The 51,805-nt window shown below is 72.2% G+C and carries 47 protein-coding genes and 1 tRNA gene; 27 read left to right on the top strand and 21 right to left on the bottom strand.

All coding sequences use genetic code 11. The features are described from left to right. Nucleotides 1-1,158: ATP-binding domain-containing protein (locus DY245_RS11545; protein WP_181923629.1), on the top strand; the 1,158-nt coding region annotated here is incomplete at its 5' end. Between the two features lie 136 nt (nucleotides 1,159-1,294). Here DY245_RS11545 and DY245_RS11540 read toward each other — a convergent pair. After that, nucleotides 1,295-1,969 (bottom strand): hypothetical protein, encoded by a 675-nt coding sequence (locus tag DY245_RS11540; protein WP_128506318.1) that lies wholly within the window; start codon nucleotides 1,967-1,969, stop codon nucleotides 1,295-1,297. A gap of 47 nt (nucleotides 1,970-2,016) precedes the next feature. Between DY245_RS11540 and DY245_RS11535 the strand changes: the two genes are divergently transcribed. Further along, on the top strand, nucleotides 2,017-2,205 hold the full coding sequence (locus tag DY245_RS11535; RefSeq protein WP_030416245.1) for a DUF5703 family protein: 189 nt from the start codon (nucleotides 2,017-2,019) through the stop codon (nucleotides 2,203-2,205). A gap of 85 nt (nucleotides 2,206-2,290) precedes the next feature. Here DY245_RS11535 and DY245_RS11530 read toward each other — a convergent pair whose 3' ends face one another. From DY245_RS11530 to DY245_RS11520, 3 genes are all read right to left on the bottom strand, one after another. After that, entirely contained in the window at nucleotides 2,291-3,097 is an 807-nt protein-coding gene (locus DY245_RS11530; RefSeq protein ID WP_128506316.1) for a chaplin, read from the bottom strand. Nucleotides 3,098-3,269: 172 nt separating this feature from the next. Further along, nucleotides 3,270-3,503: a chaplin gene (locus tag DY245_RS11525; RefSeq protein ID WP_128506314.1), complete on the bottom strand. Its 234-nt coding sequence runs from the start codon at nucleotides 3,501-3,503 to the stop codon at nucleotides 3,270-3,272. Nucleotides 3,504-3,673: 170 nt separating this feature from the next. After that, nucleotides 3,674-4,999, bottom strand: a complete 1,326-nt coding sequence (locus tag DY245_RS11520) for a M20/M25/M40 family metallo-hydrolase (protein WP_128506312.1) — start codon at nucleotides 4,997-4,999, stop codon at nucleotides 3,674-3,676. A 369-nt stretch (nucleotides 5,000-5,368) separates the two neighbouring features. Here DY245_RS11520 and DY245_RS11515 point away from each other — a divergent pair. The 9 genes from DY245_RS11515 to DY245_RS11480 all read left to right on the top strand — a co-directional run bounded on the left by DY245_RS11515 (nucleotide 5,369) and on the right by DY245_RS11480 (nucleotide 14,601). After that, nucleotides 5,369-5,453, top strand: a tRNA-Leu gene (locus tag DY245_RS11515). Between the two features lie 121 nt (nucleotides 5,454-5,574). Continuing rightward, nucleotides 5,575-6,516, top strand: coding sequence for an RluA family pseudouridine synthase (locus tag DY245_RS11510; RefSeq protein ID WP_128506310.1), 942 nt, complete (start codon nucleotides 5,575-5,577; stop codon nucleotides 6,514-6,516). 75 nt (nucleotides 6,517-6,591) lie between these two features. Then, nucleotides 6,592-7,008 (top strand): effector-associated constant component EACC1, encoded by a 417-nt coding sequence (locus DY245_RS44280; RefSeq protein ID WP_181923628.1) that lies wholly within the window; start codon nucleotides 6,592-6,594, stop codon nucleotides 7,006-7,008. A gap of 7 nt (nucleotides 7,009-7,015) precedes the next feature. Continuing rightward, the gene (locus DY245_RS11505; protein ID WP_181923627.1) at nucleotides 7,016-8,539 is read left to right on the top strand and encodes a caspase, EACC1-associated type; all 1,524 of its coding nucleotides are present in this window, start codon (nucleotides 7,016-7,018) and stop codon (nucleotides 8,537-8,539) included. A gap of 16 nt (nucleotides 8,540-8,555) precedes the next feature. After that, on the top strand, nucleotides 8,556-11,099 hold the full coding sequence (locus DY245_RS11500; RefSeq protein WP_128506305.1) for a hypothetical protein: 2,544 nt from the start codon (nucleotides 8,556-8,558) through the stop codon (nucleotides 11,097-11,099). 3 nt (nucleotides 11,100-11,102) lie between these two features. Then, a complete protein-coding gene (locus DY245_RS11495) occupies nucleotides 11,103-12,467 on the top strand; it encodes a hypothetical protein (RefSeq protein WP_128506303.1) in 1,365 nt (454 codons plus the stop codon). A gap of 133 nt (nucleotides 12,468-12,600) precedes the next feature. Next, complete coding sequence (locus DY245_RS11490) at nucleotides 12,601-13,362, top strand: Bax inhibitor-1/YccA family membrane protein (protein ID WP_128506301.1); 762 nt, start codon at nucleotides 12,601-12,603, stop codon at nucleotides 13,360-13,362. A gap of 114 nt (nucleotides 13,363-13,476) precedes the next feature. Further along, complete coding sequence (locus DY245_RS11485) at nucleotides 13,477-14,151, top strand: HAD family hydrolase (RefSeq protein WP_128506299.1); 675 nt, start codon at nucleotides 13,477-13,479, stop codon at nucleotides 14,149-14,151. Nucleotides 14,152-14,172: 21 nt separating this feature from the next. Beyond that, nucleotides 14,173-14,601 (top strand): NUDIX domain-containing protein, encoded by a 429-nt coding sequence (locus DY245_RS11480; protein ID WP_128506297.1) that lies wholly within the window; start codon nucleotides 14,173-14,175, stop codon nucleotides 14,599-14,601. A gap of 30 nt (nucleotides 14,602-14,631) precedes the next feature. Here the strand turns inward: DY245_RS11480 and DY245_RS11475 are convergent, their stop codons facing one another. From DY245_RS11475 to DY245_RS11460, 5 genes are all read right to left on the bottom strand, one after another. Continuing rightward, entirely contained in the window at nucleotides 14,632-16,020 is a 1,389-nt protein-coding gene (locus tag DY245_RS11475; protein WP_128506295.1) for a tetratricopeptide repeat protein, read from the bottom strand. A gap of 59 nt (nucleotides 16,021-16,079) precedes the next feature. Then, nucleotides 16,080-16,250 carry a hypothetical protein gene (locus tag DY245_RS44275; RefSeq protein ID WP_181923626.1) on the bottom strand — a complete coding sequence of 57 codons (171 nt, stop codon included), beginning with the start codon at nucleotides 16,248-16,250 and terminating at the stop codon, nucleotides 16,080-16,082. Continuing rightward, complete coding sequence (locus tag DY245_RS11470) at nucleotides 16,205-17,962, bottom strand: HEAT repeat domain-containing protein (protein WP_128506293.1); 1,758 nt, start codon at nucleotides 17,960-17,962, stop codon at nucleotides 16,205-16,207. The genes DY245_RS44275 and DY245_RS11470 overlap by 46 nt, the downstream gene beginning before the upstream one ends. 128 nt (nucleotides 17,963-18,090) lie before the next feature. Next, nucleotides 18,091-19,707, bottom strand: coding sequence for an ABC-F family ATP-binding cassette domain-containing protein (locus DY245_RS11465; RefSeq protein WP_128506291.1), 1,617 nt, complete (start codon nucleotides 19,705-19,707; stop codon nucleotides 18,091-18,093). Between the two features lie 303 nt (nucleotides 19,708-20,010). After that, nucleotides 20,011-21,435 (bottom strand): cytochrome P450, encoded by a 1,425-nt coding sequence (locus DY245_RS11460; RefSeq protein WP_128506289.1) that lies wholly within the window; start codon nucleotides 21,433-21,435, stop codon nucleotides 20,011-20,013. An 86-nt stretch (nucleotides 21,436-21,521) separates the two neighbouring features. Between DY245_RS11460 and DY245_RS11455 the strand changes: the two genes are divergently transcribed. From DY245_RS11455 to DY245_RS11445, 3 genes are all read left to right on the top strand, one after another. Further along, nucleotides 21,522-21,929 carry a (2Fe-2S) ferredoxin domain-containing protein gene (locus DY245_RS11455; RefSeq protein ID WP_181923625.1) on the top strand — a complete coding sequence of 136 codons (408 nt, stop codon included), beginning with the start codon at nucleotides 21,522-21,524 and terminating at the stop codon, nucleotides 21,927-21,929. A 163-nt stretch (nucleotides 21,930-22,092) separates the two neighbouring features. Next, nucleotides 22,093-22,860 (top strand): response regulator transcription factor, encoded by a 768-nt coding sequence (locus DY245_RS11450; protein ID WP_128506287.1) that lies wholly within the window; start codon nucleotides 22,093-22,095, stop codon nucleotides 22,858-22,860. After that, nucleotides 22,857-24,026, top strand: coding sequence for a sensor histidine kinase (locus DY245_RS11445; RefSeq protein ID WP_128506285.1), 1,170 nt, complete (start codon nucleotides 22,857-22,859; stop codon nucleotides 24,024-24,026). Before DY245_RS11450 ends, DY245_RS11445 begins: the two co-directional genes overlap by 4 nt. On the opposite strand, the gene DY245_RS11440 is transcribed toward DY245_RS11445, so the two are convergent. From DY245_RS11440 to DY245_RS11415, 6 genes are all read right to left on the bottom strand, one after another. Further along, nucleotides 24,002-25,285, bottom strand: a complete 1,284-nt coding sequence (locus DY245_RS11440) for an MFS transporter (protein ID WP_128506283.1) — start codon at nucleotides 25,283-25,285, stop codon at nucleotides 24,002-24,004. The genes DY245_RS11445 and DY245_RS11440 overlap by 25 nt on opposite strands. After that, entirely contained in the window at nucleotides 25,282-25,845 is a 564-nt protein-coding gene (locus DY245_RS11435) for a winged helix-turn-helix domain-containing protein (RefSeq protein ID WP_128506326.1), read from the bottom strand. Before DY245_RS11435 ends, DY245_RS11440 begins: the two co-directional genes overlap by 4 nt. A 146-nt stretch (nucleotides 25,846-25,991) precedes the next feature. Continuing rightward, complete coding sequence (locus tag DY245_RS11430) at nucleotides 25,992-26,624, bottom strand: cytochrome b/b6 domain-containing protein (protein ID WP_128506281.1); 633 nt, start codon at nucleotides 26,622-26,624, stop codon at nucleotides 25,992-25,994. Further along, nucleotides 26,608-27,384, bottom strand: a complete 777-nt coding sequence (locus DY245_RS11425; protein ID WP_128506324.1) for a molybdopterin-dependent oxidoreductase — start codon at nucleotides 27,382-27,384, stop codon at nucleotides 26,608-26,610. Before DY245_RS11425 ends, DY245_RS11430 begins: the two co-directional genes overlap by 17 nt. 97 nt (nucleotides 27,385-27,481) lie before the next feature. Next, nucleotides 27,482-28,462: a hypothetical protein gene (locus tag DY245_RS11420; RefSeq protein WP_425329369.1), complete on the bottom strand. Its 981-nt coding sequence runs from the start codon at nucleotides 28,460-28,462 to the stop codon at nucleotides 27,482-27,484. A gap of 266 nt (nucleotides 28,463-28,728) precedes the next feature. Further along, nucleotides 28,729-30,384 carry an FAD-binding dehydrogenase gene (locus DY245_RS11415; RefSeq protein ID WP_128506279.1) on the bottom strand — a complete coding sequence of 552 codons (1,656 nt, stop codon included), beginning with the start codon at nucleotides 30,382-30,384 and terminating at the stop codon, nucleotides 28,729-28,731. Nucleotides 30,385-30,595: 211 nt separating this feature from the next. On the opposite strand from DY245_RS11415, the gene DY245_RS11410 reads away from it, so the two are divergent. The 9 genes from DY245_RS11410 to DY245_RS11370 all read left to right on the top strand — a co-directional run bounded on the left by DY245_RS11410 (nucleotide 30,596) and on the right by DY245_RS11370 (nucleotide 38,180). Continuing rightward, complete coding sequence (locus tag DY245_RS11410; RefSeq protein ID WP_181923623.1) at nucleotides 30,596-31,489, top strand: DMT family transporter; 894 nt, start codon at nucleotides 30,596-30,598, stop codon at nucleotides 31,487-31,489. Between the two features lie 216 nt (nucleotides 31,490-31,705). Beyond that, nucleotides 31,706-32,395 (top strand): TetR family transcriptional regulator, encoded by a 690-nt coding sequence (locus DY245_RS11405; protein WP_128506275.1) that lies wholly within the window; start codon nucleotides 31,706-31,708, stop codon nucleotides 32,393-32,395. Next, complete coding sequence (locus tag DY245_RS11400) at nucleotides 32,395-33,204, top strand: glucose 1-dehydrogenase (RefSeq protein WP_128506273.1); 810 nt, start codon at nucleotides 32,395-32,397, stop codon at nucleotides 33,202-33,204. Before DY245_RS11405 ends, DY245_RS11400 begins: the two co-directional genes overlap by 1 nt. Nucleotides 33,205-33,262: 58 nt before the next feature. Then, nucleotides 33,263-33,796: an NUDIX domain-containing protein gene (locus DY245_RS11395; RefSeq protein ID WP_128506271.1), complete on the top strand. Its 534-nt coding sequence runs from the start codon at nucleotides 33,263-33,265 to the stop codon at nucleotides 33,794-33,796. A gap of 43 nt (nucleotides 33,797-33,839) precedes the next feature. Continuing rightward, nucleotides 33,840-34,250 (top strand): YidH family protein, encoded by a 411-nt coding sequence (locus DY245_RS11390; RefSeq protein ID WP_128506269.1) that lies wholly within the window; start codon nucleotides 33,840-33,842, stop codon nucleotides 34,248-34,250. A gap of 3 nt (nucleotides 34,251-34,253) precedes the next feature. Then, complete coding sequence (locus tag DY245_RS11385; protein ID WP_128506267.1) at nucleotides 34,254-34,616, top strand: DUF202 domain-containing protein; 363 nt, start codon at nucleotides 34,254-34,256, stop codon at nucleotides 34,614-34,616. A 116-nt stretch (nucleotides 34,617-34,732) separates the two neighbouring features. Then, a complete protein-coding gene (locus DY245_RS11380; protein ID WP_128506265.1) occupies nucleotides 34,733-35,713 on the top strand; it encodes an MBL fold metallo-hydrolase in 981 nt (326 codons plus the stop codon). A gap of 156 nt (nucleotides 35,714-35,869) precedes the next feature. Further along, the gene (locus tag DY245_RS11375; protein WP_128506263.1) at nucleotides 35,870-36,922 is read left to right on the top strand and encodes a phosphotransferase family protein; all 1,053 of its coding nucleotides are present in this window, start codon (nucleotides 35,870-35,872) and stop codon (nucleotides 36,920-36,922) included. A 7-nt stretch (nucleotides 36,923-36,929) separates the two neighbouring features. Then, nucleotides 36,930-38,180 (top strand): acyl-CoA dehydrogenase family protein, encoded by a 1,251-nt coding sequence (locus DY245_RS11370; protein WP_128506261.1) that lies wholly within the window; start codon nucleotides 36,930-36,932, stop codon nucleotides 38,178-38,180. 163 nt (nucleotides 38,181-38,343) lie between these two features. On the opposite strand, the gene DY245_RS11365 is transcribed toward DY245_RS11370, so the two are convergent. From DY245_RS11365 to DY245_RS11350, 4 genes are all read right to left on the bottom strand, one after another. Beyond that, on the bottom strand, nucleotides 38,344-38,922 hold the full coding sequence (locus tag DY245_RS11365) for a class I SAM-dependent methyltransferase (RefSeq protein WP_238571947.1): 579 nt from the start codon (nucleotides 38,920-38,922) through the stop codon (nucleotides 38,344-38,346). A gap of 280 nt (nucleotides 38,923-39,202) precedes the next feature. Further along, nucleotides 39,203-39,808, bottom strand: coding sequence for a TetR/AcrR family transcriptional regulator (locus tag DY245_RS11360; RefSeq protein WP_128506257.1), 606 nt, complete (start codon nucleotides 39,806-39,808; stop codon nucleotides 39,203-39,205). Between the two features lie 27 nt (nucleotides 39,809-39,835). After that, entirely contained in the window at nucleotides 39,836-41,497 is a 1,662-nt protein-coding gene (locus DY245_RS11355) for an AMP-binding protein (protein WP_128506255.1), read from the bottom strand. Nucleotides 41,498-41,595: 98 nt separating this feature from the next. Then, on the bottom strand, nucleotides 41,596-42,366 hold the full coding sequence (locus tag DY245_RS11350) for an SDR family oxidoreductase (RefSeq protein WP_128506253.1): 771 nt from the start codon (nucleotides 42,364-42,366) through the stop codon (nucleotides 41,596-41,598). 173 nt (nucleotides 42,367-42,539) lie between these two features. On the opposite strand from DY245_RS11350, the gene DY245_RS11345 reads away from it, so the two are divergent. Together DY245_RS11345 and DY245_RS11340 are read left to right on the top strand one after the other, a co-directional pair. Then, nucleotides 42,540-43,817: an exo-beta-N-acetylmuramidase NamZ family protein gene (locus DY245_RS11345; RefSeq protein ID WP_128506251.1), complete on the top strand. Its 1,278-nt coding sequence runs from the start codon at nucleotides 42,540-42,542 to the stop codon at nucleotides 43,815-43,817. Nucleotides 43,818-43,920: 103 nt separating this feature from the next. After that, entirely contained in the window at nucleotides 43,921-45,267 is a 1,347-nt protein-coding gene (locus DY245_RS11340) for an MFS transporter (RefSeq protein ID WP_244942984.1), read from the top strand. 21 nt (nucleotides 45,268-45,288) lie between these two features. On the opposite strand, the gene DY245_RS11335 is transcribed toward DY245_RS11340, so the two are convergent. Together DY245_RS11335 and DY245_RS11330 are read right to left on the bottom strand one after the other, a co-directional pair. Further along, nucleotides 45,289-46,311, bottom strand: a complete 1,023-nt coding sequence (locus DY245_RS11335) for a LysR family transcriptional regulator (RefSeq protein WP_128506249.1) — start codon at nucleotides 46,309-46,311, stop codon at nucleotides 45,289-45,291. A gap of 141 nt (nucleotides 46,312-46,452) precedes the next feature. Then, entirely contained in the window at nucleotides 46,453-49,275 is a 2,823-nt protein-coding gene (locus DY245_RS11330; RefSeq protein WP_128506247.1) for a penicillin acylase family protein, read from the bottom strand. Nucleotides 49,276-49,532: 257 nt separating this feature from the next. Between DY245_RS11330 and DY245_RS11325 the strand changes: the two genes are divergently transcribed. Beyond that, nucleotides 49,533-50,147 (top strand): hypothetical protein, encoded by a 615-nt coding sequence (locus DY245_RS11325; RefSeq protein WP_128506245.1) that lies wholly within the window; start codon nucleotides 49,533-49,535, stop codon nucleotides 50,145-50,147. A 156-nt stretch (nucleotides 50,148-50,303) separates the two neighbouring features. Beyond that, the gene (locus DY245_RS11320; protein ID WP_128506243.1) at nucleotides 50,304-51,746 is read left to right on the top strand and encodes an amidase; all 1,443 of its coding nucleotides are present in this window, start codon (nucleotides 50,304-50,306) and stop codon (nucleotides 51,744-51,746) included. The last annotated feature ends 59 nt before the right edge of the window (nucleotides 51,747-51,805 follow it).

Below are 51,805 nucleotides of genomic sequence, written 5' to 3'. Positions count from 1 at the left end.
GCGCACACCGGCGCGGAGGCGGCCCGCGCCGAGCCCGCCGCGCTGATCGCCGCGGCCCGCTCGCTGGGGCTGCGGGCCTTCGGCGCCACCCACACCGAGAACGGCCGCCGGCGGCTGGCCGCCCACCTCACCGAGATCGCGCCCGCCGCCCCGGCCGCCGGCTCCGCGGATCCGGCCGCGGCGGCGGTGACCGTATCCGGTCTGCTGTCCGGGCAGGAGGGCCCGGGCCGGGACACGGAGGGTGCCCTCGCGCTCGATCTGCTGGTCGTGCTGGACGCGCCGCAGCTGGATCTGGAGACCGCCGCGCTGCTCGTGGAGTCGCTGACCGACGGGACCCGGCTGGTGCTCAGCGGCGACCCGGGCGTTCTGTGGTCCGCCGGTCCCGGCCGGCTCTTCGCCGATCTCCTCGCGGCCCGCTTCTGCCCCCAGGTCGCCTCACGTACCCCGGACTTCGGCCCGATCGGCGAGCTGGTGTCGGGCATCGGCATCGGCGAGCTGAGCCAGGTCGAGGCGCCCGGCAAGGAGGTCGTGATCGTTCCGGTGCGGGACGCCCGGGAGGCGGTGCACCGCACCGTCCAGCTGGTCGCCGACTCCGTGCCCCGGGCGCTCGGTGTCCCCGCGGACCGGACGCAGGTCATCACGGTCGGCCATGGCGGCGCGGCCGGCACCCGCGCGCTGAACGCCGCTCTCAAGGAGCGGCTCAACCCCGGTCCCGGCCGGTTCGGCGGATTCGACCCCGGCGACCGCGTGGCCTACGCCCCGGCACCCGGCCGTACGGTGCCGGGCACGGTCACCGGCGCGGACGCCGCGGGGCTGCGGCTCGACTGCGACGGCTCCGCCGTCGTCGTACCGCGCGAGCAGGTCGGTGCGGGAGCCGTTCGGCACGGCTGGGCGCTCACCGCCCATCAGGCGGCCGGGACGCGCTGGCCCGCCGCGGTGGTCGTGGTCCCCGGTGACGCGGCCGGCGGTCTGACCCGGGCCTGGGTCTATACCGCCTTCAGCCGCGGCGAGCGGCATCTGTCGGTCGTCCAGGGCGTCGACCAGGCGCTGCCGCGCGCGGTCGCCGAGGTGCCCGTCAAGGAGCGCACCACCCGTCTGCGCACCCTGCTCCAGCTGCAGAGCGTGCAGACCGCGCAGGACGCACCGGCGGCCGGCTGAGCCTCGTAGGCCCGCTCCCGTCCGCACCACCGCACAGCGCTGCCCCGGTCCGTCGTCGAGTTCCGTCGACGGGCCGGGGCAGCGGCATATACGGATCAGCGTGCGGCATCGGTGCGGCGGGCACCCCGGGCCGCGCTCACCGTTCGTGGTCGAGCGGCTCCAGCAGGTCGTCGTCGCCCAGTTCCTCGTCGAAGACCGCGCTGACGTCGAAGCGGCACACCACCCGTTGCGGATCTGCCTGGTCGAACGGCGCGGGCAGCCACTCCCCCGGCTCGGACGGGTCGTCGGCGGCCGCCACCCACAGCGTGGAGTCGCCCTCCTCCAGGCCGAACTCCTTGTGCCGGGAGGCGATCTCGTCCGGTTCGAACTCCCCGAACAGCACGCCGAGCGCCGCATGCACACTGCTGCCGACGACCGCGGCGGCATCGACGCCGTTGCCCGCCGCCTCATCGGCGGCGTCCGGATCGAGATCGGCGATGCGCTGTGCCTGGTGCAGCAGCCGCTGCGGTTCGGCGACGGTGTAGTCGCGCCGGATCAGCACGCTCAACGCACTCGGTTCCTCCGGGCCCGCATAGGCGGGCAGCGCATCGTTCCCCGGGATCTCGAAGGGGGTGACCTCGTCGTAGGTGTCGTAGAGCAGCTCGTCATAGACCTCAGCCGCCGCGGCGAGCTCGTCGAACGCGGCGTAGACAGCCGGATCGTCCTGCCCCGAGCGGCGTTCGACCGCGTCGAGGTGACGGTCCAGCGCGGCTTTGACCGCCTCGGCGGCGGCACGTACCTCGGCAGCGGAAGGCTGCGCAGCATCAGACATAGTGCAGACGCTATCCGTACCGGGGCCGGTCCCGCACAATAGATGCGATGCCGGAATACGAATTCTGCGATGTGTATGTGCCTCGGGGAGTCTCTCGGAAGGCCACCACACGCCTGCTGACCGACCATGCCGAGTACGGACACTGGGAGTTGGACCGACTGCGTCTGAACCCCGACGGGAGCCGCAAGGTGCGGCTGCGCCGCCGGATCATTCGCCAGCTCCGCGCCACGTGGTGATCACCACCGGCGTGCGGACACAGCAGAGCGGGCCCCGTATCGGCGGGGCCCGCTCCGTGCTGCGGTGTGCGCTAACCGCGGATGATCACCGGCGAGCGGCGCGCGCCCTGCGGTAGAGCACGGCACCGCCGATCAGCAGCCCGGCGCTGGCCGGTACCGCGTAGCCGATCGTCCCGGAACCGGTCTGCGCGAGGTGACCGGCGGGCTTGGGAGTCGTCACGATCTGGCTGTGCGGCTCGGTCTGCGGGTGCAGCCCCGGAGAGGTCGGGGTGCCCTGCTGCGGGGTGTCCGGGTGGTGCGACGTCCCCGGGTGGTGGGGCTTGCCCGGCTGATGAGGCTTGCCGGGGTGGTGCGGCTTACCGGGGTGATGAGGCTTCCCCGGGTGGTGGGGCTTGCCCGGCTCATGGGGCTTGCCCGGGTGGTGCGGATAGCCCGGGCTCGTCGGCGACTCATTGGCGCAGTCGTTGCCGAAGGCCGGATTGAGCAGCCCGCCCCCCGAGACATTGTTGCCGCAGGCATTCACCGGTACGTCGACCGGCGCCTGGACGCTGTTCCCCGAACCGACACCGGGCGAATGCGATGCCCCGCCGGCGGCGCCCGAGCCGCTGTGCCCGCCCGGGTGGTGCTGGCCACTGCCGTGGTGCTTGCCACCCCCGTTGACACAGTGGTTCCCGAACGCGGGGTTGAGCAGTCCGACAACATTGACGGTGTTGCCGCAGGCGTTCACCGGTACATGGACCGGTACTTGGACATTGTTGCCGGATCCCACGCCGGGCGAGTGCGCGGCGCCTCCGGCGGCGCCCGCATCCGCATATGCGTAGCCGGCGGCCGCGGCGAGCACGCCACCGGCGGCCGCCATGGTGATCAGGCCCTTTTTCGCGACCTGTCTCATAGGTTGTTCCCCTGCCTAGTGCCTTACAGGAATCGTGCGAGTAGCGATCCCATGGAGAGATCCACCCGCCCAGCGAATACCCACCGGCTCCGAAATGCATGGCCTACATTCCGGAGCCGAACTGGATCAGACCCTTACGGGTGCAAGTACAACGTCAAAGAGCGTCAGAAAGTCACTTGTTGACGCAGTAGCTGCCGAACGTGGGGTTCAACAGCCCGACCACGGAGATCGTGTTGCCACATGCGCTCACCGGAACATGGACCGGGACCTGGACGGTGTTACCGGAAACAATGCCAGGGGAGTTCACGGCAGCGCCCTGGGCACCCGAGTCGGCAACGGCCAGGCCCGCACCGGCGAGCACAAGGCCACCGGTGGCCGCCGCAGCAGCGACGATCTTCTTGATCATTATTCCTCCTTGTAGGCAATGCGGTCCCAGCCGCGGACCGCACACACTGCAACGAGAAAAAGACCGTTGAAGCTACGAACACATCAGTACATTCACTCGTTTCAGCGAAGTCGGCGCGAACGACAGGAAATCCACGCCGATTTCAGCTTCAGACCAGGTCCCCGGTGATGTCAGCTCTGTTCGATGAACCGGTCGAGCACCCGCACCCCGAACTTCAGTCCGTCCACCGGAACCCGCTCGTCCACGCCGTGGAACATTCCCGCGAAGTCCAGCTCCGGCGGCAACTTCAGCGGGGCGAAGCCGAATCCGCGGATCCCGAGATCGTCGAAGGACTTGGCGTCCGTACCGGCGGAGAGCATGTACGGCACGGCGCGTGCGATCGGGTCCTCGGCCTGCAGCGCCGACTGCATGGCTTCGACCAGCGCGCCGTCGAAGGTGGTCTCCAGGGCCTTGTCCGCGTGCACGTCCTCGCGCTTGACGCGCGGGCCCAGGATCCGGTCCAGGTCGGCCAGGAACTCCTCCTCGTAGCCCGGCAGGAAGCGGCCGTCGACATGTGCGGTGGCCTGCCCCGGGATGACATTGACCTTGTAGCCGGCGCCCAGCTGCGTCGGGTTGGCGGTGTTCCTGAGCGAGGCGCCGATCAGCTTGGCGATACCGCCGAGCTTGGCCAGCGTGCCGTCCATGTTCTCCGGGTCGAGCTCGGTGCCCAGCGCGTCCCCGAGCTCGTCCAGGAAGGCCCGCAGCGTCTTGGTCACCCGTACCGGGAACTCGTAGCGGCCCAACCGCCCGACCGCCTCGGACAGTTCGGTGATGGCGTTGTCCTTGTGGATCATCGAACCGTGCCCGGCGTTGCCGTCCACGGTCAGCTTCATCCAGTGCATGCCCTTCTGGGCCGTCTCGATGAGATACAGCCGCAGCTGCTCGTTGACGGTGAAGGAGAAGCCGCCGACCTCGCTGATCGCCTCCGTGACGCCCTCGAAGAGGTGCGGGTGGTTGTCGACGAGGTAGCGCGCGCCGTAGGTGCCGCCCGCCTCCTCGTCCGCGAGGAACGCCAGCACGATGTCGCGCGGCGGCTTACGCCCGGTGCGCAGCCGGTCACGGACGACGGCCAGCGTCATCGCGTCCATGTCCTTCATGTCGACCGCGCCGCGGCCCCAGACGCACCCGTCGGCGATCTCGCCGGAGAACGGGTGGTGGGTCCAGTCGTCGGCGTTGGCCGGCACGACGTCGGTGTGCCCGTGGATGAGCAGCGCGGGCCGCGAGCGGTCCTCACCCTCGATCCGGGCGACGGTCGAGGCACGGCCCTTGTGGGACTCGAAGATCTGCGGCTCCAGGCCGACCTCGGCGAGCTTCTCCGCGACGTACTCGGCGGCGGCACGCTCACCCGGGCCCGAGTGGTCGCCGTAGTTACTGGTGTCGATCCTGATCAGATCCCGGCACAGGTCGACCACCTCGTCCTCACCGGTGACCGTACGGGCCGGCTGCGACTCGCTCATGCCGGAACCTCGCTTCGCTCGGCCCCGCATTCGCGGGGCGCGCACCTTCCCATAGTTCGCTCGCGGAGCTCGCTCACGCTTCCTCCTCCTGGTTCACGGCCGCGTCACGCGCCCCGAGGAGCGCGGCCCGCGGCGGGGTCCACCGCCATCCTCCACCCGACGCGGGCTGCGCCCAAGGCCGCAATACTCCCGACATGCCCTGGTCACAGCCCCGCGCCCGGCCAAATGTGCGGGTGATCGACCACCCTCGAAGGTTTGCTATTGTTTTCCACGTCGGAACGGCCCAGGCCGCACCGACAGNGACCACCCTCGAAGGTTTGCTATTGTTTTCCACGTCGGAACGGCCCAGGCCGCACCGACAGACACCTTGTCCGGGTGGCGGAATGGCAGACGCGCTAGCTTGAGGTGCTAGTGCCCTTTATCGGGCGTGGGGGTTCAAGTCCCCCCTCGGACACTTTCGGTCATCAACGCCCGCTCTGGCGCTCAGCCAGGCGGGCGTTGGTCGTTTCCGCCCGGTCGTTCTCCGCCCGGGTGCGACTTGAGAACCCCGGCCGGACCGGTGTTCTCTTGCCTCTGTGAGACGCAGATCCCCGCTTCCGCCCGCACCGCTCCCCCAGCGCGACGGTATCGACCCCGTGCGGGTGCGGCTGCCCGCCGATCCCGGTGGGACGTGGGGCACGGTCCGCGACCATCTCGTCGAGCGGTTCCAGGGGGCGATCGGGGCCGGGCGGGTCGATGACATGCTGCGGACCGGGCGGTTCGTGGGGGTGGACGGCGTGCTGAGTGGGGGCGAGCCGTATCTGGCCGGGCGGTATGTGTGGTTCCACCGGGACTTCGCGCCGGAGGTGCCCGTGCCGTTCGAGGTGGGGATCGTCCACCGGGACGAGCGGATCGTGATCATCGACAAGCCGCACTTTCTCGCCACGACGCCGCGCGGACGGCACATCACCGAGACCGCGCTGGCCCGGCTGCGGCGCGATCTCGGGCTGCCGGCGCTGCAGCCGGCGCACCGGCTCGACCGGCTGACGGCGGGGCTGGCGCTGTTCGTCGTACGGCCCGAGGACCGGGGCGCGTACCAGAACCTCTTCAGCGGGCGACGGGTGCGCAAGGAGTACGAGGCGGTGGCGCCGTACGACGAGAAGGTGGCGCTGCCGGTGACCGTGCGCAGCCGGATCGTGAAGGAGCGCGGGGTGCTGGCCGCCCGCGAGGAGGCCGGGGCGGCCAACGCGGAGAGCCGGATCGAGCTGGTCGAGCGGCGGGGCGGGCTCGGGCGCTACCGGCTGCTGCCGACGACCGGCCGTACCCATCAGCTGCGGGTCCATATGAACGGTCTCGGGCTGCCGATCCTCAACGATCCGATCTATCCGGTCGTCGGCGACCCGGACCCGGACGACTTCTCCGCACCGCTTCAACTGCTCGCGAAGGTACTGGAGTTCACCGATCCGGTGGCGGGGTGCGAGCGGCGGTTCGAGAGCGGGCTGCGGCTGGCGGCGTGGGATGCCTGCTCGATGGCCTGATCGTGAGACCTGGGGGACGCGCGAGACCTATGCTGACCGCTCAGGCGGGGCTCGGGGACGGCGGCGGGGGCGGCGGTGCGGGTACGGATCGAGATCGAGGCTGACCGGGACGACGGGGCCGGGGACGCGGCACGGTCGCTGTACACCTGGCTGAGCGCCGATCCGGAGGTGTCGGCCGGGGCCGGTCTTTCGCCGGTGCGGCGCGATGAGGCGCCCGGCCGTATGGGGCCGGTTCTGGAGGCCGTCGAGGCGGTGTTCGACAGCGGGGTGCAGCTGGCCTCGCTGGTGGTGGCGGTGGCCAGTTGGCGCAGCACCCGGCCGCGCGCCGAGCGCGTACGCATCGAGCGTGCGGGCATCAGGGTGGATGTGGACGGTGCGGATCCGGAGGCCGTCGCGCGGGTGCTGCGGGCGCTCGGCGAGGGTGCCGCCCCGGCCGCCGGGAGCGGCGAGGGGCCCGGGGCGCCGGCGGACCGGCCCCAGCAGCGGGATTAGCGTGCCGGTGGCGCAGCTGTCCGACCCGTCCCGTTCGCGCGCCGTCCTGATCGGTACGCATACGTATACGGAGCTGGACGACATCCCGGCGGTGGCGAACAACGTCGACCGGCTGGCCGCTTTGCTGTGTGATCCCGCGGTGTGGGGGCTGACGGAGGGGCGGTGCAGCGTGCTGCGGCAGCCGTCCAGACACACCATCCTGGACACGGTCTACGAGGCCGCCGCCGAGGCCACCGACACGGTGGTGCTGTACTACGCCGGCCATGGGCTGGTCCATCCGCAGTCGGGGGAGCTGCATCTCGCGCTGCCCGGGTCGCACCCGGACCGGCCGTACACCGCGCTGCGCTACGAGGAGCTGCGGTCGATCCTGCTCTCGCCGGGCGGCGGACGCCCCTCGGCCCGGCGCAAAGTGGTCATTCTGGACTGCTGCTGGAGCGGGCTGGCGCTGGGCGGTCTGATGCACGGCCGGGACATCGTGCCCGGGGTCGCCGTCGAGGGCGCCTTTGTGCTGACCGCCACGGCAGCGACACGTCAGGCGCTGGCGCCGCCGGGTGAGACGTACACGGCGTTCACCGGTGAGCTGATCCGGCTCGTCGATGCCGGGGTGCCGGGCCGGCCCGCGTTGCTGAGCATGTCGGCGCTGTTCGAGGAGCTGGCGGGGGCGCTCACCGCGAAGTCCCGTCCGCAGCCCCAGCAGAGCACCCGCAACTCCGCCGGGCGGATCTGTCTGTTCCGTAATCGCGCGGAGACGGAGACGGAGGCGGAGGCCGGGCCGGGTGCGGACGGGCCGCGGGCCGGCGGCAGGGCGGGGCCGCGGGTGCCGGTGGCGGAGACGGCCCGGCCTCCGCTTCGCCGTGCGGAGGCCGGCCGCTCGCAGACGCCGGAGAGGTCGCCGGCCGTGGAGCGGGAGCCGTCCTGGCCGGAGCTGGTACGAGTGGCTCTTACGGAGTCGCTGACGGTGCGGCTGGGGCGCTACCCGGTGACCCATGCGCAATTCCGTGCCTTTCTGTGCGACCCGGAGAATGCGCGCTGGCGTCCGGCCGAGGCGCGGGCGGCGGGGACGTACGTGGACGACAACTACCTGGCGGGCTGGCGCGGCCCGGAATTCCCGGCGGGGCTCGGTGACCACCCGGTGGTCGCGGTGAGTGCGTATGCCGCCGGCGCCTATGCGGGCTGGGCGGGACGGTGGCTCGGGATGCCGCTGCGGCTGCCGACCGCGGCGGAGTGGGAGCTGGCGGCGGCGGCCGGCCGGAGCGGCGAGTGGTGGCGCGAGGACATCGAGGCCGGGCGGATCAACTTCCTTGGCAGTCTTGGCGAGCCGGCGCCCGTCGGGGAATTCCCCCCGAACCCGTACAACATCGGCGACCTGCTCGGTAACGTCTGGGACATCTGCGTGGACGACACGGGTGCGCCGGTATTGCGCGGCGGCGCCCACGACACTCCCGCGGCGCGCCTGCGGGAGCATCTGTCGCCACGGTCACCGGCCGAGTGCCGCGCAAACGTCGGATTCCGGTGCGCCGGCGACGTGTGACGACGAGAGGAGATCCATGCGGGGGGACGCCGTCGACGAGGTACTGAAGCGGTTGCCGCACACCTGGACAGCGGGCGAGGCCGAACAGGTCCGGCAGCGGTTCCGGGACAGCCGGCCGGCCGTACCGAAGCGCCTGGTGAGCACGTTGTGGCAGTACTGGCTGCAACAGTGCCCGGACGAGCCGCTGTTCGGCGATACCGAGGACGATCTCGCGCTGGTGCTGCACGCACGGGCGCTGGGGCTCCAGGTTCCCGGCGGCGACTTCGGAGCCGATGACAGCCCGGTCGCACGGTGCGCCCGGCGGGCCCGGGATTCGGCGGAGTGCGGGCCGCTGTTCCCCGCGCCGCTCACCTGGGGGCCGAAGGCCGCGCTCGCGCCGCAGGTGCGCGCGGCGCTGCCCTCCTCGCTGCTGCGGGCATGGGTGGCGGGGGACGAACAGGGCCCCGTCGAAGTGCTGGTGGTCGGCGAGGGCATCGCGGAGATCCGGCAGCAGGTGGTGCAGGCGGCGCTGACCACCTGTCTGCGGGTCAATGGACTGAGCGACCCGGAGAGCGGCGATTTCGTCGGGGACCATATCGGCGTCGGGCTGATCCGGGTGACGGCCGGGCTCTTCGGCACACAGCCCTCGCTCGACATTCCGTCGGTGTTCCGGGCGCGGTCGGTGACGGTGGCGGACGGCGCGTCCTCGACGGCCCGTGGCGCGCTGCGCGACTTCGTGGGCCTGCTGCGGTCGCTGGCACACGAGACCAGCCTGGTGGAGGTCACGGATGTCGCGTACCCGGACCTGGTGGCGTACGCCCAGGGGCTGCGGGCGCTCGCGGAGCGGGCGGCGGGCGAGCCGGACCGGGCGTTGTTGCGCCCGCCGCGCGACATGGACGGCCCGGAGGCGGTCGGGCTGGTGTCCCTTCAGCCGTATCTGCGCACGGCCAAAGGGCACGGGGCGACCGTGGGGCTGGAGTTCAGCCCGGACCTGTTCACCACGGACACCTATCTGAGCATCGAGCAGGCCCATCAGCGCGTGCTCTCGCAGCGTCTGACGATGGACGCGCGGCTGCGCCGGGACCAGCTGGAGGCCGAGATCAAGCAGCTGACGGCCGATCTGGAGGCGTTCACCCGGGCGAGTGTGGCGGAGCGGCGGGCGCTGTGGCCGCCGACGGTGCTGCTGGTCGAACGGTTCGACGAGCCGACCGGCCGGACGATCCGGCTCACCGAACCCGAGGAGCGGGAGACCGAGCAGTACTACGAGGCCAATGTGCCGCAGCTGATCTCGATGCGGGAGAAGTGGGCCCGGCGGATGGGCGAGCTGGTGGAGCAGCTGGAGACGGCGGTGCACCGGCCGCACGCCCCGGCGCGCCAGGTCGCCGCCGGGCGGTTCATCGATGCCGCACTGCGGGACGTGGCGCCCGACGAGAGCCCCGCCACCGAACGGGCCTTCCAGGCCTGGCGCAAGGAGGTCGCGCCGATGCTGTGGTTCGAGTGGCGGTGCGCGCTGCGCCGGCACCGGATCGCCGCGGCGGATGTGTTCACCCCGCACACGGTGCTGATCAGCCGCTATCTGCCGCCGACCGCGGAGGACGCGGCGGTGCTCTTCATCCACCCGTACACGCTGGTGGACACCGCCCGCTCCGCGGTGCTCGCCGACGCCGAGCGGGCCGTGCTGGTGGTGCGCGACGCCACCGACCACGCCGAGCCCGCTCCGTCCGGCGCCACCGGGCCCACCGCGCAGACGCTCTGGGACGGTCTGGCCCGGCTGGCCGAAAAGCCGGATGCCGAGGAGGAGTTCGGCCGGAGCTTCCTCGAAGCGCTGCGCACCCAGCCGTCCGGCATCGCCCGCCGGATGATCGAGGCGCTGCAGCCGTCCGAGCCCACCGCCGCCGAGGCGGACGCCATCGAGACGGCGCTGCGGACCGCGGAGCGTCATACGTCCGTCGGCGAGGGGATGGACCGGGCGCTGATGGCGATGCGCAACGAGGCGTTCCTCACCGCCGGGGAGTGTCTGGACGACCTCCAGGCCGAGCCCCCATGGCTGGCGCGAGCCTGGCTGCTGCGGGCGGTCGTGGAGTGCCGGGCCGCCCGGCTGGAGTCCCGTGAGATCCCCGGGCTGCTCGGCCACCAGATGCCCGGTCTGCCCGATGTGGCGCTGCGGGCCCTGGACGAAGCGGGCAGCGCCGACGAGGAGTTCACCCGGGCCTGGCTGGAGACGCTGCCGGAGGCCGGTCTGGACAAGGGCATCCGGCGGCTGTTCCAGGGCCTGCCGCGGGCCCGGGCGAGCTGCAAGGGGGATCCGCTGAACAAGGTGAGCGCGGAGCGGGAGTACGCGGTGTGGCTCTTCCGGCGCGCGGTGGAGAACGCCCGGCTGGCCCGGCAGCTGGACGAGGCCGGTGAGGAGCTCGCCGAGCATCAGGAAGCCGTCGACGCGGCGCTGGCCAAACTGGGCCGGGCGCTGGAGGAGATTCTGGTGGGTCCGTACGTCGGGGGGTCGCGCGGGGAGGCCGAGGAGCTCTTCGAGGTCCTGTCCGGCCAGGAGCCGCCGCGCTACGGCCGAGTGGCAGGGAGGTGAGCCATGGACAACGAGCTCTATGTCGTGTGGATGGTGCGGACCTCGGAGCGCGCCATGGCCGCCGTCGAGGAGGCGCTCGGCAACTTCGCCGCGCAGGATCTGCTGCACCGGATCGGCCGGTTCAGCGAGGCCGAGAGCCGGCTGGCGGAGCTGGCCGCCCGGATCCGCGCCGCGTTCACCCCGCCCGAGCTGCCGGCCGTGTTCACCGGGCGGCATCTGCATCTGCTGGTCGGCCCGACCGTCCAGCCGCTGCTCGCGGAGATCCTCCGGAGCCCGGAACCCGAGGTGTTCGCGACGCTCTTCGACTCACATCAGCTCGCCCAGGCGCTGCGCGAGACGGGGCACCGTCAGGACGGCATCGACGACGCCGAGTTGCTGCTGCTGGCGCTGCTGGCCCGGCTGCCCCGGCTCGCCGCCCGGCACGGCCTGGAGTCCCGCGACTGGGGCGGTTTCGTCGAGGGCCGGGGCTGGCTGACCCCGTACGCGCTGGACCGGCTCACCGAGCTGGCCCGGCGGCGCGGGTGGTCCGCCGACGCCGGCCCCACCCAGATCCTCGCGGGCGTACTGGAAGGCGTCGGCGGGCGGCCGGACGCCGACCGGGCCGCGCAGTTCGACGCGCTGGCGCTGATCGAGCTGCGCCGGCGGATCGGTCTGCTCAGCGAGCGGCTGCGCGGCGACGCGCTGGAACACGCCGAGGAGGCCGCGCGGCTGGCGCCGGACCTGACCAGCGTGAGCCGGCTGCCGGCATGGCTGGAACTGTATGAGCACCATGCGGTGGCCGTGGGCATGCGGCGGCTGTTCACCGGCTCGGTGACGATCGGCGAACAGCTCAAGGGGCTGCACAGCCAGCCGCCGCCGGAGACGGGCAGGCCCAAGCCCGAGGAGAATCTCCGGGTGATCAACGAGGTCCGCTACGGATTCCTGAAGCGGCGGATGTCGTTCGACATCGAGTGCGAGGTGGAGGGGCAGTCGCACCCACTGCGCGTACTGCGCTGCCGTGGGGTGCTGCCGGGCCAGTATCCCGCCATCCGCGACACCGTCCGCCAGCTGCGCGGAAGCGATCTCTGCGCGCAAGGCGAGAGCCTGGGCGAGCGGCTGCTCAACACCGCGGTACCGCAACGGCTGGGCCTGCCGGGCCGGTTGCGGTCGGCGCTGCACCGCTACAGCACGGAGGCCGTCCAGTGTGTGGTGCTGACGGGCATCCGCCAGCCGGTGGCCGTGCCCGCGCCCTGGCGTGATCATCTGGGGACGGCGCTGCCGTATGCGTCGCCGCCGGCCGGTGACACCGTGTTTCCCGAGGTGGACGAGGTGGTGCGGGCACTGCGGGACAGCGTTCCGGGTTCCCGCCGGGTGGTGGAGGTGGAATGAGCCGCTCCCCAACTATGCTCGTACGACGAGCAGTTGAGGACGCAAGTCACCCGGGCCGGCCCGGCCGGCCGCACACCCCGTCATCCGCTGTGATCGTCATCCGCTGTGACATCAGATCCCTCCAGGAGGGCCGATGGCCGCCACCAGCAACCCCGCGATTCGTAACCTGCTGACGCTGGACGGTGCGGTCTCGCCGGCCGGTGCGGGCCCCTCCGGCGGCGCGTCGCCGGCCGCCGGCAGGGACCGTCCGATCACCCTCGACGACATCGCCGTCAAAACCCTGACCGTCTTCGGGGTCCTGACGGCGAGCGCGTTCCTCACCGCCTTCTGGGAACTGCAGTTCCTCGCCCTGCCGGCGCTGGTGATCGGGCCGGGCATCGGGATCTTCCTGGCCGTCCGGCCGCGGCCGAGCGCGGCGCTCGCCCTGGCCTTCGCGGTGGCGCAGGGGGTCGTGCTCGGGGAGGCGACCCGGTTCTTCGACGGACTGCACCCGGGCATCGGCACCCAGGCCGTCGTCGGCACCGGCTGCATCTTCGCCGGCACGCTCGCGGCGTACGGCACCCGTGTGGTCCGGGTGAGCGCCAAGGTGACGCGCTGGGCGGTCGGTACGGCGCTGGGGCTGCTGGTGCTGCTCCTGGCGAACCTGGTGGCCTCGTGGGTGTTTGGTGCGGATCTGGGTCTGCGGGGCGGCGGCATCCTGGCGATCGTCGTCAGCGTGGCGGCGATCGCCGCCGCGTCCTTCTTCTTCCTGGTGGAGTTCGAGGCCGCCAACCGCTTTCTGCGGTCCGGCGCCTCGCACCGGTGGGCCTGGTACGTGGCCTTCGGCCTGGCGATGACGCTGGTCTGGCTCTACTTGGAGATCCTGCGGCTGCTGTCGTACCTGCGGTGGTGGTGAGAGGGCAGGCCGGTCGGCCAAGTCCCGCTCCCCGGCGGAATTTGCGATGCGGGCGGGCACCGGGCCTGCGTAGGGTGCGCAGGTCGGTGGAGTGCGAGAAGGGCTGGCAGGCGGATGCTGATCTTTGATGCGGATGACACGTTGTGGGAGAACAACGTGATCTTCGAGCGGGTCATCGACGAGTTCCTGGACTGGATGGTCCACCCCGAACTCGACCGGGACGGGGTACGGGCCGTGCTCGACGGGATCGAGGCGGCGAACGCCGTGACCCTCGGGTACGGCAGCAAGGTGTTCCTGCACAGCCTCGGGGAGTGCGTCGAACGGCTGCGGGGGCGGGCCGCGACGGCGGAGGAGTCGGCGCGGATCTCCGGATGGGCGGCGGCCTTCGACGGGGGCCGGGTGGAGCTGATTCCCCAAGTGGCCGAGACCCTGGCCGAGTTGGCCCGGCGGCATGAACTGCTGCTGCTGACCAAGGGCGACACCGAGGAGCAGGAGCGGAAGGTGGCGGCGTCCGGGCTGACCCGGCACTTCCGGGGCGTACACATCGTGGCGGAGAAGAACGTGGCGACGTACGAGGAGCTGACGCGCGCCTACGATCTGGTGCCGGCCTCCGCATGGATGATCGGGAACTCCCCCAAGTCGGACATTCTGCCGGCCCGTTCGGCCGGTCTCAACGCGGTGTTCATCCCGAACGACCACACCTGGGTACTGGAGCACGACGAGCTCGACCCCGGCGACGACAAGGTGCTGAGGCTGTCGGCGTTCGGCGAGCTGCTGCGCCACTTCTGAGCGGGAGAGGGAGTGCGGGAGATGGCAGGTGTGGGGCGGCCCCGGGTGTCGGTGTCCTGTGTCTTCGTGTGCCATGACGGCGCCGGGCGGATACTCCTGGCACGACGGAGCGCCGGAGCCAGGGACGAGCCGGGGACCTGGGACTGCGGTGCCGGGGCGCTGGAGTTCGGTGAGACCTTCGAGACGGCCGTGGCGCGGGAGGTGCACGAGGAGTACGGCGTGCGGCCGCTCGGCGTCGAGCAGATCGGGGTGCGCAATGTGCTGCGCGGCGATCCGGTCGATTCGCACTGGGTCGCGGTGGTCTTCGCCGTACGGGTGGAGCCGGACGAGGTGAGGATCTGCGAGCCGCACAAGTTCGACGCGCTGATGTGGTGCGCGCCGGACGCGCTGCCGGCGCCGCTGCATTCGCAGTGCGGCGAGACTCTGGCGCTGTGGCGCGCCGCCGGGTAGGAGCCTGATCCCGCCCGGCGGCGCGCTCGGCTAACCGAAGCGGGAGCCGCCGACCGGGCCGGGTGAGGGGACGTGGTCGCGAGGGCCGGTGAGCCATGCGTCGCGGGCGACGGTGACGAAGCGGGCCAGCTCGGTGTCGGGGTCGGGTGGCGTGTCGCCGTCGCCGGGGTCGGGGGTGGGGTCGGCGCGCAGCAGGTCGTCGGCGACGGCCTGTTCGGGGCGGTCGTCGGGGCGGCTGTTGGTGCTGCCGTCCGCGGTGGCGTGGAGCTGTGCGTCCCAGGGGGCGATGACGAGTTGCCCCAGCAGGGTGCTGATGTCGGCGCTGACGGCCGGGGGCCGGGTCCAGCAGGTGGCGTGCTCGAAGAGGACCTGCCCCGGGGTGCGTCGGCGCAGCCGCGCAAGGACGTCCCGGTCGAGGCCGTTGAGGCGGTGGGCGATGACGACGGTGTCGGTCCGGGCGGCGTCGAACGGCTCGGCGGGCAGATCGAGCAGACCGGCCGCGGCAAGCCCGAGGATGCGGCTGGAGCGGTCGGGGAGCAGCGAGACGGTACGGGGGCGGACCCTGGACCGGGCCAGGACGAGGCGCAGCCGGTGCAGGCCGTGCAGCACCCGCCCGGGGTCCTCCTGGAGGAGGCCGTAGCGTCCGTTCATCCCGACCGCGTAGCCGTAGGGCGAGAGGGTGGTGAGGATGCCGCCGGTCAGTGCGAAGTGCCAGCCGCGCAGGTCGGTGGCGGCGAGCGGGGCCGGGACCTCGGGGGCGGGGCCGGGCTCCAGGGGGTGCGGGGTGGCGGCCGCGCGCAGGGCCAGGGTGCGGCGGAGCATGGCGCGCAGCCGGTGGTGGGCGGGCCGCCAGGGCTCGTCGGGGACGGGCAGCCGGGCGAAGTGGCTGCCCGCGCGGTCCGGGTCGCCGGCCATCAGGGCGTTGTAGGCCAGCAGATAGCGGTCGGGCCAGGGCCGTAGCGTCGCCTCCCGCGCTTCGAGCAGCTCGACCGCCTCCGCGTGCCGGTGTTCGTCCTCAAGGGCGGCCACCAACTCGGTGCGTACGGCGCTTGAGTCGGGGGCGTGGCGCAGGGCCTCGCGCAGCGGGCGGAGGGCGAGGAAGGCGGCGCCCCGGTCGAGGCAGGCATGGCCGAAGTCGTGGAGAAGCCGGGGGTCCTGGGCGTCGGAGACGAGCGCGTCGGCGGCCTCGGCAAGGTTGCCGAAGTCCCGTGCGTGGGCGAGGCGGCCGACGATCCGGGCCACGTCGGGGAGCGGCAGATCGTCGGCGCCGCGGAGCGCGCGCAGGGTGCCGCGGGCGTCGCCGGACGCGGCCAGGCGGAGGAGCCGGGCGATGCCGGGGTCGGTGTCCATGGGGGTGTTGTGATGGGTGTGGTGGTCGGTGTGGGTGTCGGTGGAGGGGCGGTGGCTGTGCGTGGTCATGGTGAGGCCTCGTGTTCGGGCCCGCCGCAGGCGGGTGGGGCGAAGCGGGCGGTGGCTGCCTACGGGGCGGCGGGTGCCGTGATGGCGGCGACGGTGCGGGACGCCGCTTCGAGCAGCCGCTCGTCGCCGTCCATCTCGGCGTCCTCGGATCCGTTGCAGAGCGGGATGCGGGTGGTCCGGTCGATCAGCTCACGCAGGCGGGGCAGCGCCGGGCGTGCGTGCTCCCCCATGGCGGCGAGGGTGTCCATCGCGACGGGGCCGAAGAGGTCGTCGTCGAGGTACTGCGACAGCAGGGCGAGGAGTTCGCCGGCGGCCGGCGGGCCCTCGTGGCGCCACAGGGCGAGCGCGCCGTACACCTGTGTGGCGCCGGCCCGTTCCAGGACGTAACTCCGCAGCTTGCGGGACTGGTCCGGATCGAGGCCGCCGTGGTCGAGCAGCCATCGGAAGAGGGCGGAGTGGTCAGGTACGTAGCGACGCTTTGGGGGGCGGGAGCGCAGGTAGGACTCGATGTGCCGGCGGTCGCCGGTGATCCGGGAGAGGGCGAGCGCCCGGTGGCCCGCATGTCGCCGGGAATCCCGGGTGAGCCCTTCGAGCAGCGGCAACGCGGCCGCGGCGGGGGGCCCGATCCGGCCGAGGGAGGTGACCAGGCAGAGCTCCCGCCAGGTGGCCCACTCGGCGCCGAGTGCGTCACGTGCGGCGCACTCGGCGCGGAGCGCCTCGATGAGCTCGGGGACGCAGGCGGCGGCCGCCGGGCCGAGGTCGCCGGGCCGAGGTCGCCGGTGATCGAGGCGGCCGCGTACACCACACCACTGTCGTCGGAACGGAGCAACTCCCGTAGCCGAGGCACCAGTTGACCGGGATCGGCGGTGCCGGAGCGCAGCAGACCGCGTACCGCGGCGACCGCGCCGGCAGGCGGGCCGCCCGAGGCCATCCGGGCATGGACGTAGGGGGCGGCCCGCGGGTCGTCGATCACGGCGAGGGCGCAGGCGATCTTCCACTCCGTGTCGGCGGCGGTGTCCCCGGCCGGCAGCAGCGCGGTCAGATCGTCGGCGGCCAGACGGGTGGCGGTGCGGGAGGCGCAGAGGGTGTCCACGACACGGTCGCGCAGATCGGGCGGTGCGGTGGGGAGCAGGCGGACCAGATGCGGCGTCAGGGTGCCGGGCGCGGCCCGCCATCCCTGGAAGGCCCGCCGCGCCAGGTCCACGCCGACCCGCTGTCCATACGGGCCCGCGGTGCCGGCCAGCAGCCGGGTGGCGAGGGCGTAGCAGTGCCGCTCGCGGTCCCGCCGGAACAGGGCACTGCCCCAGCGGAGGCCGGTCGGCCGGATGCGGTCGGTGTCGGCGGCGGTCAGCGCGGCGACCTCCGCCTCCGCCTGGGCATCGAGTGCGGGCCATCGCTCCCGCGGCGCCGTCGCCAGCTCCTCGATGCAGGCGAGCAGGCGGATTTCGGGCAGCGGGTCGGCGCGCAGCGGTCCGGGCGGGCAGTGGGTGTCGGGCGTGTGGAGCAGGGCGTTCGCGAGGGCGATACGGGTTACCGGGTCGGTGAGTTCATCGAGTGCCGTACGGGCCCGCTCCGCGCCGCCGGCGCGCACGAGGAGCTGGGCGGCGGCCCGGCGGGCGTCCGGATCCGGGTCGTGGAGCCGGGCCGCCGCCGCGTCGATCGGGCCCTGCCATGGTGTGCGGCGGCCGAAGGCCAGCTCACCGAGCAGGGTGAGCGCGGTGCGGCGTACGACGGGGCAGTGTTTGTCGGTGAGGCTGATCAGCGCTTGGGTGACCGGGCCGTCCTGGTCGGCTTGTACCGCGTCGAAGACGGTGGTTCTGGCCGGGGTGCCCGGGGTGCGTACGGATCCGTCGACGACCGCTGCGGTCACTTCGGCGAGGCGGTCGCGGTCGACGGCTGACGGGGCGGAGGCCGGGTCCTGGCCCGGGGTCCGCGCGGTCATCGGGTGGGGCGGTGGCCGCCCTTCCTGTAGGTCATGCGAAGGATCATGACCCACGGGAAGGGGATCGGCAACCGGATTTCCGGGAGGGGCGGACGGCGCTCCTCGCACCGTCCGCCCCCTGCCCGCGTCTACAGCGGTTCGATGTCGGTCAGTTCACCGTCCTCCAGCGCGAGCCAGCGTGTGATGCCGAGTTCCCGCAGGAACGTCAGATCGTGACTGACGACCATGAGCGCGCCCTCGTAGGACTCCAGCGCCGTGACGAGCCGGCGCACCGACGCCATGTCGAGGTTGTTGGTCGGCTCGTCGAGCATCAGCAGCTGCGGGGCCGGCTCGGCCAGCATCAGCGCGGCGAGCGAGGCGCGGAAGCGTTCGCCCCCGGAGAGGGTGCCGGCCTGCTGGTCGGCGCGGGCGCCCTTGAACAGGAAGCGGGCGAGCCGGGCCCGGATGCGGTTGTTGGTGGCGTCCGGGGCGAAGCGCGCGACGTTCTCGACGACGGTCAGCGCATCGTCGAGGACCTCCAGACGCTGCGGGAGGAAGCGGTACGGGACATGGGTCCCTGCCGTGCCGGCCTCCGGCGGCAGCTCGCCGGCGACGGTCCGCAGCAGGGTGGTCTTGCCGGAGCCGTTGCGGCCGGTCAGCGCGATCCGTTCGGGGCCGCGCACCTCCAGGTCGGCGCGGGCGCCGTAACGGGCCTGCAGGGCGCGCAGGGTGAGTACGGTCCGGCCCGGCGGCACGGCGGTGTGCGGCAGGTCGATACGGATCTCGTCGTCGTCCCGGACCGCTTCGGCGGCCTCGTCGAGGCGTTCCCTGGCCTCCTTGAGGCGTTCGGTGTGCATGATGCGGTGTTTGCCCGCGGATACCTGGGCCTCCCTCTTGCGCTCGTTCATGATGATCTTCGGCTCGCGTTTGTTGGCGGTCATCTTGTTGCCGTAGCGGACCCGTCGGGCCAACTTGACGTGGGCGTCGGCCAGTTCGCGCTTCTGGCGGTGTACGTCGGCCTCGGCGACCCGCACCATCCGCTCGGCCGCCTCCTGTTCGACGGCCAGCGCCTGTTCGTATGCGCTGAAGTTGCCGCCGTACCAGTGGATCTCGCCGCCACGGAGGTCGGCGATCCGGTCGACGAGTTCGAGGAGTTCGCGGTCGTGGCTGACCACGACGAGCACCCCGGACCAGCCGGCGACCGCGGCGTACAGCCGTTGCCGGGCCGCCCGGTCGAGGTTGTTGGTGGGCTCGTCGAGCAGCAGCACGTCCGGGCGGCGCAGCAGCAGGGCGGCCAGCCGCAGCAGGACGGACTCGCCGCCGGAGATCTCGCCGATGGTGCGGTCCAGGTCGATGCCGTGCAGCCCGAGCTGGTCGAGGGTGGCGCGGGCGCGCTCCTCGACGTCCCAGTCGTCGCCGATGGCGGTGAAGTGCTCCTCGTGGGCGTCGCCGCTCTCGATGGCGTGCAGGGCGGCGCGTGCCGCGGCGATACCGAGCGCCTGGTCGACCCGCAGACCGGTGTCGAGCGGGGCGTGCTGCGGGAGGTAGCCGACCTCGCCTGCGACCTTGACGCTGCCCGCGGTCGGGGTCAGTTCGCCCGCGATCAGCTTCAACAGGGTTGATTTTCCTGATCCGTTGACGCCGATGAGGCCGGTACGGCCGGGGCCGACGGCGAGCTGGAAGTCCTCCAGGACGGGGCTGCCGTCGGGCCAGGTGAAGCCGAGGCCGGTGCAGACGATGGAGGTGGGTGTGGCGGAGGTGGACATACAGGTCTCCTGGATGCGCGTGAAAGGTGGTGGACAGCGCAGGGAGACACCGCGGGAAGGGCCCGGACGGCAGCGTGGGCGGTTGGACGCCGAGGTCGCACGCGGGGCCGCGCGGCGGGTGCGTACAGCTCCACAGAGGGCTGCACCTTCCGGCGCGGGCGCGGTGTCTCAAGACCTCAGACGAGCAACGGCCTTCTCCAATCGACGGCAATGGGGCCGAGGAAGACGGTACGGGGGGCGCCGCCAAAACGCAAACGCTATTTTCGTTGCGTTTATGTGCCGGCGGGGCGGCGCCCCCAGGGGCTACTCCCCCACGCGCTCGCGCCGGCGCAGACGCACCCGGGCCGGGCCGGTCGCCTGAAGGGTGATGCCGGCGGCGACCGGCACCTCCTCGTCCACGGCCTGAAGTTCGTACGAGCGCAGCAGCATCGCCAGCGCCAGCACCGACTCCAGCATCGAGAAGTGCTGCCCGATACAGGCGCGCGGGCCGCCGCCGAACGGGAACCAGGCGTAGCGGTGCCGCTCCGCCTCCCGCTCGGGTGCGAAGCGCCGCGGATCGAAGCGTTCCGGGTCCTCCCACAGGTGGGGGTTCCGGTGGGTGACCCAGGGCGCGACGACCACATCGGCACCGGCCGGGATGCGGAATCCGCCGATCTCGGTGGCCTCGACGGCCCGGCGGCTGACGACCGGCGCCGCCGGATACAGCCGCATGGACTCCTTGAGCGCCTGGGTCAGATACGGCAGCCGGTCCAGGTCGGCGGCCGTGGGGGTGCGGTCCGCCAGGACACGGTCGATCTCCTCGCGGACCCGGGCCTGTTCCTCGGGGTGGCGGGCCAGGAGGTGGAGCGTGAAGGCCAGGGACGTCGCGGTGGTCTCGTGCCCGGCCAGCAGGAAGATCAGGACCTGTTCGCGGACCTCGGTGGCGTCGAGCGAGCCGTCCTGCTCGTTGCCGGCCGCGGCAAGGAGGGAGAGCAGATCGTCGCCCTCGCCGGCCTCGTCGTCCCCCGTCGTTCCGGCCGCCGCCCGCCGGTCCGCGATGATGCGGTCGCAGAGCGCGTTCAGCTCGTCGGTGGCGGCCCGGGCCCGCAGATTCCCGGGCGTGGGCCACTCGCGCGGGACCTTCACGGGGACGTAGGCACGCCGTACGACATAGGCGTTGATGACCGGGGCGCAGCGGTGGATGGCGTCCACGGCCTGCTCGGCGTCCAGGCCGAAGAGGATCCGGGTGACGGTGCGCAGCGCGAGCCGGTTCATCTCGGTGACCAGGTCGACGGTGCCGCCGTCGGTGGTCCGCCAGCGGTCGACGAGGGTGTCGGCCTCGGCCGTCACGGCCGAGGCGTAGCTGTCCACCCGGCGCTTGGTGAACAGCGGCTGCACCAGCCGCCGCTGCCTGAGGTAGTCGGCGTCCTGGCTGGTGAGCAGGCCGTTGCCGAAGGCCTGCCGGACCTCCTCGTAGAGCGGGTGGTCCTTACGGAAGTTGGCGGCCTGGGAGGCCAGGATCTGCTGGACACCCTCGGGCGCGAAGACCGCGTGGAAGACACTGCGCAGACCGGGCGGGCCGGCCTCCAGGCGGACCACATCGCCGTACTCGCGCTGGGCCGTCAGGAACGTACTGAGGGAGTCGCGCCGGAGGTCGAGCATCGAGCCGAGAACGGGGAGGCCGGCCGGGCCGGGTATCGCGGTGTCCGGTGCGGGACCGGGCTGGGGGTGGGACTCGGTGACGGGCATGCTCGGATTTCTATCCCGGATGCGCGGATTTCTATCCCGCCCCCTCCCGGCGTCGTGCCCCGCACCGCCCACGTAGCATGCACCGGATGATCAACAAGCGTGCCGACCGGGCGGCCACCGCCTCCGCGGCCCCGTGCCGGGTCACCGTCTGCCGCGGCTGCTGCTGTGGCGACGGGGCCAAGATCCCGGGCGTCGACCACGCCGGGCAGATCCCGCGCCTGCGCGCGGCGCTCGACGGCGCGGCGCCGGTGCGGGCCTCGGAGTGCCTGGACGTGTGCGACCAGGCGAATGTGGTCGTGGTCCAGCCGTCGGCGGCGGGCCGGGCCGCGGGCGGGCGCCCGGTGTGGCTGGGGCTGGTCAACGACGACGATGCGCTGGACGACATCGCCGCCTGGATACGCGCCGGCGGGCCGGGCATCGCGGAGCCGCCGGGTGTGCTCGATCTGTACGCGATCACGGTGTCTCGGCGGGTACGGGAGGGGCTGGAGGGCTGAGCCACCGGGCCCCGGCCCGGCAGGTCCCCACCCGCGGCGGCGCGGGACACCGACGGTCACCGGTTACCGGAGTCTTACGACGGCGGGCCCGGCCGCCCGTCACCGCGCCCCCTGGTGTTGGCTGGAAGCATGACGTACCTCCCGGGAAGGGCCCACTGACCCCGTGCACCGCGCAACGCCGCCCTCCGCACCCCAGCCCGCACCGTCGCACGGGCCGCCGCGCCGTGTCCTGGTCGTCGAGGACGATCCGACCGTCGCCGAGGTCGTCACCGGCTATCTCTCCCGCGCCGGCTACACCACCGAGCACGCCGCCGACGGTTTCGCCGCCCTCGAACGGGCCGCGGACTTCCGCCCGCATCTCGTCGTCCTCGATCTGATGCTGCCGGGCATCGACGGCCTGGAGGTGTGCCGTCGGCTGCGCCGCGCCGACGAGGGCCCCGCGGTCCCGGTGGTGATGCTGACGGCGCGCGGCGAGGAGGCGGACCGCATTCTCGGGCTGGAGCTGGGCGCGGACGACTATGTGACCAAGCCGTTCAGTCCGCGGGAGCTGGTGCTGCGGATCGGCTCGGTGCTGCGCCGTGCGGAGTCCGCGCCGCCGGCCGCGGCGCCCGCTCCCGTACTGCGGGCCGGGGATCTCAGCGCCGATCCCGGCGGCCGGCGGGCCGACCGCGCCGGACGTGAACTCTCCCTCACCGCCCGCGAGTTCGATCTGCTGGTCTTCCTGATGCGGCACCCGGGCCGGGTCTTCTCTCGGGAGGAGTTGCTGCACCGGGTCTGGGGGTGGGAGTTCGGCGATCTGTCGACGGTGACCGTGCATGTACGGCGGCTGCGCGAGAAGATCGAGGAGGATCCGGCCGCGCCGCGGCTGGTGACGACGGTCTGGGGCGCCGGCTACCGCTTCGATCCCGTGGGAGGCGAGCCTCGGTCATGACGGACTTCCTGGTCATCGTGGCGCTGGCGGCGCTCGGCGCGGCGCTGGCGGGGCTGCTCGCCGCGCCCGCGGTACGGGCGCTGCGGCGGCGCTCGGTCGCGCTGTCGCTGTTCGCGGTGGCGGCGCTGGCGGTGGCCGCGATGGCGGCGGGGACGGTGGCGGTCGCCCAGGCGATGTTCCTTTCCGGGCACGACCTGGGCGTGGTGATGGCCGTGGTCGCGGTCTCCGGGGTGGTGTCGCTGGCGGCCGCGCTGCTCTTCGGCCGGCGGATCGCGGCGGGCAGCCGGGAGCTGGCGCGGTCGGCCCGTACGGTCGGCAGCGAGGGCGGATTCGTGGCGCCCGCCGAGCCGCCGACGGCGGAACTGGCCGCGCTGTCAAGGGCGTTGGAGGAGACCAGCGGACGGCTCGCCGAGGCACGGGAGCGCGAGCGGGCGCTGGATGCCTCACGGCGCGAGCTGATCGCCGGGATCTCGCACGATCTGCGCACGCCGCTCGCCGGGCTGCGGGCGATGGCCGAGGCGCTGGAGGACGGCGTGGCCGAGGACACCGCGCGCTATCACTCCCGGATGCGGATCGAGGTGGACCGGCTGGCCGCGATGGTCGACGACCTCTTCGAACTGTCCCGTATCCAGGCCGGGGCGCTGGCGCTGACCCTCTCGCGGGTGTCGGTGTACGACCTCGTGGACGAGGCGCTGGCGGGGGCCGGGCCGCTGGCGCGGGCGAGCGGGGTGCGGCTGGTCGACGGCGGGGTGGCGCCGCTGCCGGTACGGGTGGACGCCCAGCAGATCACCCGCGTCCTCGGCAATCTGCTGGTCAACGCGATCCGTGCGACACCGGCCGACGGCACCGTCGCGGTCAGCGCACGGCACGAGGAGGGCCGGGTGGTCCTCGCGGTCGAGGACGGCTGCGGCGGTATCCCGCCGGAGGATCTGGCGCGGGTCTTCGACACCGGCTGGCGCGGGGGTGCGGCGCGCACCCCGCGCGCGGACGGCCAGGGCGGTGCGGGGCTCGGGCTGGCGATCGTCCGCGGCATCGTGGAGGCCCACGAGGGCCGGGCGACGGTACGGAACACCGGCGCCGGCTGCCGCTTCGAGGTGGCGCTGCCGTCGGCGGAAGCACCCAAGGAGCCGCGGCCGGCGCCTCATGAGGAGCCGCCGGCGGGCTGAGCTGCCGGTTCCGGGGTCGTGTCCGTACGGCGGGCGGGCAGGTCGCGGACGGTCCGTATCGGCGAGAAGACCAGGACCAGGGCGGCCAGCGGCACACCGGCAGTCATGATCCACATTGCCGTGCGGACGCCCAGGGCGGAGCCGAGCGCGCCGCCGAGCAGCGCCCCCAGCGGCAGGGTGCCGTAATTGAGGAACGCGCTGCTGGCGACCAGCCGGCCGAGCAGCGGCGGCGGGCAGTAGCCCTGCTGGAAGCTCACCTTGAGGATATTGCCGGCCACCACGCCCGCGGAGACCCCGAAGCTGCCCACGACGTAGAGCAGTGTCCCGGCGCCCGGGACGGTGAGCGGGATCAGCAACGCCGTGCTGGACAGACCCAGTTCGAACAGCAGGATGGCGCGGGCGGTGCCGATCCGGTCGGCGGTCCGGCGTACCACGAAGGCGCCCGCGATACCGCCCGTGCTGGCCAGCGCCAGCAGCCCGCCGACCGCGCCGGGCGACAGGCCGACCTCGCGGACCAGGAAGACCGTCAGGAGGGACTGGTAGCCCATGAGGGCGAGGTTGGAGGTCGCGCCGAAGACCGTCAGCGTACGGAACCATCTGTCGCCGGCGACCAGTCGCAGCCCCTCGGCGACCTCCTTGGCCAGCGACCGCGGCGCGCGGTCCCCGGCCTCGGGGCGCGGTTCGCGGTACCGGATGCCCAGCAGGCAGCACAGCGAGACCAGGAAGGTGGCGGCGTTGGCGAACAACCCGTTTACCGCGCCCGCCAGTTGGGCGATGAGGCCGCCGGCGCCCTGCCCGGCGATCTGCGCCGCGGAGGCGCTGCCGTGCAGCTTGGCGTTGCCCTCGGACTGGTCGTCCGGCGCGAGCAGGGTGGGGAGGTAGGCGCTGTAGGCGGTCTGGAAGAGCACCGCCGCCGCGCCGGTCAGCAGAGCCACGGCGATCAGCAGCCCGAGACTGAGCCCGCCGGACCGGGCCAGGACGGGTACGGCGGCGAACAGCACCAGTGACACCGCGGCGGCGGCCAGCATCAGGGGGCGGCGGCGCAACCGGTCCACCCATACGCCGACCGGGAGGCCGATGAGCAGCCAGGGCAGCCAGCTGCACGCGCTGAGCAGTCCGACCGCGAAGGTGGAGGCGTGCAGTGTCGACACCGCCACCAGCGGCATGGTCACGTTGGTGACCGCCGCGCCGAACCTGCCCGCCGTCTCGCCGCACCACAACAGCCTGAAGTCGCGGTGTCTGCGCAGCAGTCCGCTCATCGCGCGTCCCGTTCCTTGCGCGGGAAGGACTGCAGTTGGACCATGACGGGCAGCGCGTCCTCGCCGTCCGCCGCATCCCCGCCCCCGGTCGCCGCCCGGTGCCGGTCGATGACGCTCATCAACTCGGCGTTCAGCGACTCCAGTTGACCCGGGGTCAGCCGCAGATCGGACCAGCGGGAGAGCGTGCCGGCGTCCCGCCAGACCGGGTCCCAGTCCTCGGCGAGATAGGTGGCGACCTGATGGAAGCCCCGCCGGACGATCTCGTCCAGATAGACCGACAGGGCGCCCCGGGTCTCCGGATCGTCGCGGAATTCGGTGGTGTTGAGGTGATGGGAGACGCGGACGGCCTTCCACCAGCGCTCACGCTTGGTGCCGCGGCCCGTCTCCTCCTCGATGAAGCCGTGGTCGGCGAGGTGGCGCAGATGCCAGCTGACCGTGCCGGTGTTCTCACCGAGGCGGCGGCCGAGTCCGGTGGCGGTGTCCGGGCCGTCGAGGGTCAGCAGTTCCAGGATGCGCATCCGCAGCGGGTGGGCCAGACCGCGCAGGCTACGGGCGTCCATCGTGCGGGTGGGCGGTGCGGCGGGCGAGGCCGGCCGGGGCGGCTGATGCGCGGAGGCGTCGTCGGTCATGGTCCTCAGCATAGAGTTGCAGAGGCTCCTCTGCATAGAGGTCTCTGCAGAGAATTCTCTGCAACTTGAGGGCGCGCCTACCGAGTTGGGTCCTCCTCCTGCTTCCACAACGGATGCTCATGCCTGGCCCAGTGCGCATCCACCGACCCGGTGCGCAGCCCGCGGCGGGACTCGGGATCGCGGTACGCCATCCACACATGACCGGCGATGACGACGATCACGGTGAGCGCGAGCCAGTCGTGGACGAAGGTGGCGCCGGTGCGCCACACCAGGGGCGCGAGATGGGTGAACCACATCAGCAGGCCGGTGCCCATCATCACGAGGACCGCGCCGGCGATCCAGGCGGCGTACAGCTTCTGGCCGGCGTTGAACTTTCCGGCGGGACGCCCCCCTCGACGGCGCAGTGCGGCGCGCAGCCACTGGCGGTCGTGCCGGCCGAAGCGGTTGAGGCGGGTGAGGTCGGCGCGCAGGGCGCGGGAGCCCAGGCCGAGCAGCAGCGGGACCGGCAGCAGGATGCCGGACCACTCGTGGACGGTGACCATCAGGGCGCGGCGGCCGACGAGTTCGGCGAGGAAGGGGAGGTAGAGGCAGCCCGCGGTGAGCACACAGACGGCCATCAAGGTGGCGGTGGCGCGGTGCACCCAGTGTTCGGCGCGGGTGAAGCGCGGCACCCGGGGGCGGGCCGTGGCGCGCTCAGGTGGTCGGGACATCGTCGCGTCCGTTCGACCGTCCGACCCAGGCATCGACGTCATATCCCAACTGCTCCCAGTATCCGGGCTCGACATGGTCGGTGACAGTGATCTTGGAGAGCCACTTCGCCGACTTGTAGAAGTACATGGGCGCCACATAGAGGCGCACCGGCCCGCCGTGGTCATGGCCGAGCGGCTTGTCCTGCATCCGCAGCGCCACCAGGACGTCGTCGCGCCGGGCCTGTTCGAGGGTCAGGGACTCGCTGTAGGCGCCGTCGAAACAGGTGAAGCGGACGGCCTTGGCCTGCGGGCGGACACCCGCGGCATCGAGCAGGGCCGAGAGGCGTACGCCCTGGAAGGGGGTTTTGGGCACCCGCCATCCGGTGACGCACTGGACGTCGCGGACGAGCCGGGTCTGCGGCAGTGCGCGCAGATCCGCCAGGCGGTAGCTGGCGCGGTGGCGCACCAGGCCGTCGACGGTGAGGCGGTAGCTGCGCTCGTCCTTGTGCGGTACGGAGCCGGTCACCGAGTAGTAGCGGAAACCGCCGCCGGCCGGGAGCAGACCGGACAGCCCGGTGGGGTCCTTCTGTGCGGCGGCTCCGAGGGTGTTGTCGTAGGCGCGCTGCAGGAAGGGGGCCGCGGCGACACCGGCGGCGCCGCCCGCGAGCATGCCGAGCACCACACGGCGGCCGATGGGGGTACCCCGCCCGTCCTCGCCGCCGCCGTCCGCGGCGCGGGCCGGATTCGCGTCTTTGGTCACCCTTCGATTCGAGCACCCCATGGGCGCGGGGGCCAGCGTCCGGGCCACGGCGTCAGACTTTCGTCATCACCGGCGCCAAGAAACCGCCGAGGGACGCAGAAGAGCAGGACAGACGGCGTCAGCGGTCGCCGTGGGCGCAGGCCCGGCGGAGTGCGGTCTCGCGCGCGGCCCGGAACGCGCCTTCGGCGTCGCGGCCCGCGTACGACCAGGGCGCGGGCGTACGGTGCGGGCCGATCCGCTGGAAGAGGGCGGCGGCCTCGGCCATCCTCCCCTCGTGGAACGTGGCGTGGGCGAGGAAGTTGAGATCGATCTTGCCGCGCGGATGGTCCTCGCCCTCCCACTCCAGCCACCAGTCGAAGGCGGCCTGCAGGACCTGCCGGGCGTGCCGGGTGGACCAGTGTCCACAGTCCGCGGGGTCGGGCGGCGCAAGGCCCGCGGCGGCCCGTACGCGATAGCGCTCGGCGTGCGCGACGACGGGGAGCAGGGCCAGCGGGGAGTCGGCGGGGGCGCGTGCCGCGGCCCGCGCGGCGAAGTCGTGGACCGGGTGCGCCGGGCCGTCGGTGCCGCCCGGTCGGTGGTCGGCGAGGCAGGCCGTCATCAGATGGTGGGCGTGGTGGTGGTCGGGGTGGCGGGCCCGTATCTGCTCGAAGGCGTGTGCGCTCTCGTCCGCGGTGCCCGTGCGGCGGGCGAGGATCAGCGCGCCGAGCCAGGGGGTGGGGTCGTCGGGCAGCATCCGGGCGGCGGTCGCACAGGCCTTGGCGGCGGTCCCGTGGCCGCTCGCGCCCCGGAGGGCGAGCCGGACGGTGGCGACGGCCAGGAGGGTGGCGGCGTCACCGCTGTCCGGTTCGGCGAGCTGCCAGTCGCCGGCCCAGGCGGCGCTGCCGGGGCAGGTGGCCAGAACGGTTAATCGGTGTCCGCGCAGATCCCAGTCCTCGCCGGTCTCGGCGAGCAGCGTACGCACCCGGGCCCATTGGCCCAGCGCCAGCGCATCGGCGGCGATGGCCAGTTCGGTGTCGCCCAGGGCCGGGGCGAGGGCCGGGGCGCCCGGGCGGCGGGCGCGTACGAGGGGTGGCGGTGGCGAAGGAGAGAGCGAAATCACGGGTCAGGGGCTCCATGGCGCGCCGCGCCGGCCGGGCACCGCACTGTGTCGTCCTCAGCGTGGTGGTGCCGGATCTGCGCGCGCCTGTACAGAGGGTGACGGTCTGGTCCGCACCAGTCATCACGCACAGCAAAGCGGTACGCAGAGCTCCGCGTCAAGACAGGAAAGGGAATGGCCGGATCCGCCAACTCACCTTCCGGATAACGGCCTTGCACGGCCGCCTGCCGGAACCCGGCCGTGGCACGGACCGCCCCCGGGCCCGCCCGTCAGGACACCGCCCTGGCCGCCGCCCGCCCCGCCGTACGCCCGGAGAACAGGCAGCCGCCGAGGAAGGTGCCCTCCAGCGAGCGGTAACCGTGCACCCCGCCACCGCCGAACCCCGCCGCCTCCCCTGCCGCGTACACGCCGGGCAGCGGCTCGCCGCCGTCGGTCAGCACCCGCGAGGAGAGGTCGGTCTCCAGCCCGCCGAGCGTCTTACGGGTGAGGATGTTCAGCCGTACGGCGATCAGCGGGCCGGCCTTGGGGTCCATCAGACGGTGCGGGGCCGCGGTGCGGATCAGCCGGTCGCCGAGGTACTTGCGGGTCCCGCGCAGGGCCGTCACCTGGAGGTCCTTGGTGAACGCGTTGGTCATCTCGCGGTCCCGCGCCACGATCTCGTCGCGCAGCGCCGCCTCGTCGATCAGCGGCTTCCCGGTCAGCTTGTTCATCCGCCGCACCAGATCGGTCAGCGAACGCTCGACGATGAAGTCCGCGCCATGATCCATGAACGCCTGCACCGGACCCGGCGCACCGGCCCTGGCCCGGCCCAGTACCTGGCGGATGCTCTTTCCGGTCAGATCGGGGTTCTGCTCGGAGCCGGAGAGCGTGAACTCCTTCTCGATGATCTTCTGGGTGAGTACGAACCAGGTGTGGTCATGGCCGGTCCGCATGATGTGTTCAAGGGTGCCGAGGGTGTCGAAGCCGGGGAACAGCGGCACCGGCAGCCGCTTGCCGCGGGCGTCCAGCCACAGCGGGGACGGGCCGGACAGGATCCGGATGCCGTGCAGCGGCCAGATGGGGTTCCAGTTGTCGATGCCTTCGGTGTAGTGCCACATCCGGTCGCGGTTGATGATCCGGCCGCCGGCCGCCTCGGCGATGCCCAGCATCTTGCCGTCCACATGCGCCGGCACGCCGGACAGCATCCGCTTCGGGGGCCTGCCCAGCCGCTTCGGCCAGTTGGCGCGCACCAGATCGTGATTGCCGCCGATGCCGCCCGAGGTGACGATCACGGCCTGCGCCCTGAGCTCGAAGGCGCCGGTCACCTCGCGGCTGCTGGGCCTGCCGCGCGGGGCGTCCGAGGGCTCCAGAATCTCGCCGCTGACCGTGTCCACGCTCCCCGCGCTGCGGCTCAGCCCGGTGACACGGTGCCGGAAGCGCAGCTCCACCAGGCCGCGGGCCACCCCGGCCCGCACCCGTCGCTCGAACGGTGCCACCAGCCCGGGGCCGGTCCCCCAGGTGATGTGGAAGCGGGGGACAGAGTTGCCGTGCCCGGTCGCGTCATAGCCGCCGCGCTCGGCCCAGCCGACGACGGGGAACAGCCGTACGCCCTGCCGGTGCAGCCAGGACCGCTTCTCCCCGGCCGCGAAGTCGACATAGGCCTCGGCCCACTTGCGCGGCCAGTGGTCCTCGGGCCGGTCGAAGCCGGCCGTGCCCAGCCAGTCCTGCCAGGCCAGCCCATGGCTGTCACGGATCCGCAGCCGGCGCTGTTCGGGGGAGTCCACCAGGAAGAGGCCGCCGAAGGACCAGTGGGCCTGTCCGCCGAAGGACTGCTCGGGCTCCTGGTCGAGAAGGATCACCTTGCGTCCGGCGTCCACCAGCTCCGCGGTGGCCGCCAGGCCCGCAAGCCCCGCCCCGATCACGATCACATCAGCGTCGTACGCCATCTCTGCATCTCCTCACCGGGCACGCCGGGCGCCCCAGCCGCCGTGGTGGAACGATCCTCAGCGCCCCCGACTTCCGCGTCAACCGTTCGGTTACCGCGCAGTACACGAGGACGCGCGGGAGAATGGTGGGTGACCAGCGCCACCCCACTCCCGCCGCCGGATGGCTATCCTCAAGCGCATCCCCCGCCCCGCGCGATACGAGGTGTGCGACGTGACGGTGATACTGCTCGCCCTTGGAGCGGCCTGCTGTCTGGGACTCGGCTTCGTGTTTCAGCAGGCCGCGGCGCAGCACGCTCCGATGAAGGACTTCCTCTCCCTGCGTCTGCTGCTCGATCTGGTGCGGATGCCGCTGTGGGTGGCCGGTATCGGTCTGATGGTGGTGGGGATGGCGCTCGGCGCGGTGGCGCTGGGGATGGGCGACATCACTCTCGTGGAGCCACTGCTGGCGACCAATCTGCTCTTCGCGATGGCGCTGTCGCGGCGGCTGACCCGGCAACGGCTCGGCCGCAGCGGCTGGGCCGGACTGTGGCTGCTGGCGGGCGGGGTCACGGCCTTCATCGTGGCCGGCCGTCCGCAGGGCGGGCGCAGCAGCGGTGACCATATGTGGCAGTGGCTGATCATGGGCATGGTGCTGGGCGTCGCCCTGCTGCTGGCGGCCGTCGCCAAGCGGGAGCGGGTGCATGTGAGCCTGGAGGCGGCGCTGCTGGGGGTCGCGGCGGGCCTGATATACGGGCTGCAGGACGCGCTGACCCGGATCAGCGGTGAACGCTTCGGACACGGCGGCTGGTCCGCCCTGCTCACCAGCTGGCAGCCGTACGCCATCGTCGTGCTCGGTGTGCTGGCGCTGGTGATGGTGCAGAGCGCCTTCGAGTCGGCGCCGCTGCGGCTGTCGCTGCCCGCGCTGACCGCCGCTCAGCCACTGGCCGGGATCCTCTGCGGAGTGGGCTTCCTCGGCGACCAGCTCCGGGTGACGCCGGGGGCGCTGGCGTGGGAGGTGATCGGCATCGTGGCGGTCGTCGCGGGCATCGTGCTGATCGGCAGCCATCCGGCGATGCCGCCGGGGGCCGGCCGGACCGAGAACGCACGGGAGCTACAGCCGCGCTGAGGCCGCTGGGGGCACGGCCGGCTGCCCACTTCCCCGTACGCCCCGGGGGCCACTTCCCCGTACGCCCCGGGGGGGGGCCGCTTCCCCGTCCGGCCCTGAGCCGCTCCCCCGTACGGCCCTGGGACCACTCCGCCGTACGGGCCTTTCTGCGGTCCCGGTTCTCGGGTGGCGAATCGGCCTCGCTTTTTAATAATGGCCAGCATTAAAGTGGTTGCCATGGCCAGGACATCAGGACCCGAGACCCGGGAGAAGCTGATCCGCGCCGCCGAGGAGATCTTCGCGGCGCAGGGCGTGGACGGCGCCCAGACCCGCGACATCGTCCGGCGGGCCGGGCAGAGCAACCCCTCGGCCGTGCAGTACCACTTCGGCTCCCGCGCCGGTCTGCTGGACGCCGTGATGGCGGGCCGGCTGGCGCGTACGGAGGCCGCCCTGGCGCCGCTGCTGGAGGCCGCGGAGGCCACCGCGGCGCTCCGGGAGCCGCTGCCGGAGACCACCGCGCCGGCCCTCAGGGAGCTGATCGGCGCCCTGGTCACCGCGGAGGCCACCGAGCTGCGCGACGACCGGGGGCGGCGCTGTCTGCGGATCTCCGCGCAGCTCAGCCACGAGAGCGGGGTGCGCACCCGGATCCCGCATCCGACGCTGGCCGGCACCGCCTGCTGGCGGCTGATCGGCCGGGTCGAGGACGCCCTCACCGAGGCCGGGCTGCCCGAGGCGCTGCGTCTGGAGCGGCTGGATCTCGCGCTGACGCTCATCGGCGCGGCGCTGGCCGACCGGGCCAGGCACCACCTCGACGGCGTCGCACCCCTCACCGGCGAGGAGCTGTTCCTCGCCGATCTCACCGGGACCACAGTGGCGTTCCTGCTCGCCGCCGCCCCGAGCCCCGCCCCCGATCCAAGGAGTTCCTGATGAGCGATTCCCCCTTGCCCCCCTCGGCCCCCGCGAACCACCCGGCACCGGCGAGCCTGGCCGGCAAGACCGTCATCATCACCGGCGGCGCCCGCGGGCTGGGCGCCGCGGCCGCCGGGCAGGCCGTCGCCGGCGCCCGTGTCGTCCTCACCGACGTCCTCCAGGAGGAGGGCACGGCGACCGCGGCCGCCCTCGGGGAGCGGGCCCGCTTCCTGGCCCACGACGTGACCTCCGAGGAGGACTGGCAGCGGGTCGCGGACTTCACGGTGGCGGAGTTCGGCGGGATCGACGGACTGGTCAACAACGCCGGGATATCCGCCGGACAGCCGCTGGCGACGGCCTCCGTCGACTTCTTCCGCAAGGTCATCGAGGTGAATCTGACCGGTGTCTTCATCGGGATGAAGACCGTGATCCCCGCGATGAAGGAGCGCGGCGCGGGCTCGATCGTGAACATCTCGTCGGCGGCCGGGCTGATGGGCCTGGCGCTGACCGGCGGTTACGGCGCCTCCAAGTGGGGCGTACGCGGGCTGACCAAGATCGGCGCGGTGGAGCTGGGCACCGACCGGATCCGGGTGAACTCCGTGCACCCCGGCATGACCTACACCCCGATGACCGCGCAGGTCGGCATCCGGCAGGGCGAGGGCAACTACCCCAACACCCCGATGGGCCGGGTCGGCGAGGCGCACGAGATCGCCGGTTCCGTGGTCTTCCTGCTCTCCGACGCCGCGTCCTACGTCACCGGTGCCGAACTGGCGGTGGACGGCGGCTGGACCACCGGACCGACGGTCGAGTACGTCATGGGGCAGTGAGCGGCGGGGCCCGCGCCCCGGCGGGTGCGGCCCCGGCTCCTGGTGGTTGCATGGCCCCATGACCGATCAGCAACCGCTCAACGCGGACGAGATCCTCGACGTCGTCGATGAGAACGATCAGGTCGTGGGGCAGGCCCCCCGCGGCGAGGCCTACGCCCGCAGAATGCGCACCCGGGCCAGCTTCGTCCTGGTCCGGGACGACCGGGACCGGATCTTCGTCCACCGCCGCACACCGCAGAAGCTCGTCTTCCCCTCCCACTACGACATGTTCGTGGGCGGGGTGGTCGGCGCCGGCGAGAGCTATGACGCGGCGGCGCTGCGCGAGGCGGAGGAAGAGCTGGGTGTGCAGGGGCTGGCGCAGCCGGAACCCCTGTTCAAGTTCCTCTACGAGACGGCCGAGCACACCTGGTGGTCCGCGGTCTACCAGGTGCGCTGCACACTGCCGGTCGCCCCTCAGGAGTCGGAGATCGAGTGGCATGCCTTCGTGACCGAGGAGGAGCTGGCCCGGCGGCTCGACGAGTGGTCGTGGACGCCGGACGGGCTCGCCGCGTACCGGGAGCTGCTCGCCCGGCGGGAGCCGGAGGACGCCTGATGCGAACGGGGTACGGGACAGGCCCGACGGTAGGGTTTCGGCCATGATCCTCACCGACGGACTGCGGTCGATCGGCGCGGCCGTACGGCTGTGGTTCTCGCCCGCGCGGGTCCGCGAGGAGGGCGCGACGCCCGACTACCGCTTCTCGCTCGCCAATGAGCGCACCTTCCTCGCCTGGCTGCGCACCGGACTGGCGCTGGTCGGCGGCGGATTCGCGGTGGACCAGTTCCTGCCCCGGCTGCACGAGGGGCTGCGGGTGACCTTCACCCTCGTCCTGCTGGCGGGCGGGGCGCTGTGTACGCTGCGGGCGGTCAACCACTGGGTGCGCTGCGAGCGTGCGATGCGGCGCGGCGAGGATCTGCCGGTCTCCCGCTTCCCCACGGCGCTGGCGCTGGCCGTCGCGGTGCTGGCGGTGGCGGTGGTCGTGCTGGTGCTGCTGGGCCGGACCGACTAGCCGATGGCGGGCGGAGCGCGGCCGGACGTGCCGGGGCCTCGACCGGCCCTCGACCGGGACCCCGGGCTGCAGCCGGAGCGGACCAGGCTGGCCTGGCGGCGTACGACGCTGTCCGCCACGGCGATGGCGGCGCTGGCCGGCCGGCAGCTGCTGGAGAGCGATGCGCCCGGGGCGGTGGAGGCGGTTCTGGCGGTGCTGATGGGGCTGCTGTGGCTCGCCTTCGTGACCCTCGCACACCGCCGGATGCGCGCGATGACCGCCGGCCGCCCGCCGGGGCTGCCCCCGCGGACCGCGCTGCTCCTGGTCGCCTGCACCCTGGCACTGGCGCTGTGCGGCGTGGTGATCCTGGTCCGGCCGGGTCACTGAGGACGGAGCCCGGGCCACGGGGGTACCGTGACGCGACCTCGCGGTGCCGGAGCTCAGCCAACCCCCGGCACGGCAGCGGGGAGTGACGGACCATCGGACGAGGGGACACACTCGGCATGGGCGACGACGCGGCGGCACGGGCCACGACAGCAGGGACGACGTCGGCGGGGACCGCCGCCTCCGGGCCGCCCGTCCCCGAGCCCTATCTCACCGAACTCGCCGCCGGGGTCCAGGCGTTCATCCAGCCGGACGGCGGCTGGTGTCTGAACAACGCGGGGTTCGTCACCGACGGCGACGCCACCCTCGTCGTCGACACCGCCGCCACCGAGCGCCGGGCCCGTCTGCTGCGCCGCCGGATCGCCGAGAGCGGCGCGCCGGCGCCCCGCACGGTGGTCAACACCCACCACCACGGCGACCACACCTACGGCAACGGCGTCTTCGCCCCCGAGGCGACGATCATCGGGCATACCGCCTGCCGCCGCGAGCTGCTGGCCGCCGGGCATCAACTGCATGCGATGTGGCCGCAGGTGGAGTACGGCGACATCCGCCTCACCCCGCCGGAGCTCACCTACACCGACGAGCTGACCCTGCACATCGGCGATATCAAGGTCCGGCTGATCCACCCGGGCGTGGCGCACACCACCGGCGACACCATCGTCTGGCTGCCCCGGCAGCGCATCGTCTTCACCGGGGACCTGGTCTTCCACGGCGGCACACCGTTCGTCTTCATGGGGTCGCTGTCCGGATCGCTGCGCGCCATCGAGGTGCTGCGCTCGCTGGACGCGGTCACCGTCGTCCCCGGGCACGGTCCGGTGACCGGCCCCGAGGTGTACGACGGCATCGAGCGCTATCTGCGCCATGTCGTCCGGCTGGCGCAGGAGGGCCGGGCGGCCGGCCGTACGCCGCTGGAGGTGGCCCAGGAGGCGGGTCCGGGCCCGTTCGCCGAGCTGGCCGAGAGCGAGCGGCTGGTGGCGAATCTGCATCGGGCGTACGCGGAGCTGGACGGTGCCGCGCCGGGCGCACCGCTCGACCCGGTGGCCGGATTCGGCGATATGACGGTGCTGAACGGTGGGGTCCCGATGGCCTGTCACGCCTGAGCCATGGCCCGGGGCCCGGCCGGCCGCCGGTCAGCGGTACGGCGGAAATGCGTCGCGTGACCGACGCCCCACGCACCGGCACTGGACTCCATACCGACTAGTCGGCATGATCGGTGCAGCGACCGATGGACCGTCCACTCCGTACGGAGGAGCACGATGAGCAAGGGCACCCCTCCCCCTCAGGCACCGGACCGGGAGGACCCTCCCGGCCTCGACCTGGAGAGATTGCGCGAGCATCTGGACCGGGAGCGGCCGGGGCTGGCCGGCGGCCCGCTGCGGGCGCAGCTGATCGAGGGCGGGCGGTCCAACCTCACCTACCGCGTCACCGACGGCGCCGCCTCCTGGGTCGTACGCCGGCCGCCGCTCGGCCATGTGCTGGCCACCGCGCACGACATGCGGCGCGAGCACCGCGTCATCAGCGCGCTGCACGAGACGCCGGTGCCGGTGCCCGAGGCGCTGCTGCTGTGCGAGGACGAGTCGGTGATCGGCGCGCCCTTCTATGTGATGGAGCTGGTGGAGGGCGTGCCGTACCGGACGGCCGGCCAGCTCGCCCCGCTCGGGCCCGAGCGCACCCGCGCCGTGGTCCTGTCCCTGGTCGACACGCTCGTGGAGCTGCACGCCGTGGACCCGGAGGCGGTCGGGCTCGGCGACTTCGGCCGCCCGGACGGCTTTCTGGAGCGCCAACTGCGGCGCTGGGGCAAGCAGTTGAGCGCCTCGAAGAACCGTGAGCTGCCGGGGATCGACGAGCTGCACGAGGCGCTGGGCCGGGCGCTGCCCGCCTCGCCCGCGCCGACCGTCGTGCACGGCGACTTCCGGCTCGACAACGTCCTGGTCGGCGCGGACGACACCATCAACGCCGTACTGGACTGGGAGATGTCCACCCTCGGCGATCCGCTGACCGACCTCGGTCTGCTGGTGATGTACAGCTCCGACCTGGGCCTGCCCGAGTCACCCGTCAGCACCACCAGTGGCGCCGCCGGCCACCCCTCGCCGGCCGAGCTGATCGAGCGCTATGCCGCGCGCTCGGGCCGGGACACCTCCGCCATCGCCTGGTACACGGCGTTCGCCTGGTTCAAGCTCGCCGTGATCCTGGAGGGCATCCACTACCGCTTCACGCTCGGCCAGACCGTCGGCGCGGGGTTCGACCGGATCGGCGAGCTCGTCCCCGTCTTCATCGGCCACGGACTCACCACCCTCAAGGAAGGCTGAGGCACCCATGGACTTCGCATACGACGCCCGTACCGAGGAGCTGCGCGAGAAGCTCCTGACGTTCATGGACGAGCATGTCCATCCGGCCGAGCAGACCGCCCATGAGCAGCGGGCCGCGCTCGCCTCGCCGTGGGACACCCCGGCGATCGTCGAGGAGCTGAAGGCCGAGGCCCGCAAGCAGGGGCTGTGGAACCTCTTCCTCCCCGATGCGGAGCACGGCGCGGGGCTGACGAACCTCCAGTACGCGCCGCTGGCCGAAATCACCGGCCGCAGCCCGCAGTTGGCGCCCACCGCGCTGAACTGCGCGGCGCCGGACACCGGCAACATGGAGGTGCTGGCGCAGTTCGGCAACGAGGCGCAGAAGAAGCAGTGGCTGGAGCCGCTGCTGGCGGGCGAGATCCGGTCGGCGTTCGCGATGACCGAGCCGGAGGTGGCCTCGTCGGACGCCACCAACATCGAGACGCATATCGCCCGCGATGATGGGGGCACCTCCCGCTCGAGCGGAGCCGAGAGCGGGGGAGACTACGTCATCAACGGACGTAAGTGGTACATCTCCGGGGCGATGAACCCGCTGTGCCAGATCTTCATCGTGATGGGCAAGACCGACCCCGACGGCCCGGACCTGCGCCGCCAGCAGTCGATGATCCTGGTGCCGCGCGACACCCCCGGCGTCGAGATCAAGCGCGCCATGCAGGTCTACGGCTACGAGGACCACTACCACGGCGGCCACGCCGAGGTGCTCTTCCACGATGTACGGGTGCCGGCGGGCAATCTGATCGGCGAGGAGGGCGGCGGCTTCGGCATCGCCCAGGCCCGGCTCGGCCCCGGCCGGATCCACCACTGCATGCGGCTGATCGGGATGGCCGAGCGCGCCATCGAGCTGATGTGCCGCCGCGCGGTGACCCGTACGGCGTTCGGCAAGCCGCTGGCCCAGCAGGGCGTGGTCCAGGAGTGGATCGCGGACGCCCGGGTGGCGGTGGAGCAGCTGCGGCTGCTGGTGCTCAAGACCGCCTGGCTGATGGACACCGTCGGCAACAAGGGCGCGCACACCGAGATCCAGGCCATCAAGATCGCCACCCCGCGCACGGTCGTGGACATCCTCGACAAGGCGGTGCAGCTGCACGGCGCGGGCGGCGTCAGCCAGGACTTCCCGCTGGCGGAGCTGTGGGCCGGGGCGCGCACCCTCCAGCTGGCGGACGGCCCGGACGAGGTGCACCAGCGGTCGCTGGCGCGCCGTGAGCTGAAGCGCTACCTCTAGGACGTGCCCGACGGCCGGAGCCGGACCCGGCCGGCCGCCGTCGACGGAACCCGGGCGCCGGCACCCGGATCAAGGGTGCGGCGCCCGGGACCGTACGGGCGAGGCGGTGACGCCCGGCCTGCCGAGCGCAGGAGGGCGTCGCCCGGTGGGCGTGAGCGCGATCTCACGCCGGGTGAACGGGGGCGCTGACCGGCGCCAGGTGATGCACCCGGGCCGGCGGCAGGTTGCCCAGCACCAGTTCCGTACGGAAGGTGTGCCGGTCCAATATCCGGCGCAGGGTGTTCTGCCCGTCGAGGACATGTTCACGAGCCGCTCGCCCGGTGAACGTGCGGCGCATCCTCGCCCCTCCCACATAGCCGAAGAAGGACAGGGTGCCGCCGGGCTTGAGGGCCCCGAGCAGCCGGTCGAAGATGTCCGCGGTCGTCGGGGCGTCGAAGTTCGCGAACGGCAGACCGCAGACGATCGTGTCGTAGGTGCCGAGGTCATGTTCCTGCACCAGGCCGGTGCGGAACTGGAGCCGCGGGTCGCTGCCGTAGGCCCCGTGCAGCAGGTCGACGAAGCGCGGATTGGCCTCGACCAGGTCGAGGGTGTCCAGCCGGCCGAGCGAGCCGGCGATATGGCGGGTCACCGCCCCGGTGCCCGGCCCCACCTCAAGGACCGCGCGGGCGCTGCCGGGGCTGGGGATCACATAGCGGGTGAGGGCCCTGCCGAGCCGGGAGCCACTGGGAGCGATCGCCCCCACCTCCCGGCGCGTCCGTGCGTACTCCCGGAGAAACAGGGTTACTTCAGGCAAAGGGCACCCACATCGGTAGCTATCGGTACTATCCGCACCTTAAGTTACGAGTCCCGGATGAGGACAGCCCCTGACCGTGACCGTCCCTTGAGTCTCATCGCCCCGGGGCGCATGCCCACTGGTCTTGCTCGCAATCCAACAATTTCCCGAGGGTGCGGTCAAGGCCCGGTGGGCCCGGGTGCCGAGCGGCGCCGGGGTGCGGCCCGGCGCCGCACCCCGACGCAGTGGCTCACGGCCGCAAGGCGCGCAGCAGCAGATCGGCGAGGTGGTCCGCGACCTGCTGCGGGGTGAGCGGACCGTTCTCGCGGTACCAGGTGCCCAGGTGGTGCACCGAGCCGAAGTGGTAGTCCACGACGAGGTCGGCGGGGATGTCGGCGGCGAACACGCCGGTGCGCTGGCCCTCCTCGATCAGGGCCCGGAAGCGCTCGTGGTAGCGCCGCCGTTCGGCGCGTACCTGCTTGTCCTTCTCCGGGCTGAGGTGGTGCATCGAGCGGAAGAAGATCTTGGTGTCGTCGAGGTTCTCGATGGTGGTGACCACGACATCGGCGGCGGCGTCCCGCAGCCGCTGCTCCACCGGCGCGTCGGCGTCCGCGAAGTGGTCCAGCCGCTCCTGCTGGAGCCGCAGCACCCGGCCGTAGACCTCGTGCAGCAGATCGTCCTTGGAACCGAAGTAGTGGTAGAGGGCGCCCTTGGTGACGCCCGCCGCATCGACGATCTCCTGGACGGAGGTGCGGTCATAGCCCTGCTCCGCGAAGAGCCGGGTGGCGGTGGCCAGCAGCCGCTGGGCCACCGGCTTCGCGCTGCCGTTGCCGTTGCCGTCCTTCGTGCCGGCCATCGCCCTCACCTGTCCTTCGTGCGTACGTCATGCGCGGTGGCGCAGCTCCCGTCGGAGGATCTTGCCACTCGTGGTCTTGGGAAGCTCGGCCAGGATCTCCACCTCGCGGGGATATTTGTACGCGGCCAGCCGTTCCTTGCAGTAGGCGGACAGCTCGGCGGGGTCGGGAGCCGTCCCCGGGCGCAGGCTGACATAGGCCTTCACCGACTCGCCGCGGTAGGCGTCGGGCACCCCGACGACCGCCGCCTCGCGCACCGCGGGGTGGCTGTAGAGCACATCCTCGACCTCGCGCGGCCACACCTTGAAGCCGGAGGCGTTGATCATGTCCTTCTTGCGGTCGACGACATAGAGCCAGCCGTCGGTGTCCATGAAGCCGATGTCGCCGGTGCGCAGTTCGCCGTCCGGAATGCCCTCGGCGGTGGCGTCGGGGCGGCGCCAGTAGCCGGGGACGACCTGCGGGCCGCGGACCGCGATCTCGCCCTGTTCACCGAACGGCAGGTCCCGGCCGTTCTCGTCGATGATCCGTACGACGGTGTCGGGGCCGGGGACGCCGACCGCGAGCGTCCCGGAGACCTTGTCGACCGGTGCTCGCCTGCCGGGCGGGACGCTGGCGCAGGGCGCGGTGCACTCGGTCAGGCCGTAGCCGTTGTGGATGTACGGGCCGAACTCTTCGTGGAATGTCGCGACGAGCGCGGGCGGCAACGGCGCACCGCCGGAGGACATGGTCACGAAGGACGCGAAGTGATCGCGGGTGACGCCGGGGTGGGCCATCAGCGCCATGAAGGCGGTGGAGGGGCCGACGGTGTAGGCGGGGCGGTGCTCCAGGAAGGCGTCCAGGACGACGCCCGCCTCGAAGCGGTAGGCCAGCGCGAGGGTGCCGGCGTTGGCGATACAGGCGGCCAGTTCGCAGACCATGCCGGTGATGTGGAAGAGCGGGGCGAGCGCGAAGTAGGTGGCGCCCTCGGGCAGGCCCAGGCCGGTGCGCTGGCGTTCGGCGTTGTAGGTGATGTTGCCGTGGGTGTTGGTGGCGCCCTTGGGGGTGCCGCTGGTGCCGGAGGTGTAGCTGATCAGCGCGAGGTCGTCGGCGGTGAGCTCCGGATCGGCCGGCACCGCGCCGATCCTCCCGGTGGTGCGGGCGACGGTCAGCAGATCGTCGGCGCCCTCCAGCGGTCCCAGGCGCTCGCCGCGCAGCACCCGCCGGTCGTCGCGGGTCTGCAGATCCCGTTCGTACGCGGTGAGCGCGATCCGTACGGACGGTGCCTCGGCGGCGGTGGCGCGCAGAAAATCGTCCCAGGTGCGGTCGGCGCAGATGACGGCGGTGACCTCGGCGTCGTCCAGGATGTGCCGCATTTCGCCGGACTTGTACATGGGGTTGACGGGCACCACCACGCCGCCCGCCTTCCAGACGCCGAGCAGCGCGAGCACGAAGTGCGGGGTGTTCTGCAGCATGACCGCGGCCCGGTCGCCGCGCCGGAATCCGCGCTGGACGAGGTGGGCGGCGATGCCGTCGGAGAGCGCGTCGGTCTCGGCGTAGGACAGCCGGCCGTCGAAGTAGGCGAGCGCCGTGCGGTCGGGGACGCGGCCCACCGCCGCCCGGAAGGCGTGCAGCGTCGAGGGGGGCGGCTGGACGGGGGCGCGCTGGGCGTCGGTGAGCTGTGCCAGCCACGGCTTGTCCTGGTAGGAGGTCATCGGGTGCGGCCCTTTCTTGCTGATCGCCTGATCATCCCTGCGGGGAACACCTGGGGTGACACGGGGTGGCGGCCCGGTCGGCCCGCCACCCCGTCCTGCTAGGAGCGGCCCTCGGCCTGCTCCAGCTTCTGCTGGAGGTGGTTCATCGCGCCGAGCCAGCGGTCGGGGTCGGCGGCCCGTGCGGTGTAGTAGTCGGCGACCTCCGGGTGCGGCAGGACCAGGAAGCGGCCCTCCGCCATCGCCTTGAACAGCGCGTCGGCGACGTCCTCGGGCTCCACGGCCGTGGGCGTGAGGACCAGGTCCCCGGCGGTCCCGGTGGCGGCGAGCATGTCGGTGCGTACGCCCTGGGGGCAGATGGCGTGGACATCGATGCCGCGGTGGCGGTAGGTCAGCGAGAGCCACTCGGCGAAGGCGTACGCGCCGTGCTTGGTGACGCTGTACGGTGCCGCGGCGACCATGGTCAGCAGGCCGGCGGCGGACACCGTGGAGATGAAGCGTCCGCTGCCGCGCGCCAGCCACTCCGGCACCAGCTCGCGCGCCGCCCGTACATGGGCCATGACATTGACGTCCCAGGCCAGCGTCCAGTCCTCCTCGGACGCCTCGGGCCCGCCGCCGGTGCCGACCCCGGCATTGGCGCAGAAGATGTCGATCCCGCCACCGAGCGCCTCGCGGGCGGCCGGGACGACGGCGGAGGCATCGCCGGGGACCGCGACCGCCCCGATCTCGTCGGCGGTCCGCTGCGCCTTGGCCTCGTCCAGGTCGTTGACCGCGACCCGGGCGCCTTCGGCGGCGAACCGGCGGGCCAGGGCGGCGCCGATCCCCCCGCCGGCCCCGGTCACGACAACGGCCTTGTCCCGTACGGCTTCCACGCTGTGTCTCCCTCGGTCGCGTCGGATCGACTCACTGGCAGACTAACCAGTCGGTATGTCCTGGCGGAAGAGTCCGTATCCCGTCACGGCCGGGCGCGTTCCGCCCGGGCCCGGAGCGCGTTAGCGTGCACACGACACGTATCCGGTGGGTTTCTGATCACGGAGGTGTACGGATGGCTCTGTCGAGACGCGTACTGCTCGGGCATCTGGCGGCGACCGGCGCGGCCGGCGCGGCGCTCACCGCGGCCGCCGGGCCGGCCCGTGCGGCATCCCCTGCCCACGGCGGCAAACGGCGGGTGCACACCGGCTTCGACCGGCTGGCCGCCGACGACTACCGCCTCCTGGCGGGCCGGCGGGTCGGCATCGTCACCAACCCCACCGGCGTCACCCAGGCCGTCGAGCACATCGTGGACGTCATGCACGCCGACGACCGGGTGCACCTGACCGCCGTCTTCGGCCCCGAGCACGGCTTCCGGGGCACCGCACAGGCCGGCGGCTCCGAGGGCCGCTACGACGATCCGGCCACCGGGCTGCCGGTCTACGACACGTACAACAAGAGCGGCAAGCAACTCGCCGACATCTTCACCGCCTCCGGCGTGGACACCATCGTCTTCGACATCCAGGACGTCGGCGCCCGCTTCTACACCTACATCTGGACGCTGTACGACTGCATGGTGGCGGCCGTCCTCGCCGGCAAACGCTTTGTGGTCCTGGACCGGCCCAACCCGGTCACCGGCCGCTCGGCCACCGGTCCGGTGCTGGACAAGGCGTACGCCTCGTTCGTCGGCCGGGAGCCGATCGCGCAGGCGCACGGGATGACGGTGGCGGAGCTGGCGCTGCTGTTCAACGGCGAGTTCGTCCCGAAGGCCGCCGGGCGCCCGGTGGAGCTGGAGACGGTCCGGATGACCGGCTGGCGACGCGGCGACTTCTACGACACGACCGGCCTGCCCTGGGTGCCGCCCAGCCCCAACATGCCCACCCCGGACACCGCGCTGGTCTACGCGGGCACCTGCCTGTTCGAGGGCACCAACCTCTCCGAGGGACGCGGCACCACCCGCCCCTTCGAGCTGCTGGGCGCCGATGGCATCGACCGGCGGTGGGCCGCGGCCGCCACCGAACTGGGCCTGCCCGGCGTGCACTTCAGGGAGGCCTACTTCGCACCCACCTTCTCCAAGTTCCAGGGCAGGACGGTCGGCGGCGTACAGCTGCACCTCCACGACCGCGCCGCCTTCGACCCGGTGCGCACCGGTATCGGCCTCCTGGTGACCGCGAAGCGGATCTGGCCCGGCTTCGCCTGGCGCCCGGACAACGGCATCGACCGGCTGACCGGCTCGTCGACCGTACGGAAGATGATCGACGCGGGCGCCGGGACGGACGAGATCGTCGCCGCCTGGCAGGAGAACCTCACCCGCTTCCGTGCGGTGCGGCGGCGGTATCTGCGGTACACGTAAGGGCGTTGGGCCGGTACCGGTCCCGGCCTGTCCCGGTCTCAAGAGCCGAGACAGGCCATGTCCGCTCTTGACCGGCCCCCGCACCGAGCCGGAAAGTGCGCTCGTGAGCAGTGACGCGACATCAGCACAGACACCGGCACCGGCATCGGCGGATTCGCCGGCGACGACGGACGGGGAAGCCGCCGGCGGTGAGAGCCTGCGCCGGGTGGCGGTGGCCTCGTTCATCGGGACGGCCATCGAGTTCTACGACTTCTACATCTACGGGACGGCCGCCGCGCTCGTCCTCAACCAGGCGTTCTTCCCGACGCTCGCCCCGGTCAACGCCACCCTCGCGTCCTTCTCCACCTACGCGGTGGCGTTCGCCGCGCGGCCGCTGGGCTCGGTGATTTTCGGCCATTTCGGCGACCGGGTGGGCCGTAAGTCCGTCCTGGTCGCCTCGCTGCTGCTGATGGGGCTGTCGACGGCGTTCGTCGGGCTGCTCCCCGGCTACGGCACCTGGGGCATCTGGGCGCCGCTGCTGCTGATCGCGCTGCGTTTTCTGCAGGGCATCGGCCTGGGCGGGGAGTGGGGCGGGGCGGCGCTGCTCGCGGTCGAGCATGCGCCGCGCAAGCGCCGTGGGCTGTATGCCGCGTTCCCGCAACTCGGCCCGTCCGTCGGGTTCTTCGCGGCGACCGGGGTGTTCTGGCTGCTGTCGTCCGGGCTCGATGACGCGGCGTTCCGCTCGTGGGGCTGGCGGGTGCCGTTCCTGCTGTCGTTCCTGCTGGTCGGCGTCGGGCTGTTCGTACGGCTGAAGATCAGTGAGACGCCGGTCTTCACCAAGGTGCTGGACGCCCAGGAGGCGAGCAAGGTCCCCACCGCCGATGTGCTGCGCCGGCATCCGCGCGAACTGCTGCTGGGCGCGGGCGGCATGATCATCGCGTATGGCCTCTTCTACACCGCGACGACCTACTGCCTCGCCTACGCCACCGGCACCCTCGGCATCTCCCGCAACACCATGCTGGGGCTCTCCCTCGTCGCCTGCCTCTTCCTGGCGGCCGGTACCTGGCTCGCCGCCACCCGCTCCGACGGCGCCGGCCGCCGCAAGCTGATCCTCGCCGGCAGCGTGCTCGCGCTGGTGTGGGGGCCGGTGCTCTTCCCGCTGCTGGACACCCGGCAGCCGGTGCTGATCGCCCTCGGGATCGGTGGCGCGCTGTTCTGCATGGGGGTGGTGTACGGCCCGATGGGCGCCTATCTGCCGGAGCTGTTCAGCGCGACGGTGCGGTACTCGGGCGCCTCGCTGGCCTACAACCTGGGCGGTGTCCTGGGCGGCGCGGTGGCTCCGCTGATCGCCACCCGGCTCCAGTCGGCGTACGGCTCGGCATCGGTGGGCTGGTACGTCAGCGCGATGGCGGTCGTCTCGCTGCTGTGCGTCCTGGCACTGCCGGAGACCCGGGAGCGGGAACTGGTCTGAGGTGCCGGTGGCGCCGCGCACTCACGAGCTCAGCCACCACCGCCCGCTCTCCCTGGACAACGCGTCCCACAGGAGGTTGAGGGGATGGCCGGGCCCGTAGGAGTCCCGCTCGCCGCGCCGGGTGAAGACGCCGACCAGGACCTCGGTCCTGGGGCCCACCTCCCCGACGATCTCCAGGGTGCGCAGCCCGCCGGCTTCCGGGAGACGGCCGTCCGCGGCCGCCTCCCCGATGCCCCGGGTGACCAGCATCGCTCCGCTGACCACCCCGGAGCGCAGCAGCTCGAAGCCGTAGTGCGCGGCCTCTATCTCCGCGGCGACGGACAGTTTCTGCCGGTAGTCGGGGCCGTACCACGCGGTCAGGAAGCGGCCGATGAGGCCGCGCGCCGAGATGACCAGCGGCAGCCCGGGCAGATCGCGGGCGCCGAAGGAGGGGCCGGGGAGCCGGTCCGGCGGCAGATTCGTCAGCAGCGAGAGCCCACTGCGGCGCCACTCCATGACCTCGTACGGGGCCAGTAGCTCCGTCTCCGCGCCTTCCGTGACCACGACGCTGCCGCAGACCAGATCCAGTTCCTTGGAGCGCAGTTTGGCGAAAAGGTCTCCTGTGCGGACATGGGTGACCTTCAGATCCACATCGTCGCGTTCATAGTCCTCGCGGACGCGTTCCACCGCTTCCAGCAGAAAGCCGAGCGTATAGCGGGTGGTGCCGACGGACAGCGTCCTGCCGAGCCGGCGCCGGGCGTCGTGCACACCGCCCGTCCACTCGCCCAGCGTGCGCCGCGCCAGGTCGACCAGCGCCTCGCCGGTCGCGGTGAACAAGGCGTCCCTCCCCCGCCCCTGCTTGAGCACCAGCTCCTCGCCGCACAGCGCGGCGAACGTGCGGTTCATGGTGTCCAGTTGCTTTTGCACGCTGGACTGCTCGCGGCCCAGCCGGCGGGCGGCGCCCAGCGCGGTACCCGCCTCGTGGACGACGATCAGCGTGCGCAGCTGGTCCATGGTGGTGTCCAGCAATTCGGTCGGGTACTGCTGCGGACCTGACAAGGCCATGCGCCCCTACTCGCTTTCCCATCCCCTGGAATTCAGAACTGTGCAGCATAGCCCCAACGGAAAGCGGCGCCACGGCCCGCTCGTGGCCCGTGCCGAAGGCCCCGGGGTCACACCCCGGGGCCTTCGTGTGGCGCTTCCCGTCTACCGGTGTGCCGGGAACTCCACGACCTGCTGATAGGTCGGCCGGTTCTGCCAGCTGATGGTGTCGTGGGTCAGACCGCCCACCGCACGGTGGATGATCGCGTCCGCGCACCACTGGTCGCCGGCCTTGCAGCTGCCGTCGCCCGGGTAGACCTGCTCGGCCGTCTTGCCGTTCGCCTGCTGGAGTGTGGCCAGCAGGGTCTCGCGGCAGGCGGACAGCTCACCGCCTCCGCAGTACCGCTGGGCGAGCGGGCCGTCGACCTTGTCGCCGAGCACCGACCGCAGATCCTTGTCCGCATAGCTCCACCAGCCGTACTGGAACGCCGATCCGGCGTGCGCCCCGGTCGGGCCGTGGCCGGCCGACGGTGATTCGTCGATGGCCAGATTGGCGCGCAGCGCGTCATACAGGTCGCCGCCGAGGCCCGGCTTGAAGACGGCCTCGATCATCTGTGGCCACCAGGCGTCCATCAGGCGCACCGCGTCCGGGTGGGTGTAGGTGTGCGAGCCCGCCGCGGTCTCCCGGCGCTGGGCGCCGTCCTTGCGCCAGGCCTCCAGCTGCTGGACCGCGGTCTTCAGCTCGGGGTCGGTGAGCGGCTTGCTGTTGATCACGCGCAGGAGTTCGGGCAGGACGTCCTCGCCGCGCAGGTCGGTGCCGGCGGCCTCGGCCATCGCCCGGGTCAGCGACGCGCGGGTCACCCCGCCGTCCTTGGTCAGCGCGCGTACCCGGTCGTCCAGCAGATTGCCGCGGTGCACCGAGCCGTTGCCGAAGCCGGCCGAGTCGTAGTCCTTGGCCTGTTTGTTGTTCCAGGAGATGTAGTAGTCCTGGTTGACGGACTGGGGGTGCTGGGCGGGCGGGGTGTAGTCGGTGGAGTTGGTCGTGGGGTCGTAGCCCTTCCACTCGTAGGCGTCGTCCGCCTTGACGGGCAGCGACGGGTCGACGGCGGGGTTGCGGACCGGGTTGAGGCCGCTGTTGTAGTACGCGATGTCGCGGGAGTCGGCGTAGAACCAGTTGAAGGCGTAGCCGATGTGCTGGGCGGCCTTCTGGAAGGTCTTGGCATCGCGTACGTACGACGGGTCGTTGAGCATCTGGAAGCCGATGATCGAGTCGGCCTCGTGACGGTAGGTGGAGCGCTGCGCGGTGTAGGCGACGGGCTTGCCGCCGAGGGTGGCGCGATGGGTGACGGTCCCGTACTTCGTCCGGAAGATCTGCATCCGGTAGGAGCCGGCCGCCGTCGGGTCGGCGATGGTGGGCTTCCAGGAGTTGGTGCGCTCCAGCTTCTCCATGGGGACGCAGGTGCCGCGGTAGCGGTAGGAGGTGGAGTCCTTGGTGGGCTTCGAGCCGTCCGCGTTGCACAGCTCGACGGCGAAGGTGTCGGTGATGTCCTGGCCTGCGGAGGTGGCGCTCCAGGAGTAGTCCTGGCCGCGGCCGAGCTGCACATACATCCCGACGCCCGCGAACGAGGCGCCACGGGCGCTGATGCCCGGCCCCTGGATCTCCTGGAGCATCAGCAGCTGGGGCGCGAAGTAGCCGGTCTGCGGGCCGAAGACGGCGACGGGGTTGCCGCTTGCGGTGTGCTTGCCGGAGACCAGCAGGGCGTTGGACATCCCGCGGTGCTGGGTGGGGTTGAAGCTGCCCTCGGGCAGCACCCCGTCCTTGAAGAGCCCCTCCAGCTTCTTGAACTTCTTCGGGGCCTTGACCGGGTCCTGGGGCGGGTTCTTGTCCTTGGACGCGGCCGCGCCGGTGCGGTCGAAGACCAGCGGCTCGGGGGTGACCGAGCCTCGGTCGGGCAGCGCCACGCCCTTGGCCTTGGCCGGCTTGACGGCGTACGGGAAGCTGCTGCCGTCGTGCAGCGTCTTCGCGGCCTCGGGGTCGTTGCGCTCGCGGAAGGACTCCCAGACCGCGGTGCCCTTCTCGACGCCGTACTTCTGCTGGGCGGAGAGCAGGGCGAGGGCCGAAGTGACCTCTCCGCCGCCGCCGTTGCCGAAGAGCCCGCCGACGACGGAGGCCAGCGCTATGAGGTCGGTGAGCTTGAAGGGCTTGATCTCACCGGCGTTGGTGATGGCGTCGACATGGCCGGTGAGCACGTACTCGCCGGGGAAGTAGCGGCCGTTCTTGGACTGTTCGCGGTAGGCGTTGATGCCGTCGACATAGGCCTGGGCGTCGGCCATGGCCTGCTTGCCGCGTTCGCCGTTGGAGTCGCGGATGGATTCGACCTGGGCCTGCAGATCGGCTTCGGTGTACGGGGCCTGCGGCCAGAACTGCTGCTCCAGGCCCTGGTTGGCGGGCGCGCCGCCGGCGAACGAGGTCAGCTCGCCGCGGCCGATGTGGCGGAAGAGGTCCATCAGCCAGAGCCGGTCCTGGCCCGCGGCGTAGCCGGCGCCGAATTCGGTGCCGTAGCGGGTGGTTCCCTTGATGTGCGGGACGCCGGTCTTCTTGTCGCGGGTGATGGTCACATCGTCGCGCGGCGTGCTGACCTTGCCGACCTGGTCCTTGGGGACGCCGAAGGAGGCGTCGTTGAAGAACTGGGTGAGGGTGTCGTCGGTGAGCGACCGGTAGCCGCTCGCCAGCGCGCCGTAGGGGGCGAGTTGGTCGGTGGAGTGCTCGGGGTGGGTGCCGAACATCTTGTTGCCGAGGATCTCCACCAGGGTGGCGTTGCCGGTGGCGCCGGGCGGCAGGATGTCGGCGCACTGGTCCTGGCAGTAGTCATTCTCGTCCGGTGCGGCGGTCGCGGCCGCGATGGGGGGCGGTGCCAAGAGCGTGGCACCCAAGGCGAACAGGGCTGCCACGGCGGCAGTCCTGAGCCTTCCGGTACGTCGTCGCATTCCTGCTCCTCGATGGGGGTCCCCCTTGCTCCTTGGGAACTTGGGGGAGGGCGGGCGGGACGTTACCGGCGGTTATCCCCGACGGGAAGATGAACAACAGTCACCTTTTCGAATTCCCCACAGCCATCGACCCGGCGCCGCCACGCCGCTTCGAAGCACCCGCCACCGAACCCGCAAGAAAGTTCGATGGATCCAGGCGGTGATCGGCTACGTCCCATCGCCGTCCAGTCGGATCCTCCCCATGGAGGTGGGATGGAATGGCCGGTTTCAGAGCCCTCGCAGAACAGGTCCGCAATCCACGACTCGTCGCGGCTCAGCGGCGCACCGCCCTGCGCAAATGCCTTGAGCGCTTCGCCCCTTACGGGCACCGGGCGACCTGGCACCATCTGTGCACCCGGGCCGGTATCGCGACCCAGGACCGCGATCCGGACCCGGAGCGGCTGGTCGCCGCGCTGACCGAGTTGGAGGAGGCCCGCGACCTCTGGCTCGCGTACGAGGAGGAGTTCGCCGCCCGGCGGCGCAAGGAGAAGCACGACGGCATCCGTCAGCCCGGCGTGCTCGACGACTGGCACCGCCGGACCTGGGGCGGCTGTGACATCGTGCCGTGCGCCTCACCGCAACGGCATCCGGCGGCCCGACTCGCAGTGGTGCTGCACAGCATGATCGTGGCGATGGAGGCGGGACGGCCGCGCCGCGACTGCCCGGTGTGCGGCTCCACCCGCTTCAGCTGGCTCCCGGAGACCGCGGACGTCCCGGCGTCCGGGCCGGCCTGCCGGCAGTGCGGTGTGCTGGCACCGGTGGCCGTGCTGACGCCTGAAGCGCTGACGGCCGCGGGCCGGGTCGGCGGGGCGGGGGCGTTCGCGGCGGCCTGAACGCGCCACGCAGTTGCGGCCTTTACGAACTCACCCTCGAACTGAAACAACTGTTCACGGGCTGACCACCCACCCCGGCATCGCGCCCGGCGCGGGCGTCGGCCCTGCCCGTACGGCACCAGCCGCACGGGCACCTGAAGGAGAGGGTGGACGTCCATGGCCGAACTGCACGATCTGACCGCGCTCGAACAGGCCGAAGGAATCCGGTCCGGTGAGCTCTCCCCCGTCGAGCTCACCGACCACTATCTGGCGCGGATCGAGCGGCTCGACGACACGCTGGGCGCATTCCTCACCCGTACCCCGGAGATCGCCCGCAAACAGGCCGCGGAGGCCGAGAGCGAGGCCGCCGCGGCCCGTCGCGAGGGCCGCGAACTCCCGCCCCTGCACGGCGTTCCGGTCCCCGTGAAGGACCTCGTCCAGGTCGCGGGCGTGCGCTGCACGATGGGCTCGCGGGCGCTGGCCGAGCATGTGCCGGCCGTCGACGACCATGTCGTCGGCAAGCTGCGGGCGGGCGGCACGATCCTGCTCGGCAAGACCAACACCCCCGAATTCGGGCTGCCTTGCTACACGGAGAACGGTCTGGCGCCGCCCGCCCGCACCCCGTGGGACCTGGAGCGCTCGGCGGGCGGCTCCAGCGGCGGGGCGGCCGCGGCCGTCGCCGGCGGGCTGGCGCCCCTCGCGCATGCCAGCGACGGCGGCGGCTCGATCCGTATCCCGGCGTCGGTCTGCGGGCTGTTCGGCATCAAGCCCAGCCGCGGCCGGGTCAGCGGCGGCCCGCTGCTGCACGATGTCACGGGCCTGGCGACGTCCGGCCCGCTGGCCCGTACGGTCGCCGACGCGGCCACTTTGCTGGACGTGCTCGCGGGCACGATGCCCGGCGACCCGTACGCGGCGCCCTCGCTCCCGCCCGGCGAGACCTTCGCCTCGCACGCCCTCCGCGACCCCGGACGGCTGCGGATCGCCGCTGTGACCGAGGCGCCCATCCCCGGCGTCGAGGTCCACCCCGACTGCCGTACCGCCGCCGCCGACACCGCCGCGCTGCTGACCGGACTCGGCCACGACGTGGAGGAGTTGTCGCTGCCCGCCGACGACGGCATCCGCCACGCCTTCACCCGGGTGTGGTCCGTGGTGGCCGCGCACCGCCCGCTGCCGCCGGAGGCCGAGGAGCTGCTGATGCCGCTCACCCGCTATCTGCGCGGCCGCGGCGCCGAGGTCTCCGGTCCGGACTTCACCCGCTCGATGTACGCGTTCCGAATGCTCGCCCAGTCCCTCGCGGACGGTCTGATGCCGCCGGACGGCGGCTATGACGTGATTCTCTCGCCGACCGTGGCCGCGCCGCCGGCACCCGTCGGCGGACTGCGCAACGACGCCGACCCGCAGGCCGAGTTCTCCGCCATCGGCGCCTTCACACCGTTCACCGCGCTCTACAACGCCACCGGTCAGCCCGCGGTCAGCGTCCCGCTGCAGTGGAACGCCGAGGGGCTGCCGATCGGGGTGATGCTGGCCGGCCGGTACGGCGACGAGGCCACCTTGATAGCGCTCTCCGCGCAGCTGGAGCAGGCCCGGCCGTGGGCCGCCCGCAAGCCGTCCATGTGGTGACGGCCGGCGCGCGCCCGTCCCACCACGGGGCGGGCGCGCGCCGCGCTCATGGGCCGTCC

Source organism: Streptomyces inhibens (genome assembly GCF_003389455.1).
Lineage (GTDB): Bacteria > Actinomycetota > Actinomycetes > Streptomycetales > Streptomycetaceae > Streptomyces > Streptomyces inhibens.
This window is presented reverse-complemented; position numbering and strand designations above follow the sequence as displayed.

Coding starts and splice junctions, on each gene's coding strand:
- DY245_RS11540 (WP_128506318.1), bottom strand. CDS start 1,969: ATGTCTGATGCTGCGCAGCCTTCCGCTGCCGAGGTACGTGCCGCCGCC.
- DY245_RS11535 (WP_030416245.1), top strand. CDS start 2,017: ATGCCGGAATACGAATTCTGCGATGTGTATGTGCCTCGGGGAGTCTCT.
- DY245_RS11530 (WP_128506316.1), bottom strand. CDS start 3,097: ATGAGACAGGTCGCGAAAAAGGGCCTGATCACCATGGCGGCCGCCGGT.
- DY245_RS11525 (WP_128506314.1), bottom strand. CDS start 3,503: ATGATCAAGAAGATCGTCGCTGCTGCGGCGGCCACCGGTGGCCTTGTG.
- DY245_RS11520 (WP_128506312.1), bottom strand. CDS start 4,999: ATGAGCGAGTCGCAGCCGGCCCGTACGGTCACCGGTGAGGACGAGGTG.
- DY245_RS11500 (WP_128506305.1), top strand. CDS start 8,556: ATGCGGGGGGACGCCGTCGACGAGGTACTGAAGCGGTTGCCGCACACC.
- DY245_RS11495 (WP_128506303.1), top strand. CDS start 11,103: ATGGACAACGAGCTCTATGTCGTGTGGATGGTGCGGACCTCGGAGCGC.
- DY245_RS11490 (WP_128506301.1), top strand. CDS start 12,601: ATGGCCGCCACCAGCAACCCCGCGATTCGTAACCTGCTGACGCTGGAC.
- DY245_RS11485 (WP_128506299.1), top strand. CDS start 13,477: ATGCTGATCTTTGATGCGGATGACACGTTGTGGGAGAACAACGTGATC.
- DY245_RS11480 (WP_128506297.1), top strand. CDS start 14,173: ATGGCAGGTGTGGGGCGGCCCCGGGTGTCGGTGTCCTGTGTCTTCGTG.
- DY245_RS11475 (WP_128506295.1), bottom strand. CDS start 16,020: ATGACCACGCACAGCCACCGCCCCTCCACCGACACCCACACCGACCAC.
- DY245_RS44275 (WP_181923626.1), bottom strand. CDS start 16,250: ATGGGGGAGCACGCACGCCCGGCGCTGCCCCGCCTGCGTGAGCTGATC.
- DY245_RS11470 (WP_128506293.1), bottom strand. CDS start 17,962: ATGACCGCGCGGACCCCGGGCCAGGACCCGGCCTCCGCCCCGTCAGCC.
- DY245_RS11465 (WP_128506291.1), bottom strand. CDS start 19,707: ATGTCCACCTCCGCCACACCCACCTCCATCGTCTGCACCGGCCTCGGC.
- DY245_RS11460 (WP_128506289.1), bottom strand. CDS start 21,435: ATGCCCGTCACCGAGTCCCACCCCCAGCCCGGTCCCGCACCGGACACC.
- DY245_RS11455 (WP_181923625.1), top strand. CDS start 21,522: ATGATCAACAAGCGTGCCGACCGGGCGGCCACCGCCTCCGCGGCCCCG.
- DY245_RS11445 (WP_128506285.1), top strand. CDS start 22,857: ATGACGGACTTCCTGGTCATCGTGGCGCTGGCGGCGCTCGGCGCGGCG.
- DY245_RS11440 (WP_128506283.1), bottom strand. CDS start 25,285: ATGAGCGGACTGCTGCGCAGACACCGCGACTTCAGGCTGTTGTGGTGC.
- DY245_RS11435 (WP_128506326.1), bottom strand. CDS start 25,845: ATGGACGCCCGTAGCCTGCGCGGTCTGGCCCACCCGCTGCGGATGCGC.
- DY245_RS11430 (WP_128506281.1), bottom strand. CDS start 26,624: ATGTCCCGACCACCTGAGCGCGCCACGGCCCGCCCCCGGGTGCCGCGC.
- DY245_RS11425 (WP_128506324.1), bottom strand. CDS start 27,384: ATGGGGTGCTCGAATCGAAGGGTGACCAAAGACGCGAATCCGGCCCGC.
- DY245_RS11415 (WP_128506279.1), bottom strand. CDS start 30,384: ATGGCGTACGACGCTGATGTGATCGTGATCGGGGCGGGGCTTGCGGGC.
- DY245_RS11405 (WP_128506275.1), top strand. CDS start 31,706: ATGGCCAGGACATCAGGACCCGAGACCCGGGAGAAGCTGATCCGCGCC.
- DY245_RS11400 (WP_128506273.1), top strand. CDS start 32,395: ATGAGCGATTCCCCCTTGCCCCCCTCGGCCCCCGCGAACCACCCGGCA.
- DY245_RS11395 (WP_128506271.1), top strand. CDS start 33,263: ATGACCGATCAGCAACCGCTCAACGCGGACGAGATCCTCGACGTCGTC.
- DY245_RS11390 (WP_128506269.1), top strand. CDS start 33,840: ATGATCCTCACCGACGGACTGCGGTCGATCGGCGCGGCCGTACGGCTG.
- DY245_RS11385 (WP_128506267.1), top strand. CDS start 34,254: ATGGCGGGCGGAGCGCGGCCGGACGTGCCGGGGCCTCGACCGGCCCTC.
- DY245_RS11380 (WP_128506265.1), top strand. CDS start 34,733: ATGGGCGACGACGCGGCGGCACGGGCCACGACAGCAGGGACGACGTCG.
- DY245_RS11375 (WP_128506263.1), top strand. CDS start 35,870: ATGAGCAAGGGCACCCCTCCCCCTCAGGCACCGGACCGGGAGGACCCT.
- DY245_RS11370 (WP_128506261.1), top strand. CDS start 36,930: ATGGACTTCGCATACGACGCCCGTACCGAGGAGCTGCGCGAGAAGCTC.
- DY245_RS11360 (WP_128506257.1), bottom strand. CDS start 39,808: ATGGCCGGCACGAAGGACGGCAACGGCAACGGCAGCGCGAAGCCGGTG.
- DY245_RS11355 (WP_128506255.1), bottom strand. CDS start 41,497: ATGACCTCCTACCAGGACAAGCCGTGGCTGGCACAGCTCACCGACGCC.
- DY245_RS11345 (WP_128506251.1), top strand. CDS start 42,540: ATGGCTCTGTCGAGACGCGTACTGCTCGGGCATCTGGCGGCGACCGGC.
- DY245_RS11335 (WP_128506249.1), bottom strand. CDS start 46,311: ATGGCCTTGTCAGGTCCGCAGCAGTACCCGACCGAATTGCTGGACACC.
- DY245_RS11330 (WP_128506247.1), bottom strand. CDS start 49,275: ATGCGACGACGTACCGGAAGGCTCAGGACTGCCGCCGTGGCAGCCCTG.
- DY245_RS11325 (WP_128506245.1), top strand. CDS start 49,533: ATGGCCGGTTTCAGAGCCCTCGCAGAACAGGTCCGCAATCCACGACTC.
- DY245_RS11320 (WP_128506243.1), top strand. CDS start 50,304: ATGGCCGAACTGCACGATCTGACCGCGCTCGAACAGGCCGAAGGAATC.